This window comes from Pseudoalteromonas sp. P1-25, from assembly GCF_001401805.1.
Lineage (GTDB): Bacteria > Pseudomonadota > Gammaproteobacteria > Enterobacterales > Alteromonadaceae > Pseudoalteromonas.
In genome coordinates this window covers 1-57671 of sequence record NZ_LKDW01000021.1, presented here as the reverse complement: position 1 = coordinate 57671, position 57671 = coordinate 1, and the positions used below count along the sequence as shown (strand labels likewise).

Annotated in this window: 50 protein-coding genes and 1 pseudogene; 45 read left to right on the top strand and 6 right to left on the bottom strand. The window is 38.9% G+C overall.

All coding sequences use genetic code 11. The features are described 5' to 3' along the window. The first annotated feature begins 74 nt into the window (after nucleotides 1-74). The 35 genes from tagH (at nucleotide 75) to AN393_RS13135 (ending at nucleotide 39296) form a co-directional block, all read left to right on the top strand. Nucleotides 75-1349 (top strand): type VI secretion system-associated FHA domain protein TagH, encoded by a 1275-nt coding sequence (gene tagH / locus AN393_RS13305; RefSeq protein WP_055018338.1) that lies wholly within the window; start codon nucleotides 75-77, stop codon nucleotides 1347-1349. Nucleotides 1350-1364: 15 nt separating this feature from the next. Next, nucleotides 1365-1829 carry a type VI secretion system lipoprotein TssJ gene (tssJ, locus tag AN393_RS13300; protein WP_055015757.1) on the top strand — a complete coding sequence of 155 codons (465 nt, stop codon included), beginning with the start codon at nucleotides 1365-1367 and terminating at the stop codon, nucleotides 1827-1829. 14 nt (nucleotides 1830-1843) lie between these two features. Next, nucleotides 1844-3172 (top strand): type VI secretion system baseplate subunit TssK, encoded by a 1329-nt coding sequence (gene tssK / locus AN393_RS13295; protein ID WP_055018337.1) that lies wholly within the window; start codon nucleotides 1844-1846, stop codon nucleotides 3170-3172. A gap of 20 nt (nucleotides 3173-3192) precedes the next feature. Beyond that, nucleotides 3193-4473, top strand: coding sequence for a type VI secretion system protein TssL, long form (gene tssL / locus AN393_RS13290; protein WP_055018336.1), 1281 nt, complete (start codon nucleotides 3193-3195; stop codon nucleotides 4471-4473). 10 nt (nucleotides 4474-4483) lie between these two features. After that, complete coding sequence (gene tssM, locus AN393_RS13285) at nucleotides 4484-7993, top strand: type VI secretion system membrane subunit TssM (protein ID WP_055018335.1); 3510 nt, start codon at nucleotides 4484-4486, stop codon at nucleotides 7991-7993. Continuing rightward, the gene (tagF, locus tag AN393_RS13280) at nucleotides 7975-8703 is read left to right on the top strand and encodes a type VI secretion system-associated protein TagF (RefSeq protein ID WP_055018334.1); all 729 of its coding nucleotides are present in this window, start codon (nucleotides 7975-7977) and stop codon (nucleotides 8701-8703) included. The genes tssM and tagF overlap by 19 nt, the downstream gene beginning before the upstream one ends. Further along, nucleotides 8696-9493 carry a PP2C family serine/threonine-protein phosphatase gene (locus AN393_RS13275; RefSeq protein ID WP_055018333.1) on the top strand — a complete coding sequence of 266 codons (798 nt, stop codon included), beginning with the start codon at nucleotides 8696-8698 and terminating at the stop codon, nucleotides 9491-9493. Before tagF ends, AN393_RS13275 begins: the two co-directional genes overlap by 8 nt. 186 nt (nucleotides 9494-9679) lie before the next feature. Beyond that, nucleotides 9680-10792: a type VI secretion system protein TssA gene (tssA, locus tag AN393_RS13270; RefSeq protein ID WP_055018332.1), complete on the top strand. Its 1113-nt coding sequence runs from the start codon at nucleotides 9680-9682 to the stop codon at nucleotides 10790-10792. 16 nt (nucleotides 10793-10808) lie between these two features. Continuing rightward, a complete protein-coding gene (gene tssB, locus AN393_RS13265) occupies nucleotides 10809-11312 on the top strand; it encodes a type VI secretion system contractile sheath small subunit (RefSeq protein WP_055018331.1) in 504 nt (167 codons plus the stop codon). Continuing rightward, nucleotides 11309-12799 (top strand): type VI secretion system contractile sheath large subunit, encoded by a 1491-nt coding sequence (tssC, locus tag AN393_RS13260; protein WP_055018330.1) that lies wholly within the window; start codon nucleotides 11309-11311, stop codon nucleotides 12797-12799. The genes tssB and tssC (AN393_RS13260) overlap by 4 nt, the downstream gene beginning before the upstream one ends. Nucleotides 12800-12835: 36 nt before the next feature. Beyond that, nucleotides 12836-14362 carry a type VI secretion system contractile sheath large subunit gene (gene tssC, locus AN393_RS13255; protein ID WP_055018329.1) on the top strand — a complete coding sequence of 509 codons (1527 nt, stop codon included), beginning with the start codon at nucleotides 12836-12838 and terminating at the stop codon, nucleotides 14360-14362. A gap of 2 nt (nucleotides 14363-14364) precedes the next feature. Further along, nucleotides 14365-15141: a type VI secretion system accessory protein TagJ gene (locus AN393_RS13250; protein WP_055018328.1), complete on the top strand. Its 777-nt coding sequence runs from the start codon at nucleotides 14365-14367 to the stop codon at nucleotides 15139-15141. A 17-nt stretch (nucleotides 15142-15158) separates the two neighbouring features. Beyond that, the gene (gene tssE, locus AN393_RS13245; RefSeq protein WP_055018327.1) at nucleotides 15159-15644 is read left to right on the top strand and encodes a type VI secretion system baseplate subunit TssE; all 486 of its coding nucleotides are present in this window, start codon (nucleotides 15159-15161) and stop codon (nucleotides 15642-15644) included. Next, nucleotides 15641-17467, top strand: a complete 1827-nt coding sequence (gene tssF / locus AN393_RS13240) for a type VI secretion system baseplate subunit TssF (protein WP_055018326.1) — start codon at nucleotides 15641-15643, stop codon at nucleotides 17465-17467. The genes tssE and tssF overlap by 4 nt, the downstream gene beginning before the upstream one ends. Then, nucleotides 17464-18453: a type VI secretion system baseplate subunit TssG gene (gene tssG / locus AN393_RS13235; protein WP_055018325.1), complete on the top strand. Its 990-nt coding sequence runs from the start codon at nucleotides 17464-17466 to the stop codon at nucleotides 18451-18453. Before tssF ends, tssG begins: the two co-directional genes overlap by 4 nt. 22 nt (nucleotides 18454-18475) lie before the next feature. Further along, nucleotides 18476-21079, top strand: a complete 2604-nt coding sequence (tssH, locus tag AN393_RS13230; RefSeq protein ID WP_055018324.1) for a type VI secretion system ATPase TssH — start codon at nucleotides 18476-18478, stop codon at nucleotides 21077-21079. 237 nt (nucleotides 21080-21316) lie between these two features. After that, complete coding sequence (locus tag AN393_RS13225; protein WP_024032870.1) at nucleotides 21317-21796, top strand: type VI secretion system tube protein Hcp; 480 nt, start codon at nucleotides 21317-21319, stop codon at nucleotides 21794-21796. Nucleotides 21797-21870: 74 nt separating this feature from the next. Continuing rightward, nucleotides 21871-23748 (top strand): type VI secretion system Vgr family protein, encoded by a 1878-nt coding sequence (locus tag AN393_RS13220; protein WP_055018323.1) that lies wholly within the window; start codon nucleotides 21871-21873, stop codon nucleotides 23746-23748. Between the two features lie 7 nt (nucleotides 23749-23755). After that, entirely contained in the window at nucleotides 23756-24112 is a 357-nt protein-coding gene (locus AN393_RS13215) for a hypothetical protein (RefSeq protein WP_055018322.1), read from the top strand. Between the two features lie 37 nt (nucleotides 24113-24149). After that, a complete protein-coding gene (locus tag AN393_RS13210; protein ID WP_055015739.1) occupies nucleotides 24150-24440 on the top strand; it encodes a PAAR domain-containing protein in 291 nt (96 codons plus the stop codon). A 2-nt stretch (nucleotides 24441-24442) separates the two neighbouring features. Further along, a complete protein-coding gene (locus AN393_RS13205; protein WP_055018321.1) occupies nucleotides 24443-25468 on the top strand; it encodes a hypothetical protein in 1026 nt (341 codons plus the stop codon). Further along, entirely contained in the window at nucleotides 25465-26316 is an 852-nt protein-coding gene (locus tag AN393_RS13200; RefSeq protein WP_055018320.1) for a hypothetical protein, read from the top strand. The genes AN393_RS13205 and AN393_RS13200 overlap by 4 nt, the downstream gene beginning before the upstream one ends. Further along, the gene (locus AN393_RS13195; RefSeq protein WP_055018319.1) at nucleotides 26316-31307 is read left to right on the top strand and encodes a polymorphic toxin type 15 domain-containing protein; all 4992 of its coding nucleotides are present in this window, start codon (nucleotides 26316-26318) and stop codon (nucleotides 31305-31307) included. Before AN393_RS13200 ends, AN393_RS13195 begins: the two co-directional genes overlap by 1 nt. Then, the gene (locus AN393_RS13190) at nucleotides 31308-31991 is read left to right on the top strand and encodes a GAD-like domain-containing protein (RefSeq protein ID WP_055018318.1); all 684 of its coding nucleotides are present in this window, start codon (nucleotides 31308-31310) and stop codon (nucleotides 31989-31991) included. A gap of 79 nt (nucleotides 31992-32070) precedes the next feature. Further along, the gene (locus tag AN393_RS13185) at nucleotides 32071-32544 is read left to right on the top strand and encodes a hypothetical protein (RefSeq protein WP_055018317.1); all 474 of its coding nucleotides are present in this window, start codon (nucleotides 32071-32073) and stop codon (nucleotides 32542-32544) included. 78 nt (nucleotides 32545-32622) lie between these two features. Next, nucleotides 32623-33390: a peptidoglycan-binding protein gene (locus AN393_RS20575; RefSeq protein ID WP_235576204.1), complete on the top strand. Its 768-nt coding sequence runs from the start codon at nucleotides 32623-32625 to the stop codon at nucleotides 33388-33390. Then, on the top strand, nucleotides 33387-33917 hold the full coding sequence (locus tag AN393_RS13175) for a hypothetical protein (protein ID WP_055018316.1): 531 nt from the start codon (nucleotides 33387-33389) through the stop codon (nucleotides 33915-33917). Before AN393_RS20575 ends, AN393_RS13175 begins: the two co-directional genes overlap by 4 nt. 55 nt (nucleotides 33918-33972) lie before the next feature. Continuing rightward, the gene (locus tag AN393_RS13170; RefSeq protein ID WP_055018315.1) at nucleotides 33973-34407 is read left to right on the top strand and encodes a hypothetical protein; all 435 of its coding nucleotides are present in this window, start codon (nucleotides 33973-33975) and stop codon (nucleotides 34405-34407) included. Beyond that, entirely contained in the window at nucleotides 34394-34852 is a 459-nt protein-coding gene (locus tag AN393_RS13165; RefSeq protein ID WP_055015731.1) for a hypothetical protein, read from the top strand. The genes AN393_RS13170 and AN393_RS13165 overlap by 14 nt, the downstream gene beginning before the upstream one ends. Nucleotides 34853-34899: 47 nt before the next feature. Next, nucleotides 34900-35655 carry a ChaN family lipoprotein gene (locus tag AN393_RS13160; protein WP_055015730.1) on the top strand — a complete coding sequence of 252 codons (756 nt, stop codon included), beginning with the start codon at nucleotides 34900-34902 and terminating at the stop codon, nucleotides 35653-35655. A gap of 4 nt (nucleotides 35656-35659) precedes the next feature. Next, nucleotides 35660-36247, top strand: a complete 588-nt coding sequence (locus tag AN393_RS13155) for a hypothetical protein (protein WP_055018314.1) — start codon at nucleotides 35660-35662, stop codon at nucleotides 36245-36247. A 59-nt stretch (nucleotides 36248-36306) separates the two neighbouring features. Continuing rightward, nucleotides 36307-36573, top strand: a complete 267-nt coding sequence (locus AN393_RS13150) for a hypothetical protein (RefSeq protein ID WP_055015728.1) — start codon at nucleotides 36307-36309, stop codon at nucleotides 36571-36573. A 90-nt stretch (nucleotides 36574-36663) separates the two neighbouring features. Continuing rightward, nucleotides 36664-37443 carry a hypothetical protein gene (locus AN393_RS13145; protein WP_055018313.1) on the top strand — a complete coding sequence of 260 codons (780 nt, stop codon included), beginning with the start codon at nucleotides 36664-36666 and terminating at the stop codon, nucleotides 37441-37443. Nucleotides 37444-37587: 144 nt separating this feature from the next. Next, nucleotides 37588-38106 (top strand): DUF6795 domain-containing protein, encoded by a 519-nt coding sequence (locus AN393_RS13140; protein WP_055015726.1) that lies wholly within the window; start codon nucleotides 37588-37590, stop codon nucleotides 38104-38106. Nucleotides 38107-38129: 23 nt separating this feature from the next. After that, nucleotides 38130-39296, top strand: a complete 1167-nt coding sequence (locus tag AN393_RS13135) for a lipase family protein (protein ID WP_055018312.1) — start codon at nucleotides 38130-38132, stop codon at nucleotides 39294-39296. 14 nt (nucleotides 39297-39310) lie between these two features. Here the strand turns inward: AN393_RS13135 and soxR are convergent, their stop codons facing one another. Continuing rightward, nucleotides 39311-39772 carry a redox-sensitive transcriptional activator SoxR gene (soxR, locus tag AN393_RS13130; RefSeq protein WP_055015724.1) on the bottom strand — a complete coding sequence of 154 codons (462 nt, stop codon included), beginning with the start codon at nucleotides 39770-39772 and terminating at the stop codon, nucleotides 39311-39313. Between the two features lie 77 nt (nucleotides 39773-39849). On the opposite strand from soxR, the gene AN393_RS13125 reads away from it, so the two are divergent. The 5 genes from AN393_RS13125 to AN393_RS13105 all read left to right on the top strand — a co-directional run bounded on the left by AN393_RS13125 (nucleotide 39850) and on the right by AN393_RS13105 (nucleotide 43780). Continuing rightward, nucleotides 39850-40323 (top strand): flavodoxin family protein, encoded by a 474-nt coding sequence (locus AN393_RS13125; protein ID WP_055018311.1) that lies wholly within the window; start codon nucleotides 39850-39852, stop codon nucleotides 40321-40323. A gap of 65 nt (nucleotides 40324-40388) precedes the next feature. After that, nucleotides 40389-40901 (top strand): DsrE family protein, encoded by a 513-nt coding sequence (locus AN393_RS13120; RefSeq protein WP_055015722.1) that lies wholly within the window; start codon nucleotides 40389-40391, stop codon nucleotides 40899-40901. Further along, nucleotides 40901-41524 carry a GDSL-type esterase/lipase family protein gene (locus AN393_RS13115; protein WP_235576203.1) on the top strand — a complete coding sequence of 208 codons (624 nt, stop codon included), beginning with the start codon at nucleotides 40901-40903 and terminating at the stop codon, nucleotides 41522-41524. Before AN393_RS13120 ends, AN393_RS13115 begins: the two co-directional genes overlap by 1 nt. 125 nt (nucleotides 41525-41649) lie before the next feature. Then, nucleotides 41650-43200, top strand: a complete 1551-nt coding sequence (locus AN393_RS13110) for an EAL domain-containing protein (RefSeq protein WP_055018347.1) — start codon at nucleotides 41650-41652, stop codon at nucleotides 43198-43200. A 58-nt stretch (nucleotides 43201-43258) separates the two neighbouring features. Next, a complete protein-coding gene (locus AN393_RS13105) occupies nucleotides 43259-43780 on the top strand; it encodes a hypothetical protein (protein ID WP_055018310.1) in 522 nt (173 codons plus the stop codon). A 33-nt stretch (nucleotides 43781-43813) separates the two neighbouring features. Here AN393_RS13105 and AN393_RS13100 read toward each other — a convergent pair whose 3' ends face one another. Then, nucleotides 43814-46063, bottom strand: coding sequence for a TonB-dependent receptor (locus AN393_RS13100; RefSeq protein ID WP_055018309.1), 2250 nt, complete (start codon nucleotides 46061-46063; stop codon nucleotides 43814-43816). Nucleotides 46064-46340: 277 nt separating this feature from the next. On the opposite strand from AN393_RS13100, the pseudogene AN393_RS13095 reads away from it, so the two are divergent. The 4 genes and pseudogenes from AN393_RS13095 to AN393_RS13080 form a co-directional block, all read left to right on the top strand. Continuing rightward, nucleotides 46341-47351, top strand: a pseudogene (locus AN393_RS13095) (LacI family DNA-binding transcriptional regulator); the annotation flags it as partial. 165 nt (nucleotides 47352-47516) lie between these two features. Then, the gene (locus AN393_RS13090; RefSeq protein WP_055018307.1) at nucleotides 47517-48755 is read left to right on the top strand and encodes a sugar MFS transporter; all 1239 of its coding nucleotides are present in this window, start codon (nucleotides 47517-47519) and stop codon (nucleotides 48753-48755) included. A 16-nt stretch (nucleotides 48756-48771) separates the two neighbouring features. Next, a complete protein-coding gene (gene treF, locus AN393_RS13085; protein ID WP_055018306.1) occupies nucleotides 48772-50274 on the top strand; it encodes an alpha,alpha-trehalase TreF in 1503 nt (500 codons plus the stop codon). Between the two features lie 172 nt (nucleotides 50275-50446). Then, a complete protein-coding gene (locus AN393_RS13080) occupies nucleotides 50447-51136 on the top strand; it encodes a response regulator transcription factor (RefSeq protein WP_055018305.1) in 690 nt (229 codons plus the stop codon). A gap of 91 nt (nucleotides 51137-51227) precedes the next feature. Here the strand turns inward: AN393_RS13080 and AN393_RS13075 are convergent, their stop codons facing one another. From AN393_RS13075 to AN393_RS13060, 4 genes are read right to left on the bottom strand one after another with little or no spacing between them, the layout of a single operon-like run. After that, nucleotides 51228-52001, bottom strand: coding sequence for a CsgG/HfaB family protein (locus AN393_RS13075; RefSeq protein ID WP_055018304.1), 774 nt, complete (start codon nucleotides 51999-52001; stop codon nucleotides 51228-51230). Then, complete coding sequence (locus tag AN393_RS13070; RefSeq protein ID WP_055018303.1) at nucleotides 52001-52426, bottom strand: curli assembly protein CsgF; 426 nt, start codon at nucleotides 52424-52426, stop codon at nucleotides 52001-52003. The genes AN393_RS13075 and AN393_RS13070 overlap by 1 nt, the downstream gene beginning before the upstream one ends. Beyond that, nucleotides 52416-52814: a curli production assembly/transport protein CsgE gene (locus AN393_RS13065; protein ID WP_055018302.1), complete on the bottom strand. Its 399-nt coding sequence runs from the start codon at nucleotides 52812-52814 to the stop codon at nucleotides 52416-52418. Before AN393_RS13065 ends, AN393_RS13070 begins: the two co-directional genes overlap by 11 nt. 37 nt (nucleotides 52815-52851) lie before the next feature. Next, nucleotides 52852-54354, bottom strand: a complete 1503-nt coding sequence (locus tag AN393_RS13060) for a curlin (RefSeq protein WP_055018301.1) — start codon at nucleotides 54352-54354, stop codon at nucleotides 52852-52854. A gap of 575 nt (nucleotides 54355-54929) precedes the next feature. Between AN393_RS13060 and AN393_RS13055 the strand changes: the two genes are divergently transcribed. After that, complete coding sequence (locus tag AN393_RS13055) at nucleotides 54930-57431, top strand: S8 family serine peptidase (protein WP_055018300.1); 2502 nt, start codon at nucleotides 54930-54932, stop codon at nucleotides 57429-57431. Nucleotides 57432-57671: the final 240 nt, after the last annotated feature.

The following is a 57671-nucleotide window of genomic DNA, read 5'->3' as shown; positions in this document are numbered from 1 at the left end:
ATTTCAATGTTGACAATAGTTTCGCTTCTACTTTATCCTACTGAAAATGTAGATTTATGGGACTGACTTATCAAATGGAACTGATACTAAATATAACAAGTTATCATAGACTCTCGCCTGAAATTGAAGCTTCTAAAACAACTAAACACTCCCTTATTTTCGGCCGGTCCGAAACGTGCGATTGGCATTTGCCCGATCCTGAAAAAATAATCTCTAGCCGGCACGGCCGTATCGAAAAAGAAGGCGATTCGTTTTATTTATACGATACCTCCACTAACGGAACGTTTGTTAATTTTGGCGTGTCTGCGCTTGGTCAAGGTAATAAACACCGTTTAGCGCACAGTGATGTAATTACTGTGGGGGATTTTCAAATTGAAGTCGAGTTAGCTGATTCTCAATCTACGACAGCATACACAGAAGCCCGCTCTAATACGGATGACTTTGCACTAAGAAATAGTGCTCCAGCACCCGAAATAGATAATTTTTCTTCAAGTGATTTATTTTTAAATGAATCTATTTTAGATGAGTCAATGCCTTCTGTTTCAATGAAAGAAGAAAGCATGGCACAGCCTGATAATCAAATTCCTGAAAATTGGGATGAATTATCACATCTAATGAACCCTGATGTATCAGTCTCACCGCAAAACCATTTTGATGATATTGCAGTGGCAGAGCTACCCGTTAACGTTGAGCCACAAAAAACACCAGAACCCGTTAAGCAGCCAGTAAAACAATCGCAAACACAGGCTAGTACCGCAAGCGCTAATTCCGCCTTATCTGAGGCGTTTTTAAAAGGTTTAGGTGTTAAAGCTGAGCTTCAAAATGCTCTCAATACACCTGAGTTATGGTTCGAAATGGGTCAAAGCTTAAATTTATTATTAAACGAGTTAATGGAGTCATTAAGACAACGAGCTTTGGTAAAAAATCAATTACGCTTGAATCAAACCATGTTTCAAACTAAACAAAATAACCCGATTAAGTTTTCTGCAGATATTGATGATGTTATTCAGAATTTATTCATCAGAAATAGTGCAAGCTTCCTGTCGTCTCGTGAATCAATTAAAGAAAGCTTTACTGATACTCGAAGACATGAACATGCTTTATTAGCAGGAGCTGATGGTGTACTTAAAGGGATTTTAGAGCAGGTTTCTCCTCAGCAGATATCCCAGCAAGTAAACGAAAACTCGAATGTATTAAAAATTATTCCAGGCCAGTCAGAAGCAAAATGTTGGAAGATATACCAAAGCCTTCATGAAGAGTTAGCACAGGACGTAAATGCCAAAGGTGCCATGGCGTTATCTGACGATTTTTTAAAGGCTTATAATGATAAAACTCAAGAAACGTTTTAGGAAGGAAAGTAAATAATGACTAAATTTAAGCTCTTTTTTATGAGCATTAGCCTACTCTTTTTGACGGTTGGGTGTACCACCGTTAACAAAATAGTGCCGCCTTCAACTGATTTAATTATTAATGTTTCTAAAGATGTAAATCCCGACACATCAGAGAGACCGTCGCCAGTTGTCATGAAAATATTTGAACTAAGTTCAAGAACTATTTTTGATACTCAGGATTTTTTTAGTTTATACGAAACACCTGAAAAACTATTAGGCCCAGATTTACTTAAAAAAGATGAGCTAGAACTACAACCAAACTCAGTACAAAAATACAAAATGAGCCTTAATAGAAATACCCGTTACGTGGGTGTTGTTGTGGCTTATAGAGATATCGACCAAGCAAGGTGGAGAGCAGTTATTGAGGTTGACCCTACTGGCTATGACGATATAAATGTAAATGTTGAAGCAATTGCAACATACATGAGAGAGCGATAAAAAGGATTTGTAAAATGGGTGACAACACTCGTGTTGCGTGGACTGAAGGGATGTTCTTAAGGCCGCAACATTTTCAACAATCAGATAAGCATTTTTCTAATTTAATAAACCAATTATGTAAGGGCAATTTATCTGATCCGTGGGGCATACTTGATATAAGTATAGACACACAGTTATTGGGCTCAGGGCAGTTAGCTCTTGAGTCTTTAAGTGCCATTACGCCAGACTTGCTCCCAATTGAAATGCCACAGTCTACTCCTTTACCTGAGCCATTAGTGGTTAATAAAGATGTGTACGATGAAGTGGTATACCTTGCCATCCCGGCAATCAAAAATAGTGGTATTAATATTTCAGCATTGGATGAGAATATTGTTACGCGCTATAAGCTAAATGACTTAACTGTAAGTGATGACTCACTAGGAACTCAATCCCAAGAGATTATTCAGGTTGCTAAAGTTTATAGCAAGCTTATGCTATCTTCTGATGACAGTGCTGGGTATATTTTACTGCCTGTTGCACGCATTATTGAAGTAAGTAGCGAAGGCAGCATTAAACTTGATACTAAATATATACCTCCCTCTTTAAAAGTGGGTCAATGCAAGCCATTACATGGTTTAGTAAGAGAAATAGGTTCTATGATAAAACAGCGTGCAGAGAGTATATCTGTACGTTTATGCCAAGGCTATGCAGGAAGCACTTCGGTTGCCGACTTCATCATGCTGCAAACCCTTAATAAATACGATGCTATTTTTGACAATCTACTTAGCGTGAATAACATCCACCCAAATGTATTTTATACTCGTCTTATCGAGCTTGCCGGCGAGCTATCGACTTTTAGCACTGCAAATAAACGAGTACCAAAGTTGCCTAAGTACGATCATAATAATTTGGCTAAAGTCTTTGCTGAAGTAGTCAATTTCTTATATCAATCTTTAAGCCATGTCATTGAACAAACTGCGACAGAAATTAAACTAGAACAAAGTAAGTTTGGTATTTCGTTTGGGGCACTAAAAGATAAGTCTATACTCAATTCGGCACAATTTGTTTTAGCAATTAAAGCAAGTGTACCGCACGAAGAGCTGCGAAAAATACTGCCCTCACAAATTAAGATCGGTAGTGTCGAAACTATACGTGACTTAGTTAATAACCAAATTCCTGGTATTACCATTAGTAACTTACCAACGGCACCGCGCCAAATCCCATACCATGCAGGTTTTCATTACTTTGAGTTAAACAAGCAGGGTGAACATTGGGAAAAACTTCGTTCAAGTGGTGGTATCGCTATCCACTTATCGGGTAATTACCCTGAGCTACAAATAAGCCTTTGGGCAATTAGAACTTAACTTTTAAAGGAAGAGTTTCAATGGATGAAACCATTATAAAACCTCGCCCTGGTAGACTAGGGCGTGACACTTCAAACACTCCTAATGTTGATAACGATACTGATAAAACAGTAATGTCTATTGAGCCCGCTGCCAGCAGTATTACTAATACGTCTAAAGTTTCAATTTTTAAAAATCCACTTTTAGAAGCGGCAACAGATTGTTTTTCAATTGTAATTTCTATTAGCCAAGCTAAAGAGATGACAAATATTGCTGCTTTAAAGCATCGCTGTGTTGAGGCTGTGAAGCGCTTTGAAGTTGAAGTGCGCAACCAGGGGCTTTCTAAAGATGTAATCACTAACTCGCGTTATTGCTTGTGCGCGATTTTAGATGAATCAGTTTTAAATTCTAAATGGAGCTCAATGGAGTGGGCTGATGAGAGTTTACTATCGACGTTTCATAAAGAAACGTTTGGCGGTGAATACTTTTACACCCTGCTTGATAACGCACTGGCTCAACCTGAACAACACAAACAATTTATTGAGCTGCAGTACCATTGCTTGAATTTAGGCTTTAAAGGTAAATACAGATTAGACAACGGTGGCGATACTAAAATAGAAGAATATCGTTCTCAAATGTATCACCTTTTAAATCAATTAGATGGTCCATTGAACAATAAACTTTCACCTAATTGGAAGCAGCGTGTTGCCGCTGGCGTAGAGCTTAGAAATCAAGTTCCGCTTTGGGTGATTTTTTCAGTGTTGGGTTTAGTGCTGTTAATGGTTTACTTATTTATCAACATGAAACTAAACGACGGCGTTGCTTCACTTAACGACAAGCTAGCTGTGATTCACCCTATAGCGCAAAACGAAAGTATAGATAAAAAAGATAAACAACTATTAGTACTTGAGCAGTTACTGCAAACAGAAATTCAGATGGGGATAGTTACAGTAAAGAAAAACCTAGACCGCATACGAATTTCAATAAACAGCGAAAGCTTATTTAATCAGGGCGACGCAAAATTACTACCGTCAATTCAGCCCATTTTAGAAAAGCTAGCACTTAGTTTGGAAGGAACAAAAGGACGTATTTTAATTACTGGGCATACCGATGATACGCCTATTCGGACTGATAAATACCCATCAAATTGGCACCTTTCTTTAGCCCGTGCAACGCAAGTTGCTAATTCTATGGCTAAAAGTACAAACCTAAGTGGCCGTCTATGGCCTGAAGGTAAAGGTGCTGCAGAGCCTATCGCCAGCAATTCAGATTCAGCTTCTCGGTCACTAAACCGACGAATTGAAATCGATTTATTATTTTAATGAGGCTGACATGAGTTTTTCACACAAAATAAAAAAAATTACTTACGTACTCACTTCTAAAACAGCCATGTTAATTATCGGCTTTTTGGCGTTATCTTTATTAATTTGGTTTGGCGGCCCGCTTATTGCGGTTGCTGACTTTATTCCTTTAGAGAGTGTAGCGGCACGGCTGTTAACAATTTTGTTTGTTATTTTAGTGTTTGCTATCACCAAAATTTATAGCTTAACGCAACAAAGCAAACGCGATGAGAAAATGGCCGATGAGCTAATCGAAAGCGATGAGTCGAACAGTAACGAGGTGAATGAAGAGATCACCACGTTAAAAAACCGCATGAATGAGGCCATCAACTTACTTAAAGATGTAAAGCTATTTAAGGGTAAAAATATATATCAATTACCTTGGTATATTATGATTGGCCCGCCTGGGGCCGGTAAAACAACGGTTATTAATAACTCAGGCTTAGACTATCCGTTAAAAGATAAGTTAGGTGTTGATTTAGTGCACGGTGTAGGTGGTACACGAAACTGTGATTGGTGGTTCACTAATAAAGCCGTACTTATTGATACCGCAGGACGATACACAACACAAAGTAGCCACGCAAAGCATGACTCGCGCGCCTGGGAAGGCTTTTTAGGGCTTTTACGCAAGTACCGCCCGCTACGCCCCATTAATGGTGTAATGATCAGCATGGGTATTTCTGAGCTCATGAGTCAAACTAAAACAGAGCGTAATCTGCATGCCCGCGCAATTAAACAGCGCTTACAAGAATTACAAAATCAGTTGGGTATGACTTTTCCGGTGTACGTCATTCTTTCTAAAGTTGATTTAATTGAAGGTTTTAGAGAGTTTTTTGGCGAGCTTACAGAAGAGGAATGCGAGCAAGTTTGGGGGGTTACTTTTGAGTTAGACCTAGATAAAGACACTCAAGTTGAAGCGTTTAATAAAGAGTTTCACGCGTTAATTTCAAAACTGACAGAAATGCTTAATCGTAGGTTGATTAACGAGCGTAATGAAGAAATACGAGCCAAAATTTTTGAATTTCCGAGACAACTTCGTGTGCTGCAAGGTGTAGGCGATGCGTTTTTAAAAGAAATTTTTACCCCTAACGCCTATGAAGAACTCCCTATGTTTAGGGGCGTGTATTTGACCAGTGCCACTCAAGAAGGGAAGCCAGCTAGCTTTTTAAATGATGTAAACTCAGCAGATTCTAGCTATATAAATCAATCGAAAAGCTTCTTTATTAAAAACGTTTTAGAAGGTGTGATTTTCCCTGAGCAAAACCTAGCAAGTACTAACAAACATCACGATAAGCAGAACAAATGGCTGAGAGTAGGTAGTATTTCTTTAGCTAGTATTGCGGTAATTGGTTTTTCTATTTCGTGGTACTTTAGCTTTGCATGGAATAATAATTTAATGGCTGCTACAGATGAAGCCATTGAAACTTATCAGGAGCTAGATGGAGCCTCGTTTGATAGAAGTAACTTATTAGTATTAAACGACAGGCTCAATGCGCTAAGAAATTTACCAGCTAACAATCCTGCGTTAGTTGATGCCGATGAATCTCAGTCGATAGGTTTTAATAAGCTTAATGAAATTAAACAGTCATCTACACAAGCCTATAACAGGTCTCTACAAACGTATTTAGAACCTTATATAGCCAATACGTTAATTAAAGAAATGGAAGCGCATCCAGAGCACCTTAGCTATTTATACGAGACGCTAAAGTGCTATTTAATGCTATTCCAACCTGAGTACTTTGAAAGTGAAGATATTTCGGCTTGGTTTAATGCATACCTTGAAAGAAACCTACCAGGTGATAAAAATGCGCTGACTCGTGGCCAGTTGATGAACCACATTGCTGCCTTATTAGAGCTTGGTGTTAGTCAAACAAAAATAGATAATCAAGCAGTGCGTATAGCTAGAGCTGAGTTAACTAAGTTACCAATAGCCGAAAGAGCATACCAACGCCTACAAGCTGATTTTCTTGATAGCAGCATTCCGCCGTTTAGGTTAACAGACATTATTAGTTTTGAAAGTGCGCAAAAATTCACGTTCAGAAACAATGGCGAGCTGACTCGAAGTATTCCTGGTTTATATACCTTTAACGGTTTTCACGGCATTTTTAATGTTGAGAAAAGTAAAATGCTTGGCAATTTGATGGCAAGCAGCTGGGTATATGGCGAGGAGGCATCGGGCACTTATGATATTTCTAAAGAAGAAATTGAAAAGAAATTAGAGCAACGTTATTTTCAAGATTATATCTTCTTTTGGCAGTCATTTATCGACGATCTAAGCCTAAATCAGTACAGCTCACCTGCTGAGGGTGTCAATATTACAGATGTACTAGCAGGTTCAGAAGCACCGATTAAAAACATTATTATGGCTGTGCAAAAAAATGTGCAATTAACCAAACTGCCGGTGTCAGAGAACCAAAAAGCAGCGGGTAAAGTTGCCGCTAATGCTGCTGAAATTGCAATGCAAACTAAAGCCAATAGAATTAAACGTTTTTTACCTGACGAAGCCCCTAAGTTTGATATCAAGCTGCCTGGTTATCAGGTTGAGGAAGCGTTTGAAGATGTTATAAATATTGATACTCAGCAATTAGATAACATTCAGAAAAATCTCAGAGAACTTAATGTATATCTAACTAAGCTAGATAGAGGCGATCAGTTAAAGTCATCGATAAAAGATCAAATCAGTGGAAAAAGTAAACCAAGTTTCATTCGCCAACTTGAGTTTCAAAGCCGTGATCTACCTTACCCATTTAATAGTTGGTTATTAGATATAAGCAGAGATACCAGTAATATCACTAAAAATAGCGCTAACAGACACTTAAATGAGATTTGGAAAAGCCAGGTTTTACGCGAGTACAACGCAGCTATTGTGGGCCGATACCCATTCTCTCCTTATGCACAAAAAGAAGTGAATATGAAAGACTTTACACGTTTCTTTGGACCAGATGGCACCATTGATAGCTTCTTCACTAACTATGTAGCGCCTAGTGTGGATATGAGTTCGAGTCCGTGGAAGTTTGAAAAAGACATTGGCATAAGCGCTGATACTCTAGCCATGTTTGAACTAGCCCATCAAATTCAAACTGTGTTCTTCGATGGTGGAAGTGCAACTCCTAGAATTGAGTTTGGCTTACGTCCGCTATCGTTGGATAAAACTACATCGAGCTTAATGATTGAAATTGATGGTCAATCAATGATTTACCGCCATGGCCCCTTAAGAGTTACAAACTTTGTTTGGCCAGGCGCAAGTGGACAAAGTAAAACGCGAGTTGTATTCACGCCGCCTAATGGAGGGCGCTCTGTAAATACGACTTACCAAGGTGAATGGTCGCTTTATCGCATGTTGGATGAGTTGAGCGCTAAAAGAGCAAAAACACGTGAGGATTTAGAGTTACATTTTTCTCTCATGGGTAACAACGCAAAAGTTGAGCTATTGCCAAAATCAATTAGACATCCATTTTGGAATAAAAGTGTAGAGAAGTTTTCATGTCCGACCCGATTATAAATATAGGCTACCTTGGCAAAGTCCCTAGCTTAGGGGACTTTGTTCAAGACAGCGTTTCGAAAGAATTTTCAGAGCACTGGGAGCAATGGCTGCAAGCAGCTATTGCTGTAAGCAAAGAACAGTTGGGTGACAATTGGCAAGATAACTACCTAACAGGCCCTGTATGGCATTTTGCATTATCGCCAAATATTGTCGGTGATAAAGGTGTAATGGGAACTCTGTTACCGAGCATGGATGCAGTAGGGCGTCATTATCCATTTACGGTAGCCAGTACATTAGAAGTTGCGCCAATAGAAGTATTAAATTCGGGCGTCTTCTCCTTAGAGTATGAAGACACTGTACTTAAAGTGCTAGATAGCTCTGTTGACCTTTTCATGTGGAGAAAAGAGGTTGCTAAATCGATAAGAACGCTTTCAGAGCCTAAAAAGCAGCTTAGTATTTCTCTCTCTAGTGACAAAAATAAAGAGGGTGAAGCATTTGAGTTCTCAGGTGATGAGCTATCAAGTAATGTTTTAAAAGACGCCCTTCATGCACTTTTATATAAAAAGCATGGTGACTATAGTGTTTGGTGGACTCACGGTTCATGCAATATAAAGCCTATGATGCTCGTTACTTCAGGACTACCGCCTGTTAACCAAGTTGCAGCTATGTTAGATGGCCGATGGAAGCATTGGGAATGGAATTACACACAGGTAAAGAATAGTGATTAGCAATTTAAGTACAAGTTACGCAATAACTCATCGCGGTGCTGTTAGGCAATTAAATGAAGACTCCCATGTCGAAATTAACAGCCATAACTTATGGGTAGTAGCCGATGGAATGGGCGGACATGAAGCGGGTGAAGTTGCAAGCCAGCTTGTTGTAGACGTGATTAGAGCAAAAGTAGAAGAAAAGACATTAGCTACGCTTAGCGTTTCGCATATTGTTTCAGCTATTGAAGATGCAAATCGTCAATTAAATGAATACAGTGCTCAGTACTTAGGAAGCAAAACAGCGGGCAGTACAGTAACTGCTTTATTTATAAAAGATAATCAATATTACGTTTTATGGGTAGGCGACAGCAGAGCATACATGCTACGAAATGGTCAATTACAGCAAATATCGCGGGACCATAGCCAAGTGAACGATCTTATCGATGAAGGCGTAATTTCAGTTGAGGAAGCAAAAACGCACCCGCTTTCGAATGTGATTACACGCGCTGTGGGCGTTACAGACGAAGTTAAAGTAGATGTAGTACAAGGTGAAGTAAATACTAATGATATTTTCTTACTTTGTTCAGATGGGTTAACAGGTGAATTGTCTGATGAAGAAATATGTTTGTCATTAGAACCTAATAGTATTATAGATTCAGGTATGGCGCTTATGCATTCTTCTTTAGTAAGAGGTGCACGTGATAATGTTACCTGTATTATAATAAAATACGGTCATGAAAATTTTAGTAGCAAATCGGAAACATACAAAATTCAAGATGAAGCTACAATTCCACTTTTTACTAAATAATAATTTTTTAATAATGATATAAATTTAGGTGTTAATTAATTTATAATGCAGGTTCATTGTTTATATAATTGCAATTCTTATGATTTGAACGCAATTGTAACTGGGCTTGTATTTTAATATAAAGAATGTAATATGAAATCCGCTCCGCTTTATTGGAGTTTTATGGATAATTATTAGGACGACGGAATGTTTGTATTTGAAGAGTATATTTCCCCTATTTCTGAAACTGAAATCGCAGGCTTAGACCCGCGCTCGGATGTTTCTCCTACGTCGACTTATTACGCCTTAAAAGATTTAAGAAACCAACTTCGTGCCGCAGAAAGAAACGCGCTAGTAGACGAGGAGGGTATTTCATCACTTGCTCGCGACTGGTTACCCTTACTAGAACAATGCAGCAACGCGCTAAAAACAGAAAGCAAAGATATTGAGTATTTAGCGTGGTTTATTGAAGCTCTTTGTCGAATTCATGGTTTTAAAGGACTTGCTTTTGGCTTTAAAGTGGCCAGCCACTTATTAGATAATTATTTCGACGCGCTATATCCCTCCCTTGATGCAGACGATGAAATTTCGGACAAAGTATCAGCGCTTGGCGGATTAAATGGTTCCGCAGGTGAGGGGACTCTGATTATCCCCATTAAGAGCATACTTTTAACTGACAGTGTTAGCTTAGACCCTTTTACATTTTGGGAGTATCAGCAAGGTTATGATATTTCGAGGCTAAATGATGAGAAAAGAGAGAAAAAGCTAGCACAGGGCGCGGTCGATTTTGAATTAATCGAAAAAAGTGCTGCAGAGACAAGTACAGAATTTTTTGTAACGTTAAAACAAGATATTGAAGAGGCGATTACTGAGTTTGCCCAGCTTAGCGATGTGATGGATAAAGTGACGGGGCAGCCGCAACCTACCTCAAATATTAAACAAGCGCTTGAGGTAAGTTTGGCGGCCGTTAATCATATTGCTGCAGACAAACTTGTTGCAGCAGAACAGGCGTTAATATCAGAGCAAACGCAAGAGCAACTCACTCAAAACGATGAAGAGCAAAATGCAGTTGAGGCGCCTAAAAAGGCCATTAGCCAAGCAATTGATTCACGTGAGAATGCAATAAATAAGCTTAAAGAAATAGCGGCGTTTTTTAGAAAAACCGAGCCGCATTCTCCAATGTCATACACGATAGAACAAGTGATTCGATGGAGCGAATTATCGCTGCCTGAATTATTAAATGAATTAATAACAGATAGTGATGCTAGGACCGGGTACTTTAAGTTGTCTGGCATTAAGATCAGCGAAACTGAAACATAAGTAAAAGGAGTTCTCTATGAGTATCCATGATAAATTAAAACGAGTACGTAAGCCTCGCGTTCACATCACTTATGATGTTGAAACTGAAGGAACTGCGGTAAAAAAAGAATTACCATTTGTTGTTGGTGTAATGGGTGATTTTTCAGGTGATAACACTGAAGCACTAAAGCCGTTAAAAGATAGACGCTTTATTCAAATTGATCGTGAAAACTTTAATGATGTTTTAAAACGCATGAGCCCTTCGTTAAAACTCGTTGTAGAAAATACACTGAGTGATGATGACTCTCAATTTGAGGTTAACCTTAGCTTTAAATCAATCGATGACTTTGAGCCAGCTGCGGTTGTTAATCAGGTTGAACCATTGCGTAAGCTAATGGAAACACGTAATAAATTACGCGATCTAATGACCAAGATTGACCGCTCAGAAGAGCTAGAAAATGTTTTAGAAGAAGTATTAAGTAATACTTCAAGCCTTGATTCTATTGCTAAGGAACTTAAGCTAGAGGAGACTGAAAAATGAGTGCAGAGCAACTAAGTACTGAATTAGAGTCAACAGCTGAGGCAAGCTCATCGTTACTAGAGCAAGCAATTGGCGCCACTAAGCAAACTGATGCAAGTCGTGCAGAAGAGCTACTTAAAACGTTAACTGAAGAGGCATTAAAAGGCACAGTTCAATGGAATAAAAACATGACTGTGACGTTTAATGAAGCAATTCAATTAATCGATCAGAAAATATCAAAGCAGCTTAGTGTTGTTATGCACAGCGACGAGTTTCAAAAGTTAGAAGGTTCTTGGCGTGGGTTACACCACCTTGTAATGAACTCTGAAACAAGCTCAACGCTTAAAATTCGTGTTTTAAACATGAAGAAAAAAGAACTACATAAAGATTTAAGCAAAGCTGTTGAATTTGATCAAAGCCAAACATTTAAAAAGATTTACGAGTCTGAATTTGGTACACCAGGTGGCGAACCTTATGGCACCATTGTGGGTGACTTTGAATTTACTAACCACCCAGAAGATGTTGAAACGTTAAGCTTAATGTCGAATGTGGCAGCGGCTGGCTTCTGTCCATTTATTGCAGCTTCTTCTCCGTCTTTATTTGGCTTTGATAACTGGGAAGAATTGACTAAGCCTCGTGATCTAGAAAAAGTGTTTGAATCATTAGAGTACACAAAATGGCGCTCGTTCAGAGACAGCGATGATTCGCGTTTTGTATCGCTAACTATGCCTCGTTTCTTATCACGCTTACCTTACGGTGCTGCTTCTAAACCTGTAGAAGAGTTTAACTTTGAAGAGTTTGAAGTTGAACCAAAAGCAGGCCGTTCAGTAAGTACTGATAATAGCGACTACTGCTGGAGTAATGCTGCTTACGCAATGGCTACTAATATGACCAAAGCGTTTTCACAATACGGCTTTTGTACTGCAATACGTGGTGCTGAAGGCGGCGGCAAAGTTGAAGGTTTACCAACCCATATTTTCACAAGTGATGATGGCGATCCGGATCTTAAATGCCCAACGGAAATTGGTATAACAGACCGTCGTGAAGCAGAGCTTAGTAAACTGGGTTTCTTACCTTTATGTCACTACAAAAATACTGATTATGCCGTTTTCTTTGGTGGCCAAAGCTGTCAAAAACCGCAAGTATATTCAACGCCTGACGCGACGGCTAATGCTGCTATTTCAGCACGCTTACCCTATTTAATGGCTACATCTCGTTTTGCACATTACTTAAAAGTTATGGCGCGCGATAAAATTGGTAGCTTTATGGAAGCAGAAGATGTTGAATCATGGCTAAACCGTTGGATTCTATCGTATGTAAATGCAACAGAGGGCGGTGGTCAAGATATCAGAGCACGCTACCCGTTAGCCGATGCGAAAGTATCAGTTAAAGAAATACCAGGTCAGCCAGGTGCTTATAACGCAGTGGCATGGTTAAGACCTTGGCTACAAATGGAAGAGCTTACTTCTTCATTACGTCTTGTAGCTAAAATTCCAGAGATTGGTTAATTAACTAATCTTTAGCGTTAAGGATAATGCAGTAAAATGAATCACGAAGAGTTTTCATTTATAAATCAAGACTACGCTTTTCATCAAAAGTCGCAGTCTAGAATTAGCGATAATGATGCTTTGCTTGATAGGTTTTTAAACGAGAAAAACTTAGATAAGGCACTGTTATTGTGGCTTGAAGGCTCTTCTGATTCTCCCATTTCTTGGACCAAAGAATCGCTTGGTCCTTACTTACAACGAATTATTGTTGAACTCGATCAATTAATTTCTCAGCAACTAAATAGTATTATTCATGATGCGCGCTTTCAAAAGATAGAGGCTAGCTGGCGTAATCTATGGTGGTTAACCCTTCAAACAGAACAATACGACAAAGAAAATAAAGTAAAAATAAAAGTATTAAACTGTGATTGGGCAACCCTCTCTAAGGATGTCAGTAAAGCAATAGATTTCGACCAAAGTTACTTTTTTCAGTTACTTTATCAAAGTGAATTTGATAGTGCCGGTGGTGAGCCTTTTGGTGTGGTAATTGGCGACTACGAAATTAGTAATATGCCTTCTAATGGCACTATTTATAACGACATTGATACTATTAAAGAAATCTCGCGTACCGCAGCAGCCGCATTTTCTCCCTTTATATGTTCAGCGTCCCCTAATCTCTTTGGCGCAGATAGTTTTTCTGATCTTGGGTATTATGCAGATTTATTTAATCAATTTGAACAGCCTGAATATGTAAAATGGCAAAGCTTTAGAGAGATGGAAGAGGCGCGCTTTGTTGGTTTAACGTTGCCACATGTTTTAGTAAGAGCACCTTACAGCAACGATGGTAAACGCCATCAAGATTTTTATTTTAAAGAACAAATTAAAAACCCCGAAACAGATATGCTATGGGGTAACGCTGCGTTTCAGTTTGTATCAACAATAGTTAGAGCGTACTGTGATAGTGGTTGGTTTGGGCATATTAGAGGCATAGAGCCGGGAAAAGTATCAAAAGGGCTAGTTACAGGCCTCGCCAAAGATAGTTTTGCAAATGATACATACCAAAAAGAAGCAAAACCACCACTTGATTTATTAGTGACAAGCAAATTTGAAAAACAGTTTTCTGAACTTGGTTTTATTCCAGCCTCATCAGTAACCAATACTGAGCATATTGTTTTTTATAGCAACGCCTCGGTCCAAAAAGCAAAAAATTACGAATCTAGTGCAGCTAACATTAATGCGCGCCTTTCATCTATGTTGCAGTACATTTTATGCGTATCTCGTTTTGCACATTATTTAAAAATATTAGCACGGGACAGAGTGGGCTCTTACATAAATGCCCATGCGTGCGAACGTGACCTACAGTCATGGATCAACAATTATACAACCGCATCAGACTCTGCATCAGAGCAAATCAGAAGTAAATACCCACTGAGTAATGCGCGTATTAAAGTAAGTGAAAACAAAGCAAACCCAGGTCATTTTTTTTCTGTTTTACAATTACAACCCCATTTTCAATTAGATCAAATGGTCTCGAGCATTAAATTAATAACAGAGCTCAGTCCTCACCACAAAATAAAGGAATAACCATGAAGAAAATACATAGCTCGATTCGCGAGGGAAAACTAACTGAAGCACTCTCTTTATGTGCTACAGAGCTTCAAGATGAGCCTTTGAATTTTGACATAAGAAGTATCTATGCAGAATTACTTTGCATCAATGGTGATCTAGAAAAAGCAGATAAACAACTCGACTTTATGGTTCAAAAGAATCCTGAGTTTGCTGTCGGTGCTGTAAATCTTAGACATTTGATCCGTGCTCAGCAATCACGAATAGACTTTTACCAAGGTAAAGGGATCCCTAAATTATTTCATGATGCTGATGAGATAGACACATTGTTTTTAAAAATGCATGTTGCATTGCTAGAGGGCGAAATAGACGAAGCAGCTGAGCTTTCTGCGCAAATGGAAGTTTTAAGAGTTAAGACATTAAGTGATGCAGAGTCTGTGGCACGCGACTTGGACGATACATTAAACCCTTATTTAGAGGTGCTAGGCACAAATGGTGAATTCTACTTGGCAAATTTTAATGAAATTGAGTCGATAAAAGTAGAGCCTGTAAGTTCAGTATTAGAAAGTATTTGGCTGCGCGTTGAAATAACGATTAAAGAAGGCCCTTCAGGTACAGCGCACTTACCGCTTGTCTATGCCAATGCTGAATCGGATCTAGAAAAATTAGGTCAGGTCACGGATTGGGTTGAACTAAAAGATGAATTTATTATTGGTAAAGGCATGAAAATGCTGTTTGTGAATGATGAAGCCATCACAATTCCTAATTTAAAAATTAATGCTGTAGAAGCAGCATAATTTATATTTGAGCAATAATGATAGAACATAAGCAGCAGCTTCAAGCATCAATTTTAGATAGGCTCATTGATGATGAGCCTGACTTTCAAGATGCCCCATCGCGTACCGAAGGGATCACAATAAGTGAGCTACGCAAAAATGTGCGAAGAGACATAGAAGCGCTGCTCAATGCCCGAATACAATGGCATACGTGGCCTGCACAATATAGTGAGCTTGCTACATCGTGTTTATCGTACGGTTTACCTGATTTTTCAAGTATGTCGGTCAGTTCGCATGAAGGCCGAGCACTGCTATGCGAGACAGTTAAAAACACTATTTTAAAATTTGAGCCACGATTTTTAGAAGTTGAAGTATTTACTGATGAGGAAGTGCCGGTTAACCGCGTTTTAAACTTGCGTATTAATGCGCTCTTATACGCTGATCCTGAGCCAGAATTTATAAGCTTTGATTCAGAAGTAGAGCCTGTAAATTTAGGTATGAAGATTATTGAGGCATCATTATGAACGATGAATTATTAAAGTATTACAATCGTGAATTAGCATTTGTGCGTCATTTAGGTAAAGACTTTGCTGAAAAATACCCAAAAGTAGCAGGTCGCTTAAAGCTCAGTGAAGATCATGTTGAAGACCCTCATGTATCACGACTTATTGAATCGTTTGCGTTTTTAACTGCCAATATTAGGCAAAAGCTAGATGACAGTTTTCCTGAACTAACAGATGCTTTGTTAGGTCAAATGCTCCCAGATTACCAAGCACCTATCCCTTCTATGTCGATAGTAAAACTAGAAGCCGAAAACCTTTCAACCGCAGGTGTTGTAATTCCAAGAGCAAGTGAGGTTGAAACTAACGTGGATTCAATGAAGCAATGTAAGTTTCAAACCTGTTACGAAACCTACCTTTGGCCCATTGAAATTACGAAAGCCCAGTTTGATAACAGTCCTTTTGTTGCCCCTAAGCCGCGTTGGCATGAAAAGGCAAAGTCTATATTTAAGTTAGAGCTTAGTGGTGAATATAAGGGTGTATCACTTGCTGAAACGGGTTTAGAAAAACTTCGTGTATATATAAACGGGCAATGGCACCATACTCTTAAAGTTTATGAACTTTTATTTAAACACAGCATTGGTTTAGCCGTAGATAATGGCGAAGAAGGCATCAAATACTTATCAAAAAACCAATTAAAAGCGGTCGGGTTTGAAACACACGAATCCGTTGTCCCTTACTCTCAGCGTTCTGCTGCCGGGTATCGATTACTGGTTGAAAACTTCACCTTTCCTGAGAAGTTTCGTTTTTTTGAACTTGAAGGTATACGTGGTGCATTGCCTAAAAACTCCAACAAATGTGATATTTATATATACCTTGATACCGAATCAAGTGAGCTTGAAAAACAGGTTGATGAGGATATGTTTTTGCTCGGATGTACGCCAATAATTAACTTATTCGAACAAGAGCTTGAGCCAATTCGCCCTGAAATAAGCGAATATGAGTATCAACTTGCACCACGTTATATGGACTCAGAAATTTCAGAAGTAATTGGTATTTCAGAAGTTATAGCGTTTGATCACAAAGGTAATAAACAAGTTGTTGCACCATTTTATGGACAAACTCATCCAAATTATCAAGGTCATGAAGATTTATTTTGGCATATAAGAAGAGAGACAGCGTCGTGGGCGGGCGGATATGTAGAGTCTGGGACCGAGACATTTATGTCATTGGTAGATGCAAAATTTGAAAACAGTGCGATGGAGTATGGTGAAGGTAACTCTGTACTGACTGTACGCGCACATTGCAGTAACCGTAATTTACCTGCAAGTATGCCATTTGGCGACGATGAGCTTGGGTTGCTGATGCCAGAGCGCGGCGATGTGATTAAAAAAATTCGTTGTTTAGCGCCTTTTACGCATGCAGTGAGACCCGTATTAGCTGATGCAACGCGCTGGCAGCTTGTTAACCATTTAACGCTTGATACTTTTAGTGGTGAAGATGCGTGTAATAAATTAAAAGAAGTACTTCGTCTATATGACTTTAGAGCATCGCCTCAAACCAAAGGCCTTATAGATAATATATATCGCGTTAGTATTGAGCCTGCAACTGCACGTGTTATTCAAAAAGGCAGGGTAAGTTTTGTAACTGGCAGCGAAATAGAAATTACTTTTGCTAACGATGACTTTTCGGGTAGTGGCATGTTCTTTTTTGCAGCTGTATTGGAGCATTTCTTTGCCCAGTTTGCCGCTATAAATAGTTACACACGTTTGAGCTTGCGTTTAAAAGAGCAAGAGCAAATATATTATCAGTGGCCTGCACGCGTAGGTGATAGACCATTACTATGATAAAGCAACTGATCGCTCAAGCTTCTCAAGTCGATTTTTATAAAGCGGTTTTCATTATTGAAAACCAGCTTAAAAAGCGTGGCTTAGATTATCGCCATGTAGGTTACGATAGCAACCCAAAGCAAGAACTAATAAAATTTACAGCAACGCAAAAGTTTGGCTACCCAGGAAATGCAATTACCAAATTAGAAGAAACTGGCTTTGAAGATGGTTTGCACAAGGTCAATATGCAGGTTTCATTTATGGGGTTAACTGGCTGCTCTGGTGCATTACCGCAATTTTATAGTGAACTGGTTATGCAAAGGCTGCGCTATAAAGACACGACCATGCGCGATTTCTACGACATGTTTAATCATCGCCTCATCTCTTTGTATTACCGAGCTTGGAAAAAATATAAGCCTTCATTAAACCATGTAAACAATGACAAAAATAAAGACCCATATACCAAAATTTTGGGGCTCCTAAGTGGTGGCTATAATGAACATCAGTTGCATTTTTCGGGTCTGTACAGCCGAAAAATTCGCAATGCATTTGATTTACAAAGTGTGCTCAGTTCATACCTTGGCTGCGAAGTGAAAATAAAACAAATGGTTGGTCAATGGCATGAACTTCACGAACAAGAGCAAACACGTCTTGCAAGCCAAGTACTATTTGAAGGTCAGCATGCTCAGTTAGGTGTAGATACCATGCTAGGTAAAAAGGTTTGGGATGTCTCTTCTAATATTGAAGTGCATATAAAATCAAATGAACCAAAAAAAGCAAAACTTCTTTTACCAAAAGGGGCTTTGTTTGAACTAGCAAATAAAATTACGAAAGACTACGTTGGAAATTCAATTCAGTTCCGCTTAGTTATTGAAACTGACTTTCAGCATTTAGGCGCCGCTCAGCTGGCTAAGAATGACTGCCAATTAGGCGCAAATTCTTTTTTAGCGGTACAAAATAACAAATCAAAATCTAACCCTACTAAGTTATCGTTTAAGGGATAATTAAAATTAAAAGGAACACTGTATGTCTTCGATGACACTCAATAAATTAGTTGAAAAACTAAGCCCTGATTGCAGAAAAAGCCTAGAGGCGGCGGTTGCAATTTGTAATAGCAGAAGCCACTTTACAGTGGAGCTTGAACACTGGTTACTTGCCATGATTGAGCAGCAACTAGATGACGTTAGGCTTATTTTTGGCTCTTTTGACATTGATATAGAAAAAGTAAAACAAGACTTAAATCAATCTCTAGAAGCGTTTAAAACCGGTAGTGAGTCCTCACCTAGTTTATCTGTGCATGTTACGAGTCTATTAAAGCAATCTTGGTTAAGTACCAGTATTGAATTTACTGATAACCAAATACGCAGTGCCTACGTTATTTATACGCTTGTAAAAGACGATACCTTGTCGAGCTTGGTAACACGTTGTAGTAAGTTATTTAATAAAATAGAGCCAGGGCAATTACTCCATGCATGGCCAGAAATAGTCGCTCAATCGCAAGAGCGTAATCACTCAGTACAAAGCACGGCTAGCCAATCGGCTACAAACTCTAAAACACCGAGCCTTGATCAGTTTACTGTTGATTTAACGGCGCAAGCAAAAGCCGGAAAAATAGATCCTATTTTGGGCCGCGACTTCGAAATTCGCCAAATGGTAGATATTTTAACTAGGCGTCGTCAAAACAACCCAATTTTAACCGGTGAAGCGGGTGTAGGTAAAACAGCTGTAGTTGAAGGCTTAGCTTTAAGAATCGCACAAAAAGATGTACCGGCTGTGCTGCAGAATGTGAAAATTCACAGCTTAGATTTAGCACTATTACAAGCTGGCGCTGGCATGAAAGGCGAATTTGAAAATCGTCTTAAATCATTAATTAACGAAGTGAAAAATTCAGTTAACCCAGTTATTTTATTTATTGATGAAGCTCATACGATGATTGGTAGCGGTGGAGCTGCAGGCCAAAACGATGCTGCTAACTTATTAAAACCAGCACTAGCCCGTGGCGAGCTTAGAACCATTGCTGCCACAACGTGGGCTGAATATAAAAAGTTTTTTGAAAAGGATGCTGCGCTAACACGTCGTTTCCAAGTGGTGAAAGTAGAAGAGCCAACGCCAGAAAAAGCCGTGGCTATGTTACGTGGTTTAGTACCTGTGATGGAAAAACACCATAAAGTGTTTATATCTGAGCAGGCTCTTGAAAGTGCAGTGCACTTATCGCATCGCTATATTACGGCAAGGCAATTACCCGATAAAGCCGTGGCATTATTAGATACTGCCTGCGCACGGGTGGCAATGAGCCAAGCATCTACACCAAACACTATAGAGCAACTTGTAAATCGTTTAAGTGAAATAGAAACACAAGTGCAGATGCTACACCGTGAACAAAAAACAGGTTTAGATCATTCAGTGCAATTAGATACACTTAAAACTGAACTTGTAACTATTGAAGAGCAGTTAGCGCCATTAGCAGAGCAATTTAAAGTAGAAAAAGAAATTGTTGCTGAGCTTAATAAGACACTCGAGTCTATTAACTCAGATCAAGAAAATTCATCAGATGAAATTTTAGCCAACCTTAAGCAGAGCAAAGAAAAGTTAACTGCTTTTGAACATAATATGGTTCATTGGCAAGTGGATGAAGAGCTTATTGCACAGGTTATATCAGATTGGACTGGCATCCCTGTAGGTAAAATGCACGAAGATGAAATACATGGCATTTTAAACCTTGCACAGGAAATGAAAAAACGCGTAGTAGGGCAAGATCACGCGTTAGATTTAATCGCTAAAGTAGTGCAAACATCTCGCGCTCAACTAGCAGATGAAAGCCGACCTAATGGCATTTTTATGCTGGCAGGCCCAAGTGGTGTAGGTAAAACTGAGACTGCACTATCGCTAGCGCAGGAGGTGTACGGCAGTGAAGAGAATGTCACTGTTATTAATATGTCTGAATTTAAAGAAGAGCATAAAGTGTCGCTACTGCTTGGTTCACCTCCTGGTTATGTAGGCTATGGCGAAGGTGGCATATTAACCGAAGCCGTAAGAAGAAAACCATACAGCGTAGTACTGCTTGATGAAATGGAAAAAGCACACCCTGGTGTACAAGATATTTTTTATCAAGTGTTTGATAAAGGTACAATAAAAGACGGTGAAGGCCGTGATATCGACTTCAAAAATACAATTATAATTATGACCTCAAATGTGGGTACTGATACCACTATGAGCTTATTTGAAGACGAAGAAAGTAAGCCAAGTATTAAAGGCTTATTAAAAGCATTACAAGATGATTTACTCGCTTCATTTAAGCCTGCTTTTTTAGGTCGTATTAATGTAATTCCGTACATCCCTCTAAGTGACGATATTCTTTCAGAAATTGCCTCATTACAAATAGCGAAAATTGTAAAACGCGTTAATAAGCATTACGACGCTGAGCTTAAATATGAAAGTGATGTAATAGAATATATTATTGATAATTGCCAAAATGCAGGGTCCGGTGCTAGGAACATACACACTATTTTGCAAAATAAATTATTGCCTTTATTATCTGAAGTTTTACTTTCAAGCATGATTGATGATAAAGAAATAAATAGTATAAAGTTGGCTGTAAAAGATAATGAATTTGATATTGAGTTAAATTAAAGTTTATTTAAATTAACTCTCTATTAAGGTTGTTTCTTTATTTTTAGGGTATTATAATTTTGTTGCCTTAAATCACTACATGGAATTTTGAGACATTGTCTTCATCTAAGGAAAGGAATCTGAAGGCCTTTTCATTGCTGTATTAAAGATAATGATTTCAAAGGAATTTTTGGGAAACCAAAGTAAATAATCCAGTCTAAATGGATAACATTGTTTAATTAAAAGGAGCATTATCAAATGCAAGCAAATACATATTTAAAATACGGTTCAATCAAAGGCGAAACTACAGCTGAATCTTTCAAAGATTTAATCACAGTATTATCTTTAGATTGGAACGTAAGCCGTGAAATTAGTGCAGCAACTGGTACAGCAATGGACCGTGAGTCTAGCTCTACTCGTCTTGGCGATGTAACTATCACTAAACTTCAAGATAAAGCATCTCCGGATCTTTTCAAAGAAGCAACTATTGGTAAAGGCCTTCCAGCTATTTTCCATATCACTAAACAAGGTGATAAAGTTGAAGAAATCATGAAAATCGAACTTACAGATGCAATGATTTCTAGCTACTCTGTATCAGTTCAAAACGATCGTCCTATTGAAACAATCACTATCAGCTACACAGAAATGATGATGACTGTTACTCCAACAGACGACAAAAATAACATTACTGCTCCACTTGTATACGGTTACAGCGGTGTTAAAGGTCAACAAATGTAATTTTTGTTACCTTATAATGGCTCTGGGCTTTTGCTCAGAGCTTTTTTTGATCTTTAGGATGGGAAAGGCAAGGAATGCAACAAGCAACACAAGATAATAACGTAATTCAAATTAGCACCCCTGCTGGTAAAGATGCCCTCTATTTAACCCGATTTGTTGCCCAAGAGGCAATGTCAGATTTATTTGTTATGTCTGCCAATATGTACACGATTGGTAAACAAATAGCGCACGAAGATTTAGTAGGTAAGCCTGTATCTATTAAAGTAAAAAATGCTCAAGGCGGTGGTGAGCGTTACTATCACGGAATAGTAAGTCACTTAGTTTCAAATGGTAGCCGCACAGCTGATGTAGAAGAACAAAAAAACTATATAGATTACCAAGCAACTATCGTCCCGTTTGCAGCATCAATGCGCAATCGTAAAAACAGCCGAATATTCCAAAAGAAAACTATTAAAGAAATTTTTGCTGACTTATTTGGTCAGCATAATGTTGCCTTTAGTGATAAAACCAGTAAAACATACCCTAAATATGAGTACTGCGTTCAGTATCAAGAGTCAGACTTTGACTTTATCCAACGACTTTTTCAACAAGAAGGTATTTTTTACTTTTTTGAGCACACCAATAGCAACCACACACTGGTACTTGCAGATGATATAACTGCATACGAGGTATGTGACGAAGCGAAAGTTGTTTATTCAACTGGCCATTTAAGCGAATCACACGTATCGCGTTGGCAGGGTGGTTTAAGCATAGCACCTGGCAGCTTTAAACGCGTTGGTTACGATTTTAAGCAGCCATCACGCTACCCAGACGGAGAGCAAGCTAATCCAGAGCTACCAACTCAATCAGTATCAGAAATTTTTGAATACACAGGCGAGCAAGAATGCCACCCACGTGCGGCAAACTTAGCGTCTGTTCAGCTTGAGTCACTACAGCGAGACATGAAGCTTTCTAGTGGTCGTAGTGACTGTCGCTCATTCACTGTGGGTAAACTCTTTAGCTTTAAAAAGCACGAAGACCCACGCCTTGAGGGTAAAACATTTGTCATAACCTCTATGATGACCTCAATTACAGTGCCTAACCAATCTGGTTCGCAACAGTCATCGGTAGAGGAAGTTTATTCAAATCATTTTGAATGTGTCCCAAAAGAAATCCCTTATAGAGCACAAATAAATAAGAAAAAACCGGTAATTAGCGGTGTACAAACTGCAATTGTTACTGGCGATAGCGCCGATGAGATAATGATTGATCAATATGGTCGCGTAAAAGTGCAGTTTGATTGGGACCGAGAAGGCAAAAAGGATTCAAAAAGCTCATGCTGGATCCGTGTAGCGCAAAACTGGGCGGGTAAAAAGTGGGGGGCGTTTTTCTTCCCACGAGTTGGCCAAGAAGTCCTAGTAGACTTTATAAATGGCGACCCAGATCAACCTATTATTAGTGGCGCTGTTTACAACGCAGATTTAATGCCTCCGTACGCATTACCTGGCGAAAAAACACAAAGTGGTATCAAAACACGCTCTACTAAAGAAGGCGGGGCTGATAACTTTAATGAGCTAAGGTTTGAAGATAAAAAAGGCAGCGAACTTGTTTATATTCAAGCAGAAAAAGACAAACAGCTTTACGTAAAAAATGACCAAAACGACAAAACAGATCATGACCATAATATTGAAATTGGCAACGATCGAAAAGTTGATATTGGCAATAATGAAACCCTTAAAGTGGCTAAAAACCGCAGCGATGATATAGGTGAAAACGACACATTAAAAGTGGGTAAAACACTTAATATTGAGGCGGGTGACGAAATAGTAATTAAAACTGGCTCTGCACAAATTAAAATGAGCAGTAGCGGTAATATAACTATAGAAGGCACTAATATAGATATTAAAGGCAGTAATGTTAAAGTTGATGGTAGTGCCATTACTTTATCTGCCGGTATGATTAAATTAAATTAGTGCAATTATGGAAATAATAAATAGCTTTTACTCAGGGTATAGAAACGGAGTTAATAATAATGGACATGTTGTATATTGTCGTTATGGATTGCCTTATTTAATTTGTTTGCCAATAAATAGGCCAGATGATCCGTTGCTAAATCCTGCATTAATGCATTTAAAAGCGATGAACGGTTATTACGCTAATCAGTTTTTAAGTAATTTACATAACGCATTAAATAGTGAAGATGTTATAGCCGCTTTGTATCAATATGCTTTGCAAAGCTCTGTATCTATTTCTGATTATAATAAAGCGGAATTAATTGATACGTTATCGGGTTTAGTTGCTCAAAGTAAGTTATTAATTATTCCTTTATTTGATTAGGTTTATTGTTAAAAAGTAAATAAGACAAGGAGTCTTTATGGGTAAGCCCGCAGCTACAATTGGTCATATGCATGTATGTCCTAAAACAACAGGTACAGTCCCTCATGTTGGCGGCCCTGTTGTGGTTGGCTCTGCTAATGTATTAATAGGTGGAATGCCTGCGGCACGTAAAGGCGATATGTTAGTATGTGTTGGCCCACCCGACAGCATAAAGTCAGGCTCTGGTAGCGTAAAAATTAACGGTAAACCCGCAGCTCGAATGGGTGATGATAGCTCCCACGGCGGAAAAATTGTAGTTGGCAACCCTACTGTATTAATAGGTGGCTAATTTTGCTGTCTACCTACTTAAGTAATCATCAAGCACAATTGCTCCATATAAGTAAGGCGCAGTGCTGCCCTTTTACTTCTGTAGGCTATGTAAAAACGCTCAAAAAAAAGCTGTTAGAAATAACCTGGTTAACCGCTAAAAAAAACAATACTCCTCAATGTTTTACCCAGCCCGATTTAACTCAACTTAGTGCTTTAGTAACTAGCAAACAGAGTCTTGATGTAATTTCTCAGGCATGCATAGAAGTGATGGCTAATTTACCGCAAACAATTAACCTTGCTTTTATAAACGCTTTGCTAAACAGCCCGTCCTTGCATGGCTTAGCAAAGGCAGTTATTTATAAAGTTTTATTACAGCAACACAGCTTTAATTTAATTGCATTAATTGATTTAAATACTCTTTATTTTGCGTTAGCTAATAGCGCTGAACAAGAGGTAACAACAGCCGAAACAGTCGCGCTTATCAGCGCATTCAACCCTAATGCCAATATAAAATTGCTAAAACATGTGTTTGATGAGCTATATAAAAGTGGGCTTGTTAATTCACCGTTAATGTCGCTTTTTTTATTATCACTAAGTTGGGAACAGGTAAACGCGTTAAGTAACTACGCAAGCCACGTTTTAACAGTAGATGATACGTTGCATGTGCTATTACAAAGTGGCTATGTAAAGCTAGTGCCCTTAGCGTGTATGTCGTTAAACCAAGTAGAAAACCCAACAGCTATTATTGCCCTAATAAGGCGTATGCTTGGTGATAAGCTCGACTTACTCGTAAGCTATGACATTCAATTAAGTGCGTTTAATGCTGAACAACAAGCACTAGATGCCTTCAAGCAGCAGTTACAGCAAAATTGGCCTAAATACGAGGAAAAGCTTTGCGTACAACGGTTAGTAGCCGGTAAAGCACTTAATCATAAGTTAAACGCAATAGAAATGTCGGCAATGGACTGTTATAGCCAAGCAATATTCAATTTGTATACCTACTATAAATCGATGGCTAAAAATGTAAAAGCTGAGGCGCAAGCATGAAGGCGTTTAACGTAAACGTAAGCTGTTTTTTTACGCCTTTGTCGCAAGACATAGATACACTGTTATATGCAGATACTCCAAACTCACCTAACGGTATTAATTGGCAATCATGGAATGCCTGTATTTATGATTGCATAGTAAAAGCGAAAGAACTTTTTGCAAAAGTAGAAGACTCAAACTTGCCACTTGTATGGCTATTGCCAGCACTGGCGTACCAAGATGAGCTAAAGCAGCTTTTAGCAAAAAGTTTTAAACAGTTGTTCTCTGAACATGTAGAGCACTTATTATTTTATGGTGCTGTTGGTGCTAATACGTTAGTGCAAATGGTGGGGCAAAAAAAATGGGCTAAAGCAAATGTTATAGCCATTGACGCAACCTATAAAGCCGATAAAAACAATGAGTGGGTATACTTAGGAGTAGGTGGTGCACTGGCGACTATTGAAACGGTTAAAAGCGGCTGGATGCAAGTAAGCCATGAGCTTGCCCCTTCAATCGATTTTATAAAGCACGACCAACTAGGCGGTATATTTTCAAATATTGCACAGCATAATAAAGACTATATAGATCTTATTTTTGCTCCAGGTAACGGCATACATCAGCAAAGTGACGTATGGCTTACTAATTTACAAAGGCTCAGCAGTTTAATTAATGAGCATACACATTATGAATTACCTAATTACAAATTAGGTAAAATGGGTGCGCTTGAAGGACTTGTCAATTTATATCAATTGTCCTCAAGTCCGGCTATTGTAAATCACTTTAAACACGCGTTAGTGATTTCTCAAGAACAAGCAAAATATCAGGCCGCAGCATCATACTTATGGATAAGTGAGGAAGTACACAACTAATGCAAAGTAATACGGTTGTTTTACAAGGAACGAGTTACCCCATTTGCCTAGTTGCTGGCAAAGGCCAAACGCCGTCAGGTTATGCGCCAAGTGTGGCAAACACCCCAGATACAGCTAAACAGCAAATAGCCCAAATTGGTGGTGCGTTAACGGGTGACGCTGCCAAACGTCTTGATGTAATTAATTTACTAAATAGTGCAGGCATTAACTGCCCACGTAGCGCCTCTGCCCGCGAAACAGCAAGTGTACTTACCCAAGCCTTAATAAGTGGCGCAGTAACGTGTTACCACCAAAAAGCAAAGTCGGCCATTCAAGTAAGCGATAATACCAATAGCGGAGCAGCGGGCAAAAAGTCGAACAAAAAATCAAGCTCAACCGCATCGGGTAAAAGCGCAACGCAAGCACCTGCAAAAAATACGGGTGCTGCAAGTAATAACACAGCAAGCGAAGAGCCCATTACAAACCAAGAGTGCCGCTCAGATCCGGTATCAATGCTCTCTGGCGAAGAAATTCTCCCGCTTATCGACTTTACCCTAGCAGGCAGCCGCCAATTAGTGTGGCGACGTTTGTACCGCTCATCTCATGCTGATGTGTGCACAACTATGGGTAATGGTTGGCGCCATGATTTTATGGCAAGCCTTACGGAGCATTACTTGCCACCGCCAAAAGTGGGCCCTAAGCAAAAAGGCACCTACTGGTTAGAGTACCAAGACGAGCACGGCGCTAAACATAAATTTGAAAAAGTAAAGCCTGGCCAATCAAGCTATCAGTTAAGTAGTAATCTTGCGCTACATTACCAAACAAATGGTAAGCAAGTACTAGTAACGCCAGACGACCAACACCTTACGTTTAAACCAGGCGAAAGCGCATGGTTGCTTGAAAAAATAATTAACGAAAAAGGCCAAAGCATCGCGTTTTATTACGATGCAAAAGAGCGCCTACACCGCATAGAAGTAAACAAAGTACGTGGCTGTATAATTAGCTACAACGCGCAAGGTTTATTAAGCAAAATAGCAGCGTACTGCACCGATAAAAACAACAAACAGCAATTGCTATCGCCATTACTAGCAAGCTACGAGTACGACGAAAACAAAAACCTTGTTAAGACTACTAATCAGCAAAACGAAACTGAGCGCTACGCCTATAACGCCGCTAACTTATTAACAAAGCGTACCCGAGCCAGTGGCTTTAGCCATCATTTTGAGTGGGATAGCTACTCACCTAGCGCTAAATGTATAAAGCAGTGGGGCGATAACAACACCTATACTTACCAGTTTGAATATAACCTTGAGCGCGGTGAAACAACCTGTATAGACTCTCGAGGCCACAAAGAACACTTTGTACATAACGCACAAGGTAAATTGGTAAAACATACCGACCCTAACGGCAACGTTTGGCAATATACATATAATGCGCAAGGCCAAAAGCTCAGTGAAATTAAGCCCGATAACAGCACAACGCGCTATAGCTATACACCTTATGGCCAATTAGAAACAATAACGCAGCCAGATGGTAGCCAAACGCATTTTGCCTACAATCAACTTGGGCAACGTGTATTAACTACCTTACCTGATGGCCAAACCATTACGCGTAAATACAGTGTGGCTGGCTTATTACAAAGCGAAACCTTTGGCGATGGCCGCACCACATTATACAGCTACGATAAGCTTGGCCAGTTAACCCAGCATATTAATAAAAACGGCCAAATCACCAAATTTATTTGGAACGAGCAAGGCGAGCTTTTAGCAAAACACCATAACGATGAGTTAATACGTTACAGCTACGACAGCTTAGGCCGCGTAAATGCCACAATTAACAACGCAGGCTTACTCACCCAATATAAATACAATGAGCACGGCCAGCTTACACAAACCATAGCCTTTGATGAAAACGAGCCTGAAAATAAACAGCATCAAAATTTTAGCTACGACGAAGCAGGGCGATTAATTAGCTCGCAAAACAGCAAAGGCGACACCACCGAGCAACACTTTGAAGGGCTAAGCCAGCCGCATTGTGTTATTCAGCCCGATGGCAGCGCACTGCATTTAACGTACGACAAAGAGCGAAACTTAACAGCTATCGAGCGAAGCGACGGCCACGTATACCGCATAAGTTACGACGCGAACGAAAACCCAACACAAATAACCGGGTTTGATGGCACGCTACAGCAATATAAGTACGATGCCTGTAACCGCTTAGCCTCAGTAACGCAAAGCAACAAACGCCATGTAAAAATAGAGCGCGACAGCCTTGGCCGTGTAACTGCGCAGCATGCAAGCCTTGCCAGTGACTCACATATCGTTAATAACGCCAATTACTACAGTTATAACCTGCAAGGTAAAATTACGCGTGCGCATAATGCACAATCAACACTTAAACAACGCTTTGATAAAGGCGGTAGGCTACTGTGCGCCGAGCAAGTTAATAACCAGCAACAAGCGCATACCTTACAATACAGTTACGACGACTACGGCAGAAGACAAACCCTTACCCTGCCAGATTCAACCACGCTTAAATACAGCTACAACCAGTTTGGCCAGCTAAGTGCTATTCACTTACAGCAAGCCAATAGCAAAGAGGTTGAACTTGCAAAGCCGCTCGTAACATTAAGCTACGACAGCCAAGGTAATATTAAAACCCAGCAGTTTGGTAACAGTATTACCCTTACTCAACAGTTTGATGTATTCAACCGTTTAACGCAGCAACAGCTTACACATCCAGCGCAAACATTATTTGATACCTGTACGTACAATTACGACAGCGTAAACCAGCTCATTGCCCGTAAAAACGAGGGCGTAAGCAGCCAAAACATTAATTTTGAATACAACAGCCTCGGCCAGTTAATACAACAAACATTGGAAAGCTCACGTGCCGATACAACCACACACTACCAGTGGGATAGCTTTGGTAACCCACAAAGTCAGACTGTTCAATCAAACACAAACGATGCAGACATTAGCGGTACAGACACTAGTGATATAGGCGAGCAGGGTATAGAACATGATGCAGCTAGTAATGAACATACAGCCAGCTCTTCTATTGATTTAACACACGCCACGCACAGCGAATACAATGAATTAGCGCTAAATAGTAGTGAAAATAGTAGTAAAAATAGTAGCAACGCTGACTCAGTAGCAAATAATGAAGGCACTAACAACACCACAATAAACAGTGCCACCGACGCCGACCGCCTAACACACTTTGGCGACAGCGACTTTTACTACGACGAGTTTGGTAACCAAATACGCGAAACCGGCAAAGGCATTAAAACCCGCCGTGAATACAACGCGTTTAACCAGTTAAGCTGTTTTAACAACAACGGCACGCTCACGCAATACGACTACGACCCATTAGGCCGCCGAATTGCCAAGCACACCGAGCACGGTAAAATTGACTACATTTGGGATAACGACCAGTTAATTGGTGAATGCCAGCACGGCGAATATACGTGGTATATCAATCTGCCAAATCAATTTCATCCTGTTGCACTGATTAAAAAAGGTGAGGTGTACTACTACCACCTAGACCAACTTAACACCCCACGTTTTGTAACCAATAACAAAGCAGAAGTCGTATGGGAAAACCAAGCCGATGTGTATGGTTATGAAGAGTTAAAAGCAGAATCAAATAAAGAAGACTCTTTCACTCAGCCAATCCGTTTTCAAGGGCAATACCTTGATGAAGAGAGTGGCTTACATTACAACCGCTACCGCTACTACAGCCCCAAACAGCAGCGCTTTATAAATCAAGACCCGATTGGTTTGGTTGGTGGCATAAACCACTATCAATATGCGCCAAATCCGGTGAATTGGGTAGATCCGTTTGGGTTGAGTTGTAAGGAAAATGGCTGGAATACATTTTTAAAAAATACCAAAGGGCATTTTAATAGCACCACTGAAGCGGCGGATAGCTACAAAAAGGTAAAAGAAGTGTTACTTACTCCTAAAGCTGAGCGACCAGATCCGTCGACATATTTACCACAATCATATATAGATGCACATATAGCCCAGTTTAATCAACAAGGTGCAGGTTTTATATCTATTCAAAGTTGGATGCTAAACCCTGAATATCCCACGTTACCGCCAAGAAAGTTTGTAGGGCTTAAAAGTGAAATGGACGCTATTATCGCTAAATACACTCAATCAGGAAATGATTGGAGAATACTTAGAGATGAACTTAGTTTAGGCGAAAACACAGACTTAAGTAATGATGAAATTACTTATATTACAGTCGAACCTGGCGATGAGCGATTTGAGTATGATATTCCAAATGGTCGCGAAGGTGGTGCATACGATGGGGAATGGATCCCAGGAGGAAAAACCAAAGGTGGTATAACTGAGGCTGCGTTAATAAATTCCGAAACTGTCGTTCATAATAACAGTCTTGAAGAGCTATCTAGTAATTTCGAAAGTACAGAAAAACTGCAATCCGATGAAGATGATATAAAAATGGAGCTTCATAAGGTCGCATGCTTTAAGAAAAATGTAAAAGGTACAGAAGCCGAATATGATCGTCAATTGAAAGGCCAACAAGACGGCATTAATGATATGACGGTTAAAGAGTACTTAAATAATCGTGAGGCATACAAAAAAATTGGCCGCAAAGGGACTGGTGCTGCTCAGCAAGAGGCACGAGAAAAGTTCCGAGATAATTTGATAAATAAATATACGGATGAACTTATTGCTAGTGGAGAGTTTTTTGGTGATGAAGCTGCTCACAAGGCTAAAGAGTTAGCTGAAGTAGACATGAAAACCCTTAATGCTCTCCACAACCCTGATATGATAGCTGGCGGTTATGATAGTGTAGTGGACTTAGGCGATGCAAGTGTCAACAAGTCAATTGGTTCACAGTGGAAGAATAATGGTAGAGATGATGCGAGCAATAAGTTGGCTTCAAGCCGTGTAGAAGTAATGGACGAACAGGCTCAAAAAGCACTCGAAGAGATAGGACCAGATGCTAAGATGAATGTAGATTTACATAGGTGTAAATAAATGAATAAGTTTTTTGATAATTTTTATAATTATGCGGGCTTTGGTCCCGCGATAAAAGCGAAAATGCCAACCAATGAAACGCTTGACTTTTTTAAAGGCAAACTTCCTGACCGTTTGCTTGAATACTGGCAAAAGTATGGATTTTGTGGATGGGGTGATGGCATTTTTTGGTTAGTAAACCCACAAGATTACCATGATATTTTACAAACATGGCTTGAGGGCACCGAATTCGCTAAACGCGAAAATAATGGGGTTGATAAATATTATGTAATTGGTCGCAGTGCTTTTGGAAATTTACTTATTTGGGGGGAAACATCAGGTCAGAGTATAGATGTTAATTCAAACTTTGGAATGATTTTTCCAACAGATTATTCTGAAAAATTAAAGGAGCGAGGGGAGGAGCGTTCAATTGATTTATTTTTTGCAGTTCGAAGAAAAGAGTCATTTGATCAAAAAGACATTAACGAAAAACCTTTGTTTGAGCATGCACTAAAAAACCTAGGCCCATTAGAAGCCGATGAAATGTATGCATTCGTTCCTGCGTTGGCTCTTGGTGGTGTAAACAAACTAGAAAATCTAAGAAAGGTAAAGGTTATTGAGCATTTAAACTTTTTAGCTGACTTAGGTGAAAAGCGGGTAATGGCTGATATTGTTGCTATGTCAAATGAGTTACATAAAAAGTAGATATGATTTTAGTAAGTTGCTAACTAGAAATATAAGTTGACCAATTACACCTTTACTGTCATTGACTAAGAGATTTTACATGACAAATTTATTTGAAGCTTCGATAGAAAAAAATGAAACAAATAGCTTTTTTCGTGGAGAAAAAAACTACTTTGTAAGAACCCCTGATTTTGACCAACATAATCATGGTGCAAACCTTGGCGGGCATGTTGAATCTTTTTTAAGAGCCAGTAATGATAACGCTGAAGTTTTCGATGAAGCTTTTATAAAGTTTTTGGAGTCTTTAGAAGTAACTAAAGAAGATTTGACACATTTTATGGCCAATCTTTCAGCGTTTTTTGCTTTAAAAAATAGAGATAAATTGGAAGGGGCAACACTATTTAGAAGCCCGGATAGCATCGAATCAAAATTAGTTAAAAGCTATTTAACAAAGATATCAAACACGGATATATACCTTACTGAAAAAGATAGGTTATATATACATGCAAATTTTATCTCTAAAAATGGTAACGATATTTTATTTAATACATTGAAAGAAATAGACAAGGGGTAGGTTGAGCTTTCCATCCTTCTCTAACTTATATTTAAATATTAGACGAGCTATATAAAAACTCTAAAAAGGACTTTATTGATGTCATCAATCAGAATAACTCAATCTGTTGGATTGGGTGGTGCTAACAGTTTAAATGATGTAAAAACGGTACAAACCGCGTTAAATAAATTACTGAAACTTATCCCGCCTACACAGGTTTTAATTGTCGATGGTCGATTAAATCCTCGCCCAGATAGCTCTAAAACTATTGCCGCCATTAAATTATTTCAAAGTAAAGTATTAAATACGGCGCGGCCTGATGGAAAAATAAACCCAAATGATGCTACTTTTCGCAAAATTAATGAAAAGCTCGCCTTATTTAACTCTCAAAAAGCAGGAATGAAAGATCCTCAACTTTTCTTGAAAAATGTCATAAAACCAACGTTGTTAAAAATTGGTTTGTCATCAAAAAAAGCAGAAGTCTTATTACTGGGTACAGCGATTCAAGAAAGTCGATTGAAGTATCGTCAACAACTAGGCGGTGGACCTGCTTTGAGTTATTTTCAGATAGAGCCTGCTACTCATGATGATATTTGGGATAATTACCTAAGTTACAGAGGAGAGTTAGCATTAAAAGTTAAAAGCTTAATGACTTCTGAAGATAAGTTAAAAGAGCTAAAAGAGAATGATGCTTATGCATGCGCTATTGCTAGAATTCACTATTTAAGAGTGCCAGCCGCCTTGCCAGAAGCTAATGATACTAATGCGCAGGCACAGTATTGGAAAACTTATTATAATACGCCTCTTGGAAAGGGAACTGTGCAAGAGTTTATCCATAATTGGCAAACATATGGAGTAAGCATATGAATGTTTTTAAGGTCTTAATTTATACTCTGCTATTAACGATAAGTCATACCGCTTTCGCGTCAGAATGTTTAAATATAAAAGTAACTAAGCCTATAAAAGTTGATGACAAAACAGGGCTATTGCAGTCATTGAAGTTTGAGCAAGTTAAATTACTCCACAAAGATAAGTCAGGTATTTGCTTGCCTACAAGGGATACTTACATCCTGTCTTTTAGTGAAGGGATCCCTTTTATTGCCACTCGATTAAAAGGTCATACGCCAGAAATAATATTGCTCGAAAAAGGCGAAAATTATTATGCATTAATAAAGTATTATGCAGGTAACAAACTGCAGGTACTAAAGGGATATCAAATTATCAACTCAGAGCTATACGCGCTCCCTAACTTCACTTTAAGTAGTAATGTAAGCAATATTAGTATTGATGAAGGGGTTATTAGCGTAAAGAATACTAAGTTAGTTGAAGAGCACTACATTGATTCAGTTACGCTTTATAACTTTGATTTATCAGGTGTATCAGTTAAGCATTAAGTAATGTATTTACTAAATAACTATAATATTGAACTACCAAGGGTATTAAAAAAGCATGATAAAAAGTAACCTTGGTAAGTTTTTTCTGATTATAGCCTTGTTTTTTATTGCACCGTGTAATGAAGCTCAAGGAGCTTCGCAAGTTATATTTAAATGTAATGCGGATGTGCCAACACCTATTGAGCTGGTTATTAACAAAGTAGGGAGTAAATTTCACTTAGCTGAATTTACTATAAATGTAGCCCCTGTTATTGATTCAGCAGACTTTAAAGCTGTAGAAAAATCGAGCTATCATCGCACTTTGGTTACTGAACATAGTTTAACTTTTAATGGGGGAGAAAGTGAAGTTATAGTAGGTGATTACTATAGCGAAGAGTTTGATACAGTAACAAAAGAAAACACAGTCACACTACAAAAGAATGATATAAAGAAATATTGGGCTTGTGACAGTACTGCTATTAGTAAATTAGCTTCTATTGAAGATTTTTAGCCAATTAAAAGCGCTGATCGCGCACACTATTTTATTAAGCTTTATTTTTTGTGCTAATGCTCAACATACTGATTTATTGGAGCTTGATGGCTTTAGAAAAGCGGTCAATAGTGCTGACTATTTAGCTAAAGTAAAAATTATTAAAGTGGAATCTTTTCAAGAGGTTGATGGTTCCCAAAGGCATGTTTTTACCGCTGATGTAGTTACTACCTATAAAGGCTCAACTCATAAACAGATTTCTTATGAGATGTTTGTTGAGAGAGGTGAAGATGTAATGTGTAACTCGGCGCCCATTTACCTTGCACTTTGTAAGAGTTTAAACGGGTCTTATTATTGGCCTGGTACGGGTTCAGAGTTTAAACCTACACCTGTTATTAATGCTTGGATTAATGAAAATAGAGTTTCCCTTAAACTAGCACGCACACCTGCAGGTTGGTGTGACTAGCTTGGGTTTTTGAATAATATTAAGAATATTAAACATAAGGAAATACAGTGAGTAAAATAAACACGGATGTAAATTACAGAACAATGGCAGGAAACGCGCGCTTAGTGATTATTGCCGAGTCTAGCCATAATCCAGTATCTTATAAATATGAGGCTATAAAGGCTCTAAAACAACTTAAAGCTGCGGGTTTCACTCATTTTGCGATGGAAATGTTACCTATAAAGATAAAAGAAAAAATAGATTTTTATCAACGTACTGGTAAAGGTTTTGATGTCATTTACAAACATTTTCGAGAAAATTGGTATTGGAATGGTGCTGCTAGCACAGGTTATGGTGAACTAGTTAAAGCTGCTAACTCTCTAGGTATGAAAATTATTCCGTTAGATATGCCTGTTGAGGTGATGGATAAAATTGATGGTAGGTGCACTTGGGAGGACGCTGATGGTGGTTTATGTACTGATTCACATATTCAAAGAAATCAAATGTGGGCGAGCATACTAAGCAGTACCCTTAAAATTGAAAAAGGCTCCCGTATTGTTGCATTTATGCATCGGTACCATGCATTTAATGCTGGTAATAGGCATATAGGTGTTGATTCTATTTTACTTAATTTAAAAATCAGTGGAATAAGTATAATTGACTATATTGGTGGGATGACCTGCAAAGATAGAGGAGTTTGTGAAGGTGAAGGCGACTTAAAAAAGCCGCTTAGAGAGACTTATTTCTATAGGAAAGGTGCATTTTTACCTTCACCAGTACCTTCTTATACTGTTCATCTTCCTGAACAATCTTTAGGGAAGTGATTTTATGGATAAAATAATATTATTATTGTTAGTTATAATGGCGCCTTCCATTTATGCCGCAGGTCCTCGATGGGATAATACTATAGATATAAATGACCCAGATTTAACAGTAATAACCGCCGCACAGCAATGTCATAAAAGCTTAATTAACGCACCTGAGTGTCTCGAGGAGTGGTGTGAAAAAGCTTATTCCATGGGATACTGGAAAGCATTGATTACTTTAAGTCTTCACACTGGGGATGGGACTCGATTATTAGAGGAAGCCAAAAAGCGGGTTGCGGCAAAAGAGATAGAAGCTTATTCAACACTAGCTTGGTTATATGGAAGTGGCATGTTTGTAGGGCAAGATATTGATAATGCAATTTCTCTTCACAAAGAATTTTTAGCGTTAGATATAGAATTGCCAGATTCATTAGTTACAACGGCGCATTTTGAGTTAGCAAGTTTATATAAATCGCAGCATAATTGGCTTGCAGTAAAAGAGCATGCACAATATGTTATTGAACACAGCGCTTTAGCTTATGACAAAGAGCAAGCTGTTAGTTTATTACAGTTAGCAAAAGAGAAAGCTCAATTAAAAATAAATCATTGAATTAAAACTGATACACAAAGGAGCTATAAACGCCTAAGCTAAGGCGCTATAGAAATGATATGGAACAACAAAACCAACAAACACTAACTAACCTTGTTTACGATATATACGAAAACCCAACTTTAATAGAAGAGCATCAAGTGCTTATAAACCCTTTGTTGAGCGATTTAGTTGCCACTGCGCCTGCTGGGTTTGAGGGTATGGCGACGATGATTAATACTCACATTTCTAATGGGTTTAAATTCAAAAATCCAAAAATACAAAAATTTGAACTTGAGTCGGGGCTTTTAAAACTTAAAACATATTTTCAAAAAATAAACCTATAACACCTACCTCTCTTTATTATTGAGCCCCCACATTTTTAACTTTAATGCAGCACGTGTGCTGCATTAACGTATTCTCATTAAGGATGATGTATGAGCCTTGTTACCACGAGTATTTTAATGCTGTTTTTACAGCCTTTATTTGTATATTTAGCTCTTTTTAAAGAGTCTGAGCGGAGTGTACAAAACCGTTCACTAGATAACGAAGATGCTATGTATCTATTTATAGCGCCAGGGTTAGCTGTATTTTATCCTGATGACTTTTGGCAGGCGGTACTTTATTTAGGAAGTGTATGCCTACTAGGTTTAATGCTTGCCATTATTGTAAAAAGCAAAGCTAAAAAACGATTAACAAGGGATGACGCTATTGGGTTTACTATTGCCAGCTTTTTATTTTTTTGGATTATAAAATTAATTATTGGTGGGGTAGCGTACCTCTTTACCGAAAATGCCACGAATGCTTCATCAGCCGACATAGGCCAGCAAGCTTATTCATCAAATTCAGGTGAGCTTTTAAACTGGGGGTATTTATATTATCAGTTTTGGCCAACGTTATACTTTTTACTCTTAATGCTAGCCACATTAGCTATAAAAATAATAGAGAGTCGGTTTGATAAACATTCATTTTCAGGCTCGCTGCTAATTTTGGGTGCCGTTTTAGCTGGCGTATCTCCGTTATTTGGCAATGCTTTTATTTTAGGCGTTATTGCTAACTTTTTTATATTTTTTGTTGTTTGTACGGCATGCATAGAAATTGATAAAAAGAGCGATCCTTCAGCCGGTGCTATTAGTATTATGTATGCTTTTTTGCTTATGGGCGGCATCATGTTTAGTGGCATTGGTAAATTAATATATACACTCTTTTATAATTAGATTAGTGATTGTTTTTTGATTAAAAAACATGCAGTATAATTGTACCTAATTAGACCCCTACTTTTCAGTATAAATATGGCTGGTGTAATTAATTAACCATATACATTAAGTAGTTTATAGCTAGGCCTTGGGAGAGAGTTTGCTTTGTTTTTATCGCGCTTAAAAATTTTTGTGTTGGTGATAGTCTCTATTGCCGTTGTCTTTTTTACTACATCACAGGCTTGTGCAGATATGTTTGGCTTTTTTAATAAACAAGAATTTTATTTATCGGCTCCAGTAAAGGGGCAGTTATTAGATAATGGGCAGCCAGTTGCAAACACTAAAGTAATGCGCTCACTTACCTATGGCGATGAATACGTTGACGATACCACAACAGATGAACAGGGTTATTTTACCTTCACAGAAAAAACAATAAAAACAGGTAAGCCCGCTAATATGTTTGATAACGATTCGTTAGTTCAACATATTTATTTAGAAAACGGTACGCCAGAAGGGATTGTTTTATGGTACACACTTATTTCAATTCATGAAGAAAGTGACACACTTAAAGAACTTCTTGCACACTTAGAGTGTGATATTGGCCAAGAGCCACAAACTTACGATATACCAATTAAAGAAGATACAAGCCACACTTTTGCGATATACACATCATGTAAACTTTAACTATTAATTTAAAGGGAACTTATATGAATACTTTGACACCCACTCAAGCCGTACAATTAGCAAACCTTGCATATAAAGCAAAAAGTATTAAAACTACTAATTTACTCAATCGCACACTTCATGCCTCTTTGCGCGACAATTTTAATTTCTCAGTTAACCCTGGCGCAGTACAAGGCGTAACGGGTAGTTTTTTCTCACATTTATTTAATTTAAGTACGGGATTTGCCTTAGTAGGGCATGGGCTTGGCGCGTATCAGGGCGATTCGGTTATTACTATTCGCGGTACTAACTCACTAAGGGATGGATTAACCGATGGGCACTTTGGTGTGAGTGGTGGGTCAAATGGTAGTATGGTTCATGCTGGTTTTAATAAGACTTTTTATAGTATGAAGCCTGCGCTGCAAGAGTTTATAGCTGCGAATATTCAAGATAAAGTGACCGGTTGTGTTCATTTAGTTGGTCATAGCTTAGGAGGTGCGTTAGCGACGCTTTCTGCTGATTGGATCAAAGCTGAGTATTCACTTCCTGTAAAATTATATACGTTTGGTTCGCCACGTGTTGGGCTTGAAAGTTTTTCTCGCGCTGCAACATCAAGAATTGATAAAATTTACCGCTGTACACATGGGGCAGACCCAGTGGCTAAAGTGCCTTTATGGCCTTTTTCCCATGCTCCGCATAATGGCCAAGAAATACGTTTAGATAGTGGACAAGGTTTAAAAGGTGCTGCTCATACTCTTGCTGGCACGCCAGGCTATTTAAACACGGCCAATAGCAATAATTGGAACAACTTAACTATACAAGCTAATCACTTTTTAAACATGCCTGTGCGTTTAAAATTTGAAGACCGAAACCAAGCATCATTTACCTCACATTGGGCAGATAAACTAGGTGCGGCATTAATTACCCTTTTAAAAGATGCGGGCTATTACAGCGCAGTTGCTGCCCAAGCTGCCATTGGAACTGGGCTCACCTTTTACGATATGTTGGCGCGAACGCTTGATAAAATAGCTAAAGCGTCAGCCTCGTTTGCAACACAAACATTAGGTTTACTAGGGCATATGTTGGTGTTTGCAGGCAAGGTAATCAGTAAAGCGGTAGAGCTGACTTATAGCTTTATAAAATCTGTATTCGATTCTACCCTAGGGGCTTTATACAGAGCGGCAAAAGAAGGATTAAGTGGCTTAGATTAACCTTAACTTAGGCCTCAATCTCGCTCTAACAAAATAGCACCACTTTGGTTTTCGCCTAAGTGGTCGTTTTTGTTATAAATAGGGCATTTGCTCATTGATAAGCACCCACAACCAATACAGCCATCAACGCGGTCGCGCAAACGCTGCATATACGCTATGCGCTCATCTAGCTGTGCTTGCCACTGCTTTGAAAGGGCTGCCCAGTCTTCTTGTGTGGGGGTGCGCTGCTCAGGTAATGTGGCTAGGGTGAGTTTAATTTCATCAAGCGTTATTCCCATTGCTTGTGCAGCTTTAATTACCGCTATTCGGCGTAGTACGTCTTTTTTATAGCGGCGTTGATTACCGCTATTGCGCCAACTACGTATTAGCCCTTTTGTTTCGTAAAAGTGCAGGGCTGATACTTTTACGCCACTTCGCTTGGCGACATAACCCACGGTTAGGTTGGCCTCTGTTAGTTTTTTTTGATCTGTTTGCATTATTTTAAATTTCCGTTTGACCCCAATATAACTTGAGGTTTTAAGCTTCTTTCAACATTAAAAAAGGAGCTAACTAAATGCAACAAAAACTTGAGCGCAGGGCTGTTATTATTTATTCAAGCGCACGTAAAAATGGTAATACACAGGCGCACGTTAACAGCTTTGCTGAGCAAAATAACGTGCAAGTAATATGTTTAGATGATTATAAAATAGCGCCGTACTGCTATAACAAAAACTATAAAAACGATGACTTTTATGCGGTATTTGAAGCACTTTTAACGTATGACCACTGGGTGTTTGCCTCACCCGTTTACTGGTACAGCACCACAGTTCAAATGAAGTTATTTATTGATAGAATAACCGACTACATGGACGATGAAGCATTAAAACCAAAGTTACGAGCGCTGCGCAGTAAGTATTTTTCTGTGCTTTCTAATGCGTCATCAAGTGAAGCGCCGGCGTGTTTTATAGATCAGTTTAAAAACACCTTTAGCTATTTAGGTATGCAGTTTATTAACCACAGCCATAAAAGTACCCAAAAGGTTGCTTAAATTGCAGCCTTTTTTGGTTGTCTCTGGTAGTTTAGTAATCATATTAAAAAACACAGGATTGTTTTATGAAATATTTATTAGGGTTAGTACTGCTTTATAGCTCGTTTGTTAGTGCTAATGAGCAACCAATTAAAGGGTTTGGTAATTATTATGATGTACCTAAGCACGATAAAATTAATAGCTCTACGGTATTTAAAATAGCATTTGATGTTGCCGATGGCGCTAAAAAAGGCGAGCAAAATCATGCAATAAATTCGTTAGCGCGTTTTATTAACATGCATGTAGCGCATGGTGTAAAGCCTGAAAATATTCAACTTGCATTAGTTGTGCACGGTAGCGCAAGTGTGGACGTGTTAGCTAATAGCGAATATAAAAAACGCTTTAACGCTGATAATAAAAACCAAGCGTTAATAGAGCAGCTACTAACTAACAATACTAAAGTGTATGTGTGTGGACAATCGGCTACTCATTTTAAAGTAACGCCTGAACTGCTCATTGATGGCGTAAACATGTCTCTTTCTGCGATGACTGCACATGCTCAATTACAACAACAAGGCTATACACTTAATCCATTTTAATGACACAAATAACAAAAAATATACTCTGCTTTGGCGATTCGAATACGTGGGGTTTAAACCCCGAAACAGGTAAACGCTACGATGAAAATACCCGCTGGACAACGCTTTTAAATCAGCAGCTTGGCTCTGAATATAAGGTAATAGAGGCGGGGCAGCCAAATCGTACTTTGGTAAATAACCCGCCATTTTCAGGCAACCTAAACGGTATTAGCTATTTAAAGCCCTACTTAGAGCAGTATGAGGTGAGTACGATTGTTATTGCGCTGGGCACCAACGACTTAAAAAAACGTTTTAACTTAGCGCCTGTAAATATTGCAAGCGGCTTGGCAAGCCTTATCACCTCTATTAAACACTTTTATGCCGATGGCAAGTTACCCAATATAGTGTTATTCGGCCCTTTATTTATTAACCCTCAGCACGCTTTAAGCAATATTTATTTCAATTGTCATCAAAAATTACAGCCCTTAAACGCTCACTTTAAACGTATAGCACAAGAGCATGCGCTTAATTACGTTGATATATCACACCTTAACGCCCCTTTTGGGTGCGATGGTATACATTTAAATTACCAAGGCCATAAGCAGCTTTGCGAGCGGCTAAATCGCGTAATTTCTAAATTATAGTTTAAACAAATCAATAAATTAAAGCGCAAGGGGCTTTAATTATTTTACAAGCTTAATTGCTTTTATGCTCAGGTATGCAATTATTATGGCACCTGAATCACTCACAGCTTATTTTAAAAGGCGTTATGAAACAATATCAACGTAGGTCGTTAATTGCTGTAGTAAGCGGTATCGTCGTTTTTGCGGTATGTGCTAGCACATTACTTTATTTTGCTGCACAAAAGCTTGGTAGGCAGTTAGCGCGCGATTCAAATTATATTGTTAAACATATAGATGCGGCCGTAAATGAGCGAAGTAAAATTTTATCACATTTAAATAGCCTAAGTGCTGATAGCTGTAATAGTGATAACCTTATTGAAATGCGTCGCGCTTTATTTGATGCACAGTACGTGATAGACATTGGTTTTTTTAAAAATGATGAACTTGTGTGTACAACTGGAGCAGGCAAATTAGCCAAAACTATCCCAGATAACCCACCCGACTATATCCGAGCAGACTCTAACGACAATAAGCCTGTAAGAGTAAGGTACGAGCCGCAATTATATCTGCTTTTGTTCAGTGACCGAGCAATGGAGGTCATTATAGTTAGGCAAGGGAACTATAATTTAATTATTGATAGCCGTGCCTTTAACGATAAAGTGATTGTGTCTACTCACTGGGAAGTGCTTTACAAAAACAGCGATAACATATTTCATTTAGGTGGCGTTGAAGGTACTTACAAGCAAGTAAAAACGAATGCCTTTTTAGCTTATGAGTCAGTTATAAAATGCAGCACCCACAATCCAGGATACTGCGCGGCCGTGCAGCTGCCTTGGAGTCAATTTTTTGCTAATAATCAATTTTTATTAATTATTTCGCTTATTCTTATATCGTTAGCGGGTGTATCGAGCGGGTTGTTGATTGATTACAGCTTAGCGGCTAGGCGGTCTACAGTGACGCGCGTTCGCAAGGGGTTGAAAAAAGGCTCATTTTATTGGACTTACCAACCTATTATTTGTTTGCACACAGGTAACGTTGTTGGCTGTGAGGCATTGGCTCGCTTTGAAGACAAATACGGGGTTTTGTTCCCAGATCAATTTATTCCTATTATCCGAAAAACAAATTTAACGTGGCGCTTTACTCAAGCCATGATAGAAAAAGTACTTTGTGAACTCACAACCGTTGAGGCATTACCGCGCCATTTTAAAGTGTCTATTAATATTTTTCCGTGCGATGTTGAAACAGGCAATATTGCACTTTTAAAAGATATACCGGCACTCACTGATTCGCGGTTTATTATTTGCTTAGAAATAACAGAAGATGAATATTTAGACTCAACAGTTGCCCATACTCATTTTAAAAATTTGGTTGAGGCGGGTTTTAATTTATCGATAGATGATTTTGGTACGGGTTATTCTAACTTAAAAAATCTACAAAACTTGAGCTTCCATCAACTTAAAATTGACCGCACCTTTGTGCAAGATATAGCAACAGAAGGCTTAAAGGCATCGATGATCCCTAATATTATGGCCTTAGTGCGTAAATTTAACTACACCTGTGTGGCAGAAGGCATAGAGACCATTGAACAAGAAGCCATACTAAAACAAGCGGGCGTACACTACGGCCAAGGCTGGAAATATGCCAAGCCCATGGCACTTCGAGAGTTTAAAGCGTATTTAAAATTACAGACGGTTTAAACGTGTTTTACTTCATACACGTACCAGTATGATATTTGTAACAGTGTAAGGTTTTAAAATGATCAAAATAATAGCCAGCGGATTGATGGTGTTAATGCTTAGTGCGTGCTCAGCTCAATACCCAAACCAGCAAATTACCGGTAAGCAGTTTCCCACTATTAGCGGGCAAAGCCTAGAGCAGAAAAGCGTAACCATACCAAGTGACTTTAAAGCCGATAAAACCTTGTTACTCCTTGGCTATAAACAAGATAGCCAATTTGACATAGACCGCTGGTTGATTGGCTTAGACATGACTGGGGTTACATTACCCACTTACGAACTACCTACCATAGCAGGGATGGCACCGCGTATGTTTAGTACATTTATAGACAGCGGTATGCGCAAGGGTATTCCTAAAGAGCTATGGGGCGGGGTAATCACTATTTATGAAGATGGCGAAGCTGTGCAAAAATTTACAGGTAATAATAACCCTAATAATACACGCGTTATTTTAATAGACAGTAAAGGTAAAATTTTACATTTTTACGACAGGGGTTTTTCGGTAGAGGCGCTTAATAACCTTAAAGAAAAAATTAAATAAAGGGAGCTAAGCTCCCTTTATCATTAAGTGTATTTAAAACGCATAACTTACACTAAAGCGCGTAATACGTGGCATGATATAGCGGCCATTTGGGGCATCGGCATTACGCGGGTCGCCCTCTGTTATACCTTGCTCATCTGTTAAGTTATCAATGGCCAGTTGTAGTTTTATGCCTTCCATAGGTTCTAAAATTAAACCTAAGTCTACTTTTTCGTAGCCATCAAGAGTCACCGTGTTTTCGTTGTTACCAAAGCGATCATCAACAGCCGACAGTGTGCCATATAATGTGGCATACATACCTTGTAGCTCAAAGTCGTAGCTAGGTGTGATACGCACTTGCCATTTTGGTTGACGTTGAGACTCATTCCCTTCATTGGTAGGGCTTTGGGTTATTTCAGTTTCTTGTAATGTGGTATTTAAATTAACTGAAAAACCCGACTGATGATTAAAGTTATAATCCAGCTCAACACCGTACGCTTCGTTTGTCAAAATTTCTGCAGGTACACCTGGACGGCGTACAAATGTATCGCCTTTTACTTCATTAACAAACAAAGTGGCGTAAAAGTCTGTAGAGTCAGAAATTAGCTTGTAACCAAATTCGCCTTGGGTTACTTCTTTAATTAGCTTTTCGCCGCTTTCATAAGCGCTAAAGTTATCTCTAAAGTCATCAAAGTAAGGCATTTTATAACCACGGTTTACACGTGCAAATACACCCATGTCATCGTTTATTGAATAATTTATACCCGTAGTCCAAGATGTTTTACTTTCATCATAGTTAACTGCTTTGGTAATAATGCCATCGAGGCCTTCATCAACACTGTATTCTACTTCATGGCTTTCGTGGCGCACGCCGGCATCTAAGGTAAAGTCTTCAGCAAATTTGTATTGAGCTGTTACATAAAATGCATGGGTGCGCGCATCACCTGTTGAGCTTATATCGTAGTTAAAATCACAGCCATCAGTACTTTGATTACATTCAATGCCAGTTAGCGACTCGCCACCTGCTTCTAATACGTGGTAAGCCGTATTACCTAAGCTCCACCAATCGTTTGCAGATGTAGTAGCTGTGTAGTAACCAAAAGTGGCTGATAAATCATCAAATTGCTTTGAAAAAGCTAAATCGTTAGTAAATGAGCTAATTTCTTTAAGTACAACCCAACGGCCAAGTTGTTGTATTGGGGTATCGCTTGTGTACTCAGTATTACTTACTGCGCCAAACGCGGTTTGACCATTATCGGCAACTGCGCCAACCGTGGTTGCCGAGCCACTTGGCACTAACCCGTATGTATTGGCATCTCCTTTAGTTATATTAAATCGGTCAGAAAATTGCCAGCCATTATCAAGCTCTAGCTTAATGCTACCGCCTGTAACATGGCCATCCCAACCTCGGCCATCACCTAAGTCTATATCGTGTGCTTGTGCATCGGGGCCTGTGAATATAGTGGCTTGGCGGTTTAACGTACCAAGTTGCGTATACTCTGCGTCAATCCCTTCTATATTAAGAGGGGTTGGTAAGTACCATGCACCATGGTCATCTGTTTGGCGGGTATAAAAGTTAAGCTCGCCGTTATCTAAATCTTTAGTAATATTAATGGTAAATTGGCTGCCTTTCTCAGAGGTAAAACCTGCATCACGGATACCCGGTGAGCTTTTTACATATCCGCCAACCATAAAGTATAAATCGTCAGTAATTTCACCACTAATAACAGCATCTACACGTTGTAAGTCGTAATCTGATGTGGTGTATTTAAATAAGCCTTCGGTGTCTTCACTGCCACGTTTTAGCCTAAAGTTAGTTGTTAAACCAGGTTGGCCGTTTGATAAAACAGGGTTTGGTCCACCGCGTAAAGCTTCCATAGTTTCAATGGTTTCATCAATTCTAAATAGTGAGGAGTTTTCTAAAAACGATAATGTAGGAGCAGGGTAAATGGGTGACCCTTCAATGCTTAAGGTTAAAAATGGCGCGTCACCGCCGCCAGGAAAACCACGTACAAATACATTAGCGCCCGATTCACCCCCTGAGCTTTCAACCCAAACCCCAGGTACAGCTTTAAACAGGTCGGCAGTGCTTTTTGGTGAAAGCTTAATAATTTGTTGGCTATCGATATTTGTAACAGCGTAGCCTGCATCAATTTTTCTGATGCCAACGCCTGTAGGTGTGCCCGAAACAACAATACGCTCAACCTTAGTTTCTGCTGCTTGCTCTTGTGCAAAGGTGCTGTGAGAGCCCAAGGCTAAAGTTATAGCGCACGCTAATGTACTTTTTGCTTTATTGAATGTCATGTGTGATCCCGTTTTTAGTGTGTTAAACAGTGTGTTTTTTACTGCCTGCACATAACGTTTTTATGTAAACAGGCTGTATATGGTGAAACCATAAAGATTAATGCAAACGTTTGCAATATTTATTTGTAAATTATTTATGAATTTAATTGTGTGAATATTGAGCGCAATACTCGAGGTATGGTTTTTTTAGCCAGTGAGGCAAGCCAGAGAAAATTAATAATGCTATATTGTCAGTCAGTTACACTAAACATTAGTTAATACAACGCGGCTTAGGGTTTTCATGGATAACAAAAAAATAAAATTAGCTGATCTAGCAAAGCTGGCAGGGGTATCTACCTCTACGGTTTCGCGTGCATTAAATGATAACCCTTTAATAAAACAAGAAACACGCGATAAATTAAAACAACTCGCCAAAGAGCATAATTTTAGTTTAAACACCGCTGCAAGCCGCTTACGTACTCAAAAAACAAATGTTGTTGCTGTTATCATTAACTTAGATGAACAAACCGAACAATCGATTAGCGATCCGTTCTTACTTAAAGTGGTTAGCGAAATTAACCTTGCACTAAATCAGCAAGGCCTAGAGCTTTTATTGTCTAATTCAATAATGGCGCAGCACGATTGGGCCAATTATTTTATAAATGGTCGCAGAGCCGATGGCATTATCGTGGTTGGGCAAGGTAAAGATCAGCGTAATATAGAGGCGGCTGCTAAAGCGGGGATCCCTTTGGTTGTATGGGGAGACCCTAAAACACCCAGTAATTACCCCATTGTAGGCAGTGATAACTACCTAGGTGGAATGCAAGCAACGGCGCATTTAATCGAACACGGTGCAAAAAATATTTTATTTTTAGGCGACCCAGAACACGGCGAAATTAGCGAAAGGCACCGTGGATATGCGGCCGCGTTATCTACACATAAATTAGAGCAACATGTTGTTTCTATTGATATTACTAGTAGTTCGGCGTATCAAGAAATTAATAGTTTATTGCGTGAAAAAGGGCTCTACTTTGATGCAATTATGGCCTGTAGCGACATGGTTGCCTTAGGTGCAATGAAGGCATTAAAAGAGCGCTATGTCAGTATTCCTAACGATGTTGCATTGGTTGGTTTTGACGATATAGCAATGGCAGATATTAGCCATCCGTCGCTTTCAACAATTAAACAAAATACACAAATAGCGGCTGAACTTTTAGTTAAAAAGCTTATTCAACAATTTATGGGTGAAAAAGTTGAATCTCAAGTTATTGATATAGAGCTAATAACTCGCCAATCGAGTAAGCGCTGAAGTATGACTAATAGAAGTTAATTTAAAAAACTTAAAATGCAAACGATTGCATTGGTTTTTATTCTACACTAAACTCAATGTTCACTGACACAAACACACACGCTAATTACCTAAAGGTGTTAGCTTTAATTGTTATGGCGTACTGCGCTATAAGTAAGGCAAGCTATGAGTAAAACAAAAATTACACTCGCAATTGCTGCAAGCTATTTTATTTTCGCAATATTATTAAATAGCGTAGGAACAGTCATTTTGCAGGCAATAAATACACTGGGCGTTAGCAAAACTGAGGCGTCTGTTTTAGAAGGGTTTAAAGACTTATCAATTGCGATAATGTCTTTTGCAGTTGCTTCGTTCATTCCTAGATTAGGTTATAAGCTCGCAATGCTAGGCGCTTTAGCTGTTGTTGCATTAGCGTGCTTAAGCACTGCAATGATTAGCGAATTTTATATGTTTAAACTGCTATTTGCAGTGATAGGCTGTGGTTTTGCGGTAGTCAAAGTGTCTGTTTATTCAATTATTGGCCAAGTAACCGACGATGCTAACGGTCATTCGTCACTGTTAAACACCATAGAGGGTATTTTTATGGTGGGTGTGTTAAGCGGCTATTGGATTTTTACTGCATTTATAAATCCCGGCGAGCCTAGTGCGTGGCTAAATGTATATTACGCGTTGGCTGCACTTACTTTAGTTGTGATTTTAAGCGTTATAGCTGCACCTATAAAACCCGCGCTACAAAGCAACAAAAGCAGTTCGAGCTTAAGTGACTTTATCGCTATGCTTAAGTTAACGTATCAGCCCCTGGTACTTATTTTTATTATAAGTGCATTTTTATACGTCCTAATTGAACAAGGGGTAGGTACTTGGCTGCCAACTTTTAATAACCAAGTTTTACAATTGCCTGTGGCTATAAGTATTCAGTTAGCGAGTATTTTTGCAGCGGCGTTAGCGCTTGGCCGTTTAGTTGCGGGGCAGGTGCTTAAGCACATTAATTGGTTTTTTGTGCTGTGTGGATGCTTAGTCGCTATGGCATTACTTATTATTATAACGTTACCCCTAACTGAAAACCTACCTAATACAGCAATTACTCGATTATTTGACGCACCGCTGGCCGCCTTTGTTTTGCCCCTTATTGGTTTTTTTATGGCGCCAATTTATCCAGTGTTAAATTCGGTAATGCTTAGTGCTTTAGAAAAGCACCAACATGCAGCTATGACAGGGTTAATTGTTGTGTTTTCAGCACTTGGAGGCACAACTGGTTCAATGATCACAGGTTATGTATTTGAGCATTTTAGCGGTCAGTACGCATTTTACTTCTCGTTAATACCTATTAGCTTAATTTTTATAAGCGTGATTATTTTTAAACAGCGCACCCGCGCCATTTCTCAGCACGTTGCCCGCATATAATTGATTTAGGATTGTTATGAATTTTTTTGAAAGCCAGTTATTTAAAGATGTACAGACCCAACATATTTTTGATGACTGTAAAACATTTGCAGATGCAACTGCACGAACCAGCTGGCAAAGTGCATGTAAACACTATGAGCAAGTAGCACCGCTTAATCAAGCTCAATTAAAAGAGTTTGTAAATGAGCACTTTATTACAACGCCCTTACTACGTATGCAAAGTGAGCCAGATCCTTCAAGCGTTAAACACTACATCAACTCTTTATGGCATGGTTTGAGGCGGGAGGCTGATAAACCTAAAGCCGACTCTTTATTAGCATTAAAGCATAGCTACATTGTGCCAGGTGGGCGTTTTCAGGAGATATACTACTGGGATAGCTACTTTACAGCGCTTGGCTTAATAGATGCTAATAAACCCGAGATTGTTGAAGATATGCTGCAAAACTTTATCGACCTTATAAACGATTATGGGTGCATTCCAAATGGCAACCGCAGTTACTATTTATCGCGTTCGCAGCCACCTATTTTAGCCCTAATGGTTGAATTGCTATGGCAGCACGAACACAGTAAATCCAATAATGTGGCATGGCTTGAAAAGTGTGTTATTGCGCTTCAAAAAGAGTATGCGTTTTGGATGCAAGGCGCAGAAGAGCTTACTAACGAGAAACCGGCACTAAGACGAGTTGTAAAAATGCCATGCGGCGGCAAGCTAAATCGTTATTGGGATGATGAGGCAACTCCTAGGGCTGAATCTCTTAGAGAAGATCTAGCCCTCGCAGCGGGTTTAGCTGACCATAAAAAGCCTGACTTTTATAGGCATATACGTGCAGCGTGTGAATCAGGCTGGGACTTTAGTTCCCGCTGGCTAGCTGAGCCTAATTCACTTAGCTCTATACAAACGACCGATATACTACCCATTGATCTTAATTGTTTACTTTACAACCTAGAAAAACAGCTTAGTAAGTTTAATAAGCTGCTAGGTATTAGCCAACAAGCTGATTTATTTAGCGACTACGCAACAGCTCGCCGCTCACTGATTAATAAATACATGTGGAGTGAGCAATATCACTTTTTTGTTGATTATAATCATTGCAAAGCGAGTCAATCCAAGGTGTTAAGCGCTGCCGCAAGTACTGCATTATTTTTTAACTTAGCGTCTGAGCAACAAGCACAACATGTAGCCGAGCGACTAAGCCGCGACTTTTTAAAGGCCGGTGGCATAGTTACTACCGTTACCTCTACATCACAGCAATGGGATAGTCCAAATGGGTGGGCGCCGCTGCAGTGGTTTGCCGTCAAAGGACTTAATAATTACGGTTTTAGCTGTCTCAGTAAGCGTATAATGCAAAACTGGTTAACGATGGTAGAAAACGATTTTTCACTTAATCATTGCTTACTTGAAAAATACAATGTGTGCATGCCGCAATTAAAAGCAGGGGGAGGGGAATACGTTGTTCAGCAAGGCTTTGGTTGGACTAACGGGGTTACTTCACGCTTTTATACGTTATGTGAGGACTGATCAGAGCAGTGTGTTATATGAAAAAACAAACACTTTATTAAGCTAACTTATTGTAAATATTGGGTTAATATAATTAATGCGTATCTTTTCTTTGTGGTAATAATACCAAAATCGCATTGAAAGTTGTTTATAAATTCGGTAATGTGGAATAAACGTTTCAAGGAAGAAATTTATGCTACAGCCACACTCCGTTTTTATAAAAACTACGTTTCAATCTTCTTTTCACTGCGAAAGCTACACAACTATTTTAAAAACCATGCAAGCCATTTTTGGTGATATAAAAATGGATGACGCTATCCCTAAAAATGAGCAAAGGGAGAAGTTTGATTTATTTTTAATAGATGGCGCTAAAAATAACTGGTTAGATTTACTACCTGCTGATTTAATTTGCTTAGCTAAAAAGCACAAAGTGGTGTTATTTAATGTAGAGCCCAGTGCAGTATGTGAAAAAAACTTATTGCTCAATCATTTTAATGGCGTGTTTTATAAATCTGATGCGCCAGAAGATATATTTAAAGGGCTTGTAAGAATAACGTCTGGTGAATTGTGGTTTACGCGCAAAGTTATATCTAAAGCATTTTCAGATATTCTTTCTGTGGCCTCTTCGTTTAATAGCTTACAAGAAGATATAACCCTAAAAAAAGGGGATTATGCGCATCTTACTAAGCGCGAAAAATCGGTTATTCACTTAATTGCCCAAGGGGCAAGCAATAATGCCATTGCCGATAAGCTTAATATAAGTGATCACACCGTTAAAACACATTTGTACAGTGCCTTTAAAAAAACCAATTCGCGCAACCGTGTAGAGTTGGCAAATTGGGCTCAGCGTTATATATCGGTTTTATTACCTATGGCTAAGTAGTTAAACCGATTTAATATTTTTAGTTTAAGTTTAAGCAAAAAAGTGTTTTATATAAAAAGGCTACATCATGTAGCCTTTTTAGTCTTTAAATTTAGGCTGCTTTTTTCGCCCATAACCCTCTATCAATACCTTTTGTAATTAAGTCTGTGAGTGCTTTTTCAATAGCTTGGGTCACACAAATACTCATTGGCTCATTATCACTAAAGCCCGCCTCGGCTTCAGCCAGTCGTTTGTAACTTACATACCTAAAAAAGCCTGCACGCATTTCTTGGCTTAGCACTTTTTTGCTGGTGGCAACGCTCAAGAGTACTTGGCCGGTGCGAACATCAACTGCACGTAAATAGATAGAGATGGCATCTTCTCGGTAAAGCTCTGAAGCCCCAATACCAAAATACTCCATGCCTAAGCCGCCCGTTTTTACGTTGGTATCGTAGCTAATAATACCGCCTTCTAAAATTATTTTAGCGGTGGTTAGCGGCGGTAAATCTGGTTGGTTAGGATTGTCAGATTTACCAGCTCGAATAATTTTTCGCTCGGTTAAAATATTCTGTAAGCCTTCGCGTTCAACCGGCGTAAACCAATCAGATTCGTGCAAAGCTTGCACTAAAATAGAGTTAGCACCTTGTGTAACCGCTGTTGAAAACGAGCTTACATTAGTTTGTGGCTTATATTGGCCTGTTTGGTCTCTAAACGAATACACAGACACAGGGATACTGCCTACAGGTTTAGGTAAGTTTTTTAAATCACTAAATATTTCTGTTGGTTCAAGTGTTGTAGCAACTTGTTGTGAAGGCGGAATTAAATTACTCATGCCAGCACAACCGGTTAAGCTTAAAAGCGTTAGTGTTATTATTAGTTTATGCATTATCCGAACCTCGGTACTTCAATGATCACCACTGAGTCATCTAATATATTGGTTATTTTTACAGTTATAGTATCTGTTGTGCTGGTTATTACTTCTATTTGATAGTCTCCACTCATAAATATTGAGTCTTGATCAAAAATACTGTTTTCAACATCTTCCCCAAATGCCATATCAGTAATTTCACGTACCATTTGGTTTAAGTAAGTGCGCTCGAGTGTTTCCTGAAACTGCTCTGCATAGCCTTTTTCAACAGTTGGGGCTTTGTGCTTGTTTTGCGCTTGTGCTTTACTAAGCAGCATTGTGGCATTGAGTGGGTTACCACCAAAGCTTGGGTTGATTGGGGTATAAATAATTTCAGTTGCCGAGGCTGAAAAACTAAGTGTTGTTATTATTATAAGTGCTATTTTTTTCATTTTACCATCCATTTACTGCCATATCGGGTGACGATGTAGTCATATTTGAGCGTGCCATCGCTTCTATTACAGTGTAAACAGCTTGCTCAACGCGTTCGTCGAGGGGCGCTAATCTACGTCCTAAATAGGTTACATATACGAGTTCATTATTCATAATTAGCGAAAGCTTTGTGCCCGCTTTTGGTATTACCGTTTCTTTTATTTCTATATTAAAACCGGCAGTGGAGGGGAGGTCTCGCCAGTAATTCGAAAATTCGTAATAAAATTGATGGCCAAAACGGCTAATGCTTCTATCAAGCAGTAAGCCATCTATTTCCAGTTCTTGCTCGGCAGCGCTGAGCGAAGAAAAAAGAAGTAAAAAGCTAAGTAGGAAGTAACGTAAGTGAATATTTATTTTCATAATAAAATGGGGAGGGCTAACCTCCCCACCTCAATAATTACATTTGTGTAATTGTTGCAGTGTTGCCATCACCAATTTGTGTAACAGAAACCGTGCTGTCGTAGCCAATAACTGAACCTTCCACAAGGTTGTCGTTACCTACCTGAGTGACTGTGAATGACACGTTTTCACCGCCCACTAAAAAGGCAGACTGACCAACGCCACCTACCCAGTTACCTTCACCTTCTTGTGAAATATCAATACTATGGCTACTGCCTTCAACCATCATATCAACTAGGTTTAACATACCATCTTGCGCAATATCGATTTGGTTATCGTTGCTATCTAAAATACCCGCAAGTGTTACAACCGCTTCGTTTTGAGTACCCGTTTGTGAAATATCAATATCGTTATCGTTTGATGTAAGCGATACATCAGGATACGACGATTGCACCAGCATGGTATTTTCATCACCAGATTGAACTAAATCAACATCGTTACCTGTGCCGTTAAAATTAGCAAGGTGAACCGAGTTTAAGTCGCCAACTTGAGTGGTTGAAAACTCATTATCAGAGCCAATTACACCCATGTAAGATTCGTTCAAGTCACCGCTTTGGAGTGAAGTTAGCTCATTATTGTCACCAATTAAATCGGCTGTCATTAAGTTTTCAGCACCATTTTGCGTTGCTGTTACTTCGTTGTTTACACCTTCAAATAAGTTTGACTCAATAGTATTAAGCGAACCTTCTTGATCTAAATCTATTTGGTTATCATCACCTACAACAGCTGCAAACGTTACTGCATTTGTTAAGCCATCTTGCTCAACGTCAATCTCATTAGCATCACCAGAGATATCGCTAAATGTTACAGCATTTCGGTCGCCGCTTTGCTCAACATCAAGCTCGTTTTCATCACCTTGTAAGCTACTTACTTTAAAGGTATTCCAAAAGCCATCTTGTTCTAGACTTAAAGTGTTTTCGTCTCCCGTAAGCATAGTGATTTCTGCTTCATGCCATTCACCCTCTTGCAAAGCGCTAATTTCATTTGCATTACCTTGCATATCCATATTGTAGAACCAGTGGCCGCCGTTGCCTTGCTCTACATCAATAAGGTTGTCATCACCAGTTACAATGTTAATCGCTTCGTTATTTACAAAAAAGCCTTGGCCAAATTGACTAACAAATAACATGTTGTTGTTACCTGTTACCTCGGAGATAAAGCCATTAGCAACGCCATCTTGCGAGTACACCTGTATATTGTTATCGCCAGTTGTGGTTACTTCGGCATAATTACCAAATTGGTTTTGTACAACTTCAGTTTCATTATTGTTACCTGTAGTAGTAACAACCATGGTGTTGCTGTCACCCTCTTGATAAAGAAGTGCGTTATTTTCATTTGAAGTCTGACTTAGGGTTAAGCTGTTTTCTAAGTTCTCAGTAGAGACTTGTGTACTTAGCTGTGAGCTTGATATTGATTTATTTTGTGTATCTGCATGTGAAGCAAAGCTAGTACCCACTGCTAATGCAACAGCGCAGCTTAAAAGTGTTTTATTCAACTTCATTATTTATTCTCCTTGAAATAGTAAAATCAAATACCTTAAGTGTTATAAATTTTAATAAGATATTTTCGCTCAGCATGCCGTGCTGAAATAATGGTGTGATCCACTCTTCAATTTGATTTTGTAAATCGTTTGTTATTACAAATAAAGAAATTTAATCCTGTCATCTTTATTAAATATAAAGCGAATAAACTTTTTTGTAAGAACACCTTCACTGTATTCCTCCTGACAATAGACTTAAATCATCTTTTTTTACCAATTTTATTTTTGTTAAATTTCATGGTCTTACAGGGAAGTATTCATATGGGAACAAAAAAAGAAAGAAAAACTAGTAAAAATGTTTGGTCCTTAAAAAGGTAAAAATGCGATGAGTTATTTCATAAAAATGGCTGTGTTGCATGTTTTTTTGTTAATCAGCCTGGTTAAAAATGTTGATTTTTAGTTGTTTGTTATTTTTTTGGCTTGTGTAAATTCATATTTCTTAGTCTTCTAGTTCTATGCCACGTGATCCTCTTGTATTTGAAGTTGTAAGTAAACTTACTTAGTACCACTAAGTTAAACTAACTATGGATAGAACAATGAAAACAAAATTATCTATTATCACTCTTGCTTTACTTCCTTGCTTAGCTGCTGCAAAACTACCTGATGCAGGTGTTAAACAGCCTGTTGTAGTAAGTAGCGATGCCTTAATTGTTAAATACAAAAAAAATGCATCCGCACAAATGCGTAAACAAGCCCGTTCGTTAGTGAAAGCAAAAATTTCAGATGTAAACGCAGATGAAATTGATGATAACTATAAGTCTTTACTTTCTGGGCGTTTAGCTAAGTTTAAAATTTCAGGCATGAGTACTAAAGAAGCAATCGCTCGATTAAAATCACATCAAGCCATTGAATACGTTGAGCCTGATTATCAAGTAAGTATTGCAGGTACCCCTGATGACCCACGTTTTGACGAGTTATGGGGCTTGAATAACGAGGGTCAAACAGGGGGTACTGCCGATGCTGATATTGATGCCGTAGAAGCGTGGGATATTTCGACGGGTAGCCGCGATGTTGTAGTAGGTGTAATTGATACAGGTATTGACTATAGCCACAGCGATTTAGCGAGCAATATGTGGGTAAATAGCAGTGAAATACCAGGAGATGGCATCGATAATGACGGTAATGGCTTTGTAGATGACGTGCACGGTATTAATGCAATTACCAACACTGGTGACCCTATGGATGATGAAGGCCATGGTACTCACGTATCTGGCACCATTGGTGCTAGCGGTAATAATGCAACAGGTGTTGTGGGCGTTAACCACGAAGTATCACTTGTAGGTTGTAAGTTTTTAGATGCTGCAGGTAATGGTTCAACATCAGACGCTATTAAGTGTATTGACTACATGGTAGGACTTAAAAATGCCGGTGTTAACTTACGCGTATTAAATAATAGCTGGGGCGGTGGCGGTTATAGCCAAGCTCTAGCAGATGCAATTGCATCAAGCGAAGCGGCCGATTTACTGTTTGTAGCCGCAGCGGGTAACGACACAATAGATAACGATGTTAACCCTCATTATCCTTCTAACTACGAAAACGCAAGTGTATTATCGGTTGCAAGTACGGATCAAACCGATAATATTTCATGGTTCTCACATTATGGTTTAACAAGCGTTGATATGGGCGCCCCTGGTAGTGCTATTTTATCGACCACACCAGGTGAGAGCTACGCATCTTATTCTGGCACATCAATGGCGACGCCTCATGTTGCAGGTGCTGCTGCGTTAGTGTTATCTATTAATCCTGAACTAAACACGCAAGAGCTTAAAGAGTTACTAATGAGCTCTGGTGATGCAAATGCGGCACTACAAGGTGTAACGGTGGCAGGTACTCGTCTTAATGTGAATCAAGCACTTATTGATGCAGATCCTACACCTGGCTTTAAAATTTCAGCCAATCCACTTACGCAACAAATTGTAGCGGGACAAGCTACAAATTACACATTTACTATTGGCTCAATTGCCGAGTGGGATGAGGAAGTAACACTTGAACTATCATCAGCATTAGGTGGTGCTTATTTGTCGGCTAGCACTGCGCGCCCTGGTGATGATGTAATGCTTAACGTTGAAACTGACACTGATACACAGTGGGGTGAATACGAGCTAACAGTGATTGCAACAGCGGGTGACATTGTTAAAGAGCAATCAGTTAAGTTAATGGTTCAACCTGTTGGCTTAAACGACTTTACTTACAGCAGTAACGCAAGTGTTGATATTCCTGATAACTCGCCAGTAGGCGCTGTGTCAGTAATTAATGTACCTGATGATTTAACTGTATTTGGTACAACCGCTAATGTTGATATTACGCACACTTACTCAGGCGACTTAGTGGTTAAGTTAGTATCAGCACAAGGTACACAGGTAACACTACAAAGCAATGTAGGTGGCTCAAACGACGACATAGTAAGAAGCTTTACGTCTGAGTCTTTTAACGGTGAAGTGGCAACAGGTGATTGGACGCTACACGTAGAAGATACCGCAGCAGCTGATACAGGTACAATTAATACTTGGTCTCTTACATTAAGCGCTATTGGCGAAGTTAGCCCACAACCACCGCGTGCGGGCTTTGATGTAGAAACACAAGGCTTAACCGTTAACTTTACAGATACAAGTACGGATGCAAATAACGATATTACACAGTGGAGTTGGGATTTTGGTGATGGTGCAACATCATCAGATCAAAACCCAATGCATGTGTATGCAGCATCAGGTAATTACGATGTTGAACTAACGGTAACAGACAGTGAAGGCAACACTAATACTTCAGCTCAAACGGTTGTAGTAAGTGATGTAGAGCTTGAGCTTACACTTAAACGCGCTAATAAATCTCGCCTTGATACCATGCGTGTAGATTTAAGCTGGGAGCGTGTGGGCGCTGAGTCGTTAAGCGTATACCGTAACGGTGAGCTGGTTGATACCACATCAGACAACGGCCGTTACCGTGATTATGTACGTGGTGCTACATTACCATCGTACGATTACCAATTATGTGTAACTGAAAATGTATGTTCTAACATCATTACAGTGTCATTTAATTAACTACTCCTAAAGTGACCTTAAGCCCAGCACTGCTGGGCTTTTTTTGTTTTACGATAAATCTTATAAGCTCTTAGAGTTTAGTTTGAACGGCTCACATCTAGGCTTTTTTATACCAAACCGCATAATTAAGTGATCTATTTTGAGGATGGATAAACGTGTTGATAGCAAGACAAAAAATTCGCTATTTAGTTGTTCTCGGCAATTGCTCCTGCATTGCTCTACCTTCTGCATCCATGCAGT

Coding starts and splice junctions, on each gene's coding strand:
- tagH (WP_055018338.1), top strand. CDS start 75: ATGGAACTGATACTAAATATAACAAGTTATCATAGACTCTCGCCTGAA.
- tssJ (WP_055015757.1), top strand. CDS start 1,365: ATGACTAAATTTAAGCTCTTTTTTATGAGCATTAGCCTACTCTTTTTG.
- tssK (WP_055018337.1), top strand. CDS start 1,844: ATGGGTGACAACACTCGTGTTGCGTGGACTGAAGGGATGTTCTTAAGG.
- tssL (WP_055018336.1), top strand. CDS start 3,193: ATGGATGAAACCATTATAAAACCTCGCCCTGGTAGACTAGGGCGTGAC.
- tssM (WP_055018335.1), top strand. CDS start 4,484: ATGAGTTTTTCACACAAAATAAAAAAAATTACTTACGTACTCACTTCT.
- tagF (WP_055018334.1), top strand. CDS start 7,975: ATGTCCGACCCGATTATAAATATAGGCTACCTTGGCAAAGTCCCTAGC.
- tssA (WP_055018332.1), top strand. CDS start 9,680: ATGTTTGTATTTGAAGAGTATATTTCCCCTATTTCTGAAACTGAAATC.
- tssB (WP_055018331.1), top strand. CDS start 10,809: ATGAGTATCCATGATAAATTAAAACGAGTACGTAAGCCTCGCGTTCAC.
- tssC (WP_055018330.1), top strand. CDS start 11,309: ATGAGTGCAGAGCAACTAAGTACTGAATTAGAGTCAACAGCTGAGGCA.
- tssC (WP_055018329.1), top strand. CDS start 12,836: ATGAATCACGAAGAGTTTTCATTTATAAATCAAGACTACGCTTTTCAT.
- AN393_RS13250 (WP_055018328.1), top strand. CDS start 14,365: ATGAAGAAAATACATAGCTCGATTCGCGAGGGAAAACTAACTGAAGCA.
- tssE (WP_055018327.1), top strand. CDS start 15,159: ATGATAGAACATAAGCAGCAGCTTCAAGCATCAATTTTAGATAGGCTC.
- tssF (WP_055018326.1), top strand. CDS start 15,641: ATGAACGATGAATTATTAAAGTATTACAATCGTGAATTAGCATTTGTG.
- tssG (WP_055018325.1), top strand. CDS start 17,464: ATGATAAAGCAACTGATCGCTCAAGCTTCTCAAGTCGATTTTTATAAA.
- tssH (WP_055018324.1), top strand. CDS start 18,476: ATGTCTTCGATGACACTCAATAAATTAGTTGAAAAACTAAGCCCTGAT.
- AN393_RS13225 (WP_024032870.1), top strand. CDS start 21,317: ATGCAAGCAAATACATATTTAAAATACGGTTCAATCAAAGGCGAAACT.
- AN393_RS13220 (WP_055018323.1), top strand. CDS start 21,871: ATGCAACAAGCAACACAAGATAATAACGTAATTCAAATTAGCACCCCT.
- AN393_RS13215 (WP_055018322.1), top strand. CDS start 23,756: ATGGAAATAATAAATAGCTTTTACTCAGGGTATAGAAACGGAGTTAAT.
- AN393_RS13210 (WP_055015739.1), top strand. CDS start 24,150: ATGGGTAAGCCCGCAGCTACAATTGGTCATATGCATGTATGTCCTAAA.
- AN393_RS13200 (WP_055018320.1), top strand. CDS start 25,465: ATGAAGGCGTTTAACGTAAACGTAAGCTGTTTTTTTACGCCTTTGTCG.
- AN393_RS13195 (WP_055018319.1), top strand. CDS start 26,316: ATGCAAAGTAATACGGTTGTTTTACAAGGAACGAGTTACCCCATTTGC.
- AN393_RS13190 (WP_055018318.1), top strand. CDS start 31,308: ATGAATAAGTTTTTTGATAATTTTTATAATTATGCGGGCTTTGGTCCC.
- AN393_RS13185 (WP_055018317.1), top strand. CDS start 32,071: ATGACAAATTTATTTGAAGCTTCGATAGAAAAAAATGAAACAAATAGC.
- AN393_RS20575 (WP_235576204.1), top strand. CDS start 32,623: ATGTCATCAATCAGAATAACTCAATCTGTTGGATTGGGTGGTGCTAAC.
- AN393_RS13175 (WP_055018316.1), top strand. CDS start 33,387: ATGAATGTTTTTAAGGTCTTAATTTATACTCTGCTATTAACGATAAGT.
- AN393_RS13170 (WP_055018315.1), top strand. CDS start 33,973: ATGATAAAAAGTAACCTTGGTAAGTTTTTTCTGATTATAGCCTTGTTT.
- AN393_RS13155 (WP_055018314.1), top strand. CDS start 35,660: ATGGATAAAATAATATTATTATTGTTAGTTATAATGGCGCCTTCCATT.
- AN393_RS13150 (WP_055015728.1), top strand. CDS start 36,307: ATGGAACAACAAAACCAACAAACACTAACTAACCTTGTTTACGATATA.
- AN393_RS13145 (WP_055018313.1), top strand. CDS start 36,664: ATGAGCCTTGTTACCACGAGTATTTTAATGCTGTTTTTACAGCCTTTA.
- AN393_RS13135 (WP_055018312.1), top strand. CDS start 38,130: ATGAATACTTTGACACCCACTCAAGCCGTACAATTAGCAAACCTTGCA.
- soxR (WP_055015724.1), bottom strand. CDS start 39,772: ATGCAAACAGATCAAAAAAAACTAACAGAGGCCAACCTAACCGTGGGT.
- AN393_RS13125 (WP_055018311.1), top strand. CDS start 39,850: ATGCAACAAAAACTTGAGCGCAGGGCTGTTATTATTTATTCAAGCGCA.
- AN393_RS13120 (WP_055015722.1), top strand. CDS start 40,389: ATGAAATATTTATTAGGGTTAGTACTGCTTTATAGCTCGTTTGTTAGT.
- AN393_RS13115 (WP_235576203.1), top strand. CDS start 40,901: ATGACACAAATAACAAAAAATATACTCTGCTTTGGCGATTCGAATACG.
- AN393_RS13110 (WP_055018347.1), top strand. CDS start 41,650: ATGAAACAATATCAACGTAGGTCGTTAATTGCTGTAGTAAGCGGTATC.
- AN393_RS13105 (WP_055018310.1), top strand. CDS start 43,259: ATGATCAAAATAATAGCCAGCGGATTGATGGTGTTAATGCTTAGTGCG.
- AN393_RS13100 (WP_055018309.1), bottom strand. CDS start 46,063: ATGACATTCAATAAAGCAAAAAGTACATTAGCGTGCGCTATAACTTTA.
- AN393_RS13090 (WP_055018307.1), top strand. CDS start 47,517: ATGAGTAAAACAAAAATTACACTCGCAATTGCTGCAAGCTATTTTATT.
- treF (WP_055018306.1), top strand. CDS start 48,772: ATGAATTTTTTTGAAAGCCAGTTATTTAAAGATGTACAGACCCAACAT.
- AN393_RS13080 (WP_055018305.1), top strand. CDS start 50,447: ATGCTACAGCCACACTCCGTTTTTATAAAAACTACGTTTCAATCTTCT.
- AN393_RS13075 (WP_055018304.1), bottom strand. CDS start 52,001: ATGCATAAACTAATAATAACACTAACGCTTTTAAGCTTAACCGGTTGT.
- AN393_RS13070 (WP_055018303.1), bottom strand. CDS start 52,426: ATGGATGGTAAAATGAAAAAAATAGCACTTATAATAATAACAACACTT.
- AN393_RS13065 (WP_055018302.1), bottom strand. CDS start 52,814: ATGAAAATAAATATTCACTTACGTTACTTCCTACTTAGCTTTTTACTT.
- AN393_RS13060 (WP_055018301.1), bottom strand. CDS start 54,354: ATGAAGTTGAATAAAACACTTTTAAGCTGCGCTGTTGCATTAGCAGTG.
- AN393_RS13055 (WP_055018300.1), top strand. CDS start 54,930: ATGAAAACAAAATTATCTATTATCACTCTTGCTTTACTTCCTTGCTTA.